44 protein-coding genes and 1 pseudogene (1 of these 45 running past the window's edge) are annotated in these 57,671 nt (G+C 49.7%); 9 read left to right on the top strand and 36 right to left on the bottom strand.

The genetic code is table 11. The annotated features are described in order from the left end of the window. On the top strand, nt 1-915 hold the 3' portion of the coding sequence (locus tag CRG97_RS07220; RefSeq protein ID WP_098742431.1) for a DUF4871 domain-containing protein. 66 nt of this gene lie to the left of the window's left edge; only the last 915 of its 981 coding nucleotides appear in the window; its start codon lies beyond the left edge, outside the window; it ends in the stop codon at nt 913-915. Nucleotides 916-1,071: 156 nt separating this feature from the next. Here CRG97_RS07220 and CRG97_RS07215 read toward each other — a convergent pair whose 3' ends face one another. Further along, a complete protein-coding gene (locus tag CRG97_RS07215; RefSeq protein WP_098742430.1) occupies nt 1,072-1,941 on the bottom strand; it encodes a DUF6612 family protein in 870 nt (289 codons plus the stop codon). 127 nt (nt 1,942-2,068) lie between these two features. On the opposite strand from CRG97_RS07215, the gene CRG97_RS07210 reads away from it, so the two are divergent. Continuing rightward, nucleotides 2,069-2,629, top strand: coding sequence for an SLOG family protein (locus CRG97_RS07210; RefSeq protein ID WP_098742429.1), 561 nt, complete (start codon nt 2,069-2,071; stop codon nt 2,627-2,629). A gap of 261 nt (nt 2,630-2,890) precedes the next feature. After that, nucleotides 2,891-3,583: a pseudouridine synthase gene (locus tag CRG97_RS07205; protein WP_098742428.1), complete on the top strand. Its 693-nt coding sequence runs from the start codon at nt 2,891-2,893 to the stop codon at nt 3,581-3,583. A 160-nt stretch (nt 3,584-3,743) separates the two neighbouring features. Here the strand turns inward: CRG97_RS07205 and ald are convergent, their stop codons facing one another. From ald to CRG97_RS07150, 12 genes are all read right to left on the bottom strand, one after another. Next, nucleotides 3,744-4,862, bottom strand: coding sequence for an alanine dehydrogenase (ald, locus tag CRG97_RS07200; protein ID WP_098742427.1), 1,119 nt, complete (start codon nt 4,860-4,862; stop codon nt 3,744-3,746). A gap of 291 nt (nt 4,863-5,153) precedes the next feature. Further along, nucleotides 5,154-6,653 carry an alpha-glucosidase/alpha-galactosidase gene (gene melA, locus CRG97_RS07195; RefSeq protein ID WP_098742426.1) on the bottom strand — a complete coding sequence of 500 codons (1,500 nt, stop codon included), beginning with the start codon at nt 6,651-6,653 and terminating at the stop codon, nt 5,154-5,156. Nucleotides 6,654-6,760: 107 nt separating this feature from the next. Further along, nucleotides 6,761-7,681, bottom strand: coding sequence for an AraC family transcriptional regulator (locus CRG97_RS07190; RefSeq protein WP_098742425.1), 921 nt, complete (start codon nt 7,679-7,681; stop codon nt 6,761-6,763). Nucleotides 7,682-7,858: 177 nt separating this feature from the next. After that, entirely contained in the window at nt 7,859-9,856 is a 1,998-nt protein-coding gene (locus CRG97_RS07185) for a methyl-accepting chemotaxis protein (RefSeq protein WP_202618882.1), read from the bottom strand. 6 nt (nt 9,857-9,862) lie between these two features. Then, on the bottom strand, nt 9,863-9,985 hold the full coding sequence (locus CRG97_RS33980; RefSeq protein ID WP_272914355.1) for a hypothetical protein: 123 nt from the start codon (nt 9,983-9,985) through the stop codon (nt 9,863-9,865). Nucleotides 9,986-10,201: 216 nt separating this feature from the next. After that, nucleotides 10,202-10,867, bottom strand: a complete 666-nt coding sequence (locus CRG97_RS07180; protein WP_098742424.1) for a response regulator transcription factor — start codon at nt 10,865-10,867, stop codon at nt 10,202-10,204. A 57-nt stretch (nt 10,868-10,924) separates the two neighbouring features. Next, nucleotides 10,925-13,327, bottom strand: a complete 2,403-nt coding sequence (locus tag CRG97_RS07175; protein ID WP_237566327.1) for a sensor histidine kinase — start codon at nt 13,325-13,327, stop codon at nt 10,925-10,927. A 309-nt stretch (nt 13,328-13,636) separates the two neighbouring features. Further along, the gene (locus tag CRG97_RS07170; RefSeq protein ID WP_098742422.1) at nt 13,637-14,437 is read right to left on the bottom strand and encodes an ABC transporter ATP-binding protein; all 801 of its coding nucleotides are present in this window, start codon (nt 14,435-14,437) and stop codon (nt 13,637-13,639) included. Next, entirely contained in the window at nt 14,424-15,434 is a 1,011-nt protein-coding gene (locus tag CRG97_RS07165) for an oligopeptide/dipeptide ABC transporter ATP-binding protein (RefSeq protein ID WP_098742564.1), read from the bottom strand. The genes CRG97_RS07170 and CRG97_RS07165 overlap by 14 nt, the downstream gene beginning before the upstream one ends. Nucleotides 15,435-15,442: 8 nt before the next feature. Further along, nucleotides 15,443-16,279, bottom strand: a complete 837-nt coding sequence (locus CRG97_RS07160) for an ABC transporter permease (protein ID WP_071223543.1) — start codon at nt 16,277-16,279, stop codon at nt 15,443-15,445. A gap of 1 nt (nt 16,280) precedes the next feature. Next, nucleotides 16,281-17,291, bottom strand: coding sequence for an ABC transporter permease (locus CRG97_RS07155; protein WP_076322984.1), 1,011 nt, complete (start codon nt 17,289-17,291; stop codon nt 16,281-16,283). A 103-nt stretch (nt 17,292-17,394) separates the two neighbouring features. Then, a complete protein-coding gene (locus tag CRG97_RS07150) occupies nt 17,395-19,215 on the bottom strand; it encodes an ABC transporter substrate-binding protein (RefSeq protein WP_098742421.1) in 1,821 nt (606 codons plus the stop codon). Between the two features lie 194 nt (nt 19,216-19,409). Between CRG97_RS07150 and CRG97_RS07145 the strand changes: the two genes are divergently transcribed. After that, nucleotides 19,410-20,717, top strand: a complete 1,308-nt coding sequence (locus CRG97_RS07145; protein WP_098742563.1) for a sensor histidine kinase — start codon at nt 19,410-19,412, stop codon at nt 20,715-20,717. A 142-nt stretch (nt 20,718-20,859) separates the two neighbouring features. Here CRG97_RS07145 and melA (CRG97_RS07140) read toward each other — a convergent pair whose 3' ends face one another. Continuing rightward, nucleotides 20,860-22,158, bottom strand: coding sequence for an alpha-glucosidase/alpha-galactosidase (gene melA / locus CRG97_RS07140; protein WP_098742420.1), 1,299 nt, complete (start codon nt 22,156-22,158; stop codon nt 20,860-20,862). A 191-nt stretch (nt 22,159-22,349) separates the two neighbouring features. On the opposite strand from melA (CRG97_RS07140), the gene CRG97_RS07135 reads away from it, so the two are divergent. Next, nucleotides 22,350-23,234 (top strand): AraC family transcriptional regulator, encoded by an 885-nt coding sequence (locus tag CRG97_RS07135; protein ID WP_098742419.1) that lies wholly within the window; start codon nt 22,350-22,352, stop codon nt 23,232-23,234. Between the two features lie 96 nt (nt 23,235-23,330). Here CRG97_RS07135 and pepT read toward each other — a convergent pair whose 3' ends face one another. The 10 genes from pepT to CRG97_RS07085 all read right to left on the bottom strand — a co-directional run bounded on the left by pepT (nt 23,331) and on the right by CRG97_RS07085 (nt 33,762). Beyond that, nucleotides 23,331-24,563 carry a peptidase T gene (gene pepT / locus CRG97_RS07130; protein WP_098742418.1) on the bottom strand — a complete coding sequence of 411 codons (1,233 nt, stop codon included), beginning with the start codon at nt 24,561-24,563 and terminating at the stop codon, nt 23,331-23,333. A 143-nt stretch (nt 24,564-24,706) separates the two neighbouring features. Beyond that, nucleotides 24,707-25,543 carry a MetQ/NlpA family ABC transporter substrate-binding protein gene (locus CRG97_RS07125; RefSeq protein WP_098742417.1) on the bottom strand — a complete coding sequence of 279 codons (837 nt, stop codon included), beginning with the start codon at nt 25,541-25,543 and terminating at the stop codon, nt 24,707-24,709. A gap of 54 nt (nt 25,544-25,597) precedes the next feature. Next, nucleotides 25,598-26,296: a methionine ABC transporter permease gene (locus CRG97_RS07120; protein ID WP_076322978.1), complete on the bottom strand. Its 699-nt coding sequence runs from the start codon at nt 26,294-26,296 to the stop codon at nt 25,598-25,600. Between the two features lie 4 nt (nt 26,297-26,300). Beyond that, nucleotides 26,301-27,050 (bottom strand): methionine ABC transporter ATP-binding protein, encoded by a 750-nt coding sequence (locus CRG97_RS07115; RefSeq protein ID WP_098742562.1) that lies wholly within the window; start codon nt 27,048-27,050, stop codon nt 26,301-26,303. 143 nt (nt 27,051-27,193) lie between these two features. Further along, nucleotides 27,194-29,164 (bottom strand): tetratricopeptide repeat protein, encoded by a 1,971-nt coding sequence (locus CRG97_RS07110; protein ID WP_098742416.1) that lies wholly within the window; start codon nt 29,162-29,164, stop codon nt 27,194-27,196. Nucleotides 29,165-29,369: 205 nt separating this feature from the next. Beyond that, the gene (locus tag CRG97_RS07105; protein WP_098742415.1) at nt 29,370-29,870 is read right to left on the bottom strand and encodes a DUF3995 domain-containing protein; all 501 of its coding nucleotides are present in this window, start codon (nt 29,868-29,870) and stop codon (nt 29,370-29,372) included. Between the two features lie 100 nt (nt 29,871-29,970). Next, on the bottom strand, nt 29,971-30,957 hold the full coding sequence (locus tag CRG97_RS07100) for an ABC transporter ATP-binding protein (RefSeq protein WP_098742414.1): 987 nt from the start codon (nt 30,955-30,957) through the stop codon (nt 29,971-29,973). Between the two features lie 16 nt (nt 30,958-30,973). Continuing rightward, on the bottom strand, nt 30,974-31,774 hold the full coding sequence (locus CRG97_RS07095; protein WP_098742413.1) for an ABC transporter permease: 801 nt from the start codon (nt 31,772-31,774) through the stop codon (nt 30,974-30,976). Continuing rightward, on the bottom strand, nt 31,771-32,547 hold the full coding sequence (locus tag CRG97_RS07090) for an ABC transporter permease (protein WP_098742412.1): 777 nt from the start codon (nt 32,545-32,547) through the stop codon (nt 31,771-31,773). Before CRG97_RS07090 ends, CRG97_RS07095 begins: the two co-directional genes overlap by 4 nt. Nucleotides 32,548-32,850: 303 nt before the next feature. After that, the gene (locus CRG97_RS07085; RefSeq protein WP_098742411.1) at nt 32,851-33,762 is read right to left on the bottom strand and encodes a LysR family transcriptional regulator; all 912 of its coding nucleotides are present in this window, start codon (nt 33,760-33,762) and stop codon (nt 32,851-32,853) included. Between the two features lie 118 nt (nt 33,763-33,880). Between CRG97_RS07085 and CRG97_RS07080 the strand changes: the two genes are divergently transcribed. Then, nucleotides 33,881-35,272, top strand: a complete 1,392-nt coding sequence (locus CRG97_RS07080; RefSeq protein WP_098742410.1) for an MFS transporter — start codon at nt 33,881-33,883, stop codon at nt 35,270-35,272. A gap of 318 nt (nt 35,273-35,590) precedes the next feature. Here CRG97_RS07080 and CRG97_RS07075 read toward each other — a convergent pair whose 3' ends face one another. The 5 genes from CRG97_RS07075 to CRG97_RS07055 all read right to left on the bottom strand — a co-directional run bounded on the left by CRG97_RS07075 (nt 35,591) and on the right by CRG97_RS07055 (nt 44,888). Continuing rightward, the gene (locus CRG97_RS07075) at nt 35,591-37,450 is read right to left on the bottom strand and encodes an ABC transporter ATP-binding protein (protein WP_098742409.1); all 1,860 of its coding nucleotides are present in this window, start codon (nt 37,448-37,450) and stop codon (nt 35,591-35,593) included. Then, nucleotides 37,431-39,173, bottom strand: a complete 1,743-nt coding sequence (locus tag CRG97_RS07070) for an ABC transporter ATP-binding protein (RefSeq protein WP_098742408.1) — start codon at nt 39,171-39,173, stop codon at nt 37,431-37,433. Before CRG97_RS07070 ends, CRG97_RS07075 begins: the two co-directional genes overlap by 20 nt. A gap of 278 nt (nt 39,174-39,451) precedes the next feature. Continuing rightward, the gene (locus CRG97_RS07065; protein ID WP_237566325.1) at nt 39,452-42,769 is read right to left on the bottom strand and encodes an ABC transporter permease; all 3,318 of its coding nucleotides are present in this window, start codon (nt 42,767-42,769) and stop codon (nt 39,452-39,454) included. Nucleotides 42,770-42,782: 13 nt separating this feature from the next. Beyond that, nucleotides 42,783-43,484, bottom strand: a complete 702-nt coding sequence (locus tag CRG97_RS07060) for an ABC transporter ATP-binding protein (protein WP_098742561.1) — start codon at nt 43,482-43,484, stop codon at nt 42,783-42,785. Between the two features lie 396 nt (nt 43,485-43,880). Beyond that, nucleotides 43,881-44,888, bottom strand: a complete 1,008-nt coding sequence (locus CRG97_RS07055; RefSeq protein ID WP_098742406.1) for a C45 family autoproteolytic acyltransferase/hydrolase — start codon at nt 44,886-44,888, stop codon at nt 43,881-43,883. Nucleotides 44,889-45,196: 308 nt separating this feature from the next. Between CRG97_RS07055 and CRG97_RS07050 the strand changes: the two genes are divergently transcribed. Together CRG97_RS07050 and CRG97_RS07045 are read left to right on the top strand one after the other, a co-directional pair. Continuing rightward, on the top strand, nt 45,197-48,664 hold the full coding sequence (locus CRG97_RS07050) for a copper amine oxidase N-terminal domain-containing protein (RefSeq protein ID WP_098742405.1): 3,468 nt from the start codon (nt 45,197-45,199) through the stop codon (nt 48,662-48,664). Between the two features lie 218 nt (nt 48,665-48,882). Continuing rightward, a pseudogene (locus tag CRG97_RS07045) lies at nt 48,883-49,785 on the top strand (X2-like carbohydrate binding domain-containing protein); the annotation flags it as partial. A 174-nt stretch (nt 49,786-49,959) separates the two neighbouring features. On the opposite strand, the gene CRG97_RS07040 reads toward CRG97_RS07045, so the two are convergent. The 6 genes from CRG97_RS07040 to erm all read right to left on the bottom strand — a co-directional run bounded on the left by CRG97_RS07040 (nt 49,960) and on the right by erm (nt 56,374). Then, a complete protein-coding gene (locus tag CRG97_RS07040) occupies nt 49,960-51,888 on the bottom strand; it encodes a PAS domain S-box protein (protein ID WP_098742404.1) in 1,929 nt (642 codons plus the stop codon). 151 nt (nt 51,889-52,039) lie between these two features. After that, nucleotides 52,040-53,152 (bottom strand): SDR family NAD(P)-dependent oxidoreductase, encoded by a 1,113-nt coding sequence (locus CRG97_RS07035; RefSeq protein WP_237566324.1) that lies wholly within the window; start codon nt 53,150-53,152, stop codon nt 52,040-52,042. Between the two features lie 295 nt (nt 53,153-53,447). Then, nucleotides 53,448-54,461, bottom strand: a complete 1,014-nt coding sequence (locus CRG97_RS07025) for a phosphotransferase family protein (protein WP_098742403.1) — start codon at nt 54,459-54,461, stop codon at nt 53,448-53,450. A 223-nt stretch (nt 54,462-54,684) separates the two neighbouring features. Beyond that, nucleotides 54,685-55,005 (bottom strand): thioredoxin family protein, encoded by a 321-nt coding sequence (locus CRG97_RS07020; RefSeq protein ID WP_098742402.1) that lies wholly within the window; start codon nt 55,003-55,005, stop codon nt 54,685-54,687. After that, nucleotides 55,002-55,379 carry a MerR family transcriptional regulator gene (locus CRG97_RS07015; RefSeq protein ID WP_076322957.1) on the bottom strand — a complete coding sequence of 126 codons (378 nt, stop codon included), beginning with the start codon at nt 55,377-55,379 and terminating at the stop codon, nt 55,002-55,004. Before CRG97_RS07015 ends, CRG97_RS07020 begins: the two co-directional genes overlap by 4 nt. A 128-nt stretch (nt 55,380-55,507) precedes the next feature. Beyond that, nucleotides 55,508-56,374: a 23S ribosomal RNA methyltransferase Erm gene (gene erm, locus CRG97_RS07010; RefSeq protein WP_202618881.1), complete on the bottom strand. Its 867-nt coding sequence runs from the start codon at nt 56,372-56,374 to the stop codon at nt 55,508-55,510. 347 nt (nt 56,375-56,721) lie between these two features. Here erm and CRG97_RS07005 point away from each other — a divergent pair, with 347 nt between their 5' ends. Next, on the top strand, nt 56,722-57,150 hold the full coding sequence (locus CRG97_RS07005; RefSeq protein WP_098742400.1) for a GNAT family N-acetyltransferase: 429 nt from the start codon (nt 56,722-56,724) through the stop codon (nt 57,148-57,150). A 37-nt stretch (nt 57,151-57,187) separates the two neighbouring features. On the opposite strand, the gene CRG97_RS07000 is transcribed toward CRG97_RS07005, so the two are convergent. After that, nucleotides 57,188-57,589, bottom strand: coding sequence for an iron chaperone (locus CRG97_RS07000; RefSeq protein WP_098742399.1), 402 nt, complete (start codon nt 57,587-57,589; stop codon nt 57,188-57,190). Nucleotides 57,590-57,671 lie beyond the last annotated feature (82 nt).

Raw genomic sequence — 57,671 nt, 5'->3', positions numbered from 1 at the left:
CCGATGTTCACCGAGAAGATGAAATCCAGTGTATTGAACAGCGCTGCTAACGGCTCTGTAAAGAAGGGTCGAAAAAAGCGGAAATCTCCAACGCGTCTGCGTGTTATAACCGCAAGTGCATTCATGATTCTTCTAATAGCGACGGTAGGGGGATGGCGCGAGTCCCCTGCGCTTCAACGGATGATCCCGATCAAGGGCTTGGGATATGCTGCCAAGTGGACTCCCCGCAACGTATACACGGAGAATGGAGTAGATAAACTTCAAGCGGTCCAGGGTGGTGATTTTACCGCCGGCTCTCCGGCCGGTGCCTGGTGGAATCTGTTAACCCCAATTCAAGCGCTTGAAGGGAAAACGATCCACATAACCGCCGTACACCGGGATACGGGAACTACCCTTGAAGAGCTTGTCGAGACGGAGATCACCTCCGATATGGCTTACGATAACTTCACCCGGGTCTCTTCCCGCTTTGCCCTGCCGCTCTCTGGGTTATGGCGATTCGACGTGATGGTGGATCAGGAGAAATACGGCGATATCGTGGTCGATGTGCCGGACAGCAGCTGGGAGCCGAGTCCGAGTTTTAGATCCGGTAATTATGCTATGACCGGCGTGGAAGGTCGTCTCGGCTTTATTGATCCGGGATTTATCGCTAATCAACCAAATAAATACATGTGGCATTTCTGGGGGCGTGCCGAGGAATTGAAGGGGGATCTGCTGATCACCGCCGTGAAAAAAGGTACGACCGAGATCGTTGATGTATTTAAAACTCGTATCAGTCCTTATCCTCATAACGGTGCCGATGCAGCGATACCAACCTCCATGTCGCTGCCTTCGCCAGGACTATGGCGTATTATGGTCTCCATTAACGGTCAGCTGTTTGGCAGCGTCATTGTGGAAGTCGATAAACCTCAGGACTAAGCTTTCACTACCCTGACCTATCAGAACTTCTATCCGAGACTGAAGTTCATCAAATAAGGCTGCCCCGGTCTGTAGGCATCTACAGAACCGGGGCAGCCTGTTCACGGTGGAATATCATAAATTTCATATTCCGCTTATTTCATCAGCCAAATAGCATTATTCCGCGTTCAATGCTTCCTTCGGCACTTCGATCTTGCTGATTTCGTTATGCTTGGAGTAAGTGCTCTTCATTTTCATATCCAAGGATACCTTCTGACCTTCGGCTTCCATTGCCATTACCATGTCCAAATCGGTTGTTACAGGCAGGTATGATTCCTTCTGTACGCCATAAACAATATGGATGCTCTTGATATCCATTTGATCCATCATGGCTTCCATCTGCGGATCGTTGCCCGCTTGGCTCATCATGGACTTGGCAAGCTCCTTCAGATTGTCGCCGGAGACATCCGCCGTCAGAACGTATGCGTCTCCGTCCTCCGTTACTTTGAAGTCCTTAGCGAGGGTCTTGAACTGCTCTACCTGCTGCTCCGGACTTGCACTGCTCGGATCCAGGCTGTCTCGGATCTCCTGCTCCGATTCCTTCGGAACCTGCATCCATTGACCATCCATAAGCATGTAGATACCGTCTTCCGTTATATACTGCTTCATCTCGATCTTGCCTTCCGGAGAATCCATCACGATGTTCTGCATCATCTCCACCGGCTCGAGCGTAAGTTCCGAATCAAGCGCCATATTAACATCTTGCTCCTGCTTCTCTTCGCCTTCAACTACGATATGCTGTTTAACATCGGCTTTCATCGCAAAACTCTTCAAATTCTTAGAAGCTTCAGCCGACTTCTGAAGAAGCTCGTCAGCAGTTGGAAGAGCATCCTTCTTCGGTTCTTCTTTAGCAGGCGGCGTCTCGCTCGTCCCTTGTTCCGTTGCTGGTGGTGTTGCGGCGTCGTCTGCTGCTTTGTTGTCCTTTCCGCATGCTGTCATGCTCATTACCAAAATTGCCCCTAGTAATACTGCTGTCCACTTCTTCAATCGAATTTCCTCCTAAAATATGTATTCCAAGATTACTCATCCCATTCTATACGATTTGCGACAAATATTGATCAATTTTTCAGAAAACGGTACACTAGACCTATTCTTTGTCAGGGAGTGTGCACAATTGGAAAACATTCTTGTTACCGGATATCGAGCTCATGAACTCGGTATTTACAACAACAAACACCAAGGCATTCCTTATATACGTCAAGCGATTGCCAACCGCTTGATTCCGCTGCTCGAGGAAGGTCTTCAGTGGGTTATCACGCCCGGTCAGTATGGCGTGGACCTGTGGGCCGTTGAAGCAGCTATAGAACTAAAGTCCCGATACCCTCACCTGAGATGCTCTATTCTGACCGCCTATCAGAATCCCGAGGAGCAATGGAACGACGATAAAAAAGCTTATTTTCAGGAATTGATGAAGGGGGTAGACTTCTATGCGCCTGTCAGCAAGAGCCCCTATCAGGGGCCGTGGCAATTTACGGCCAGAGACGATCTGTTACTCCGCAAGACCGATGGCATTCTGCTCGTGTATGACGAAGATGGCGGCGAAGCCAGCCCCAAGTTCATCAAAGAACGTGCGCTGAAGAAGCAGGCAGCGGACGGTTACCGCTTCATCAGCATCGGTTCGGAGGAGATTCAGGCTGTTGCAGACGAAGAGAATATGTCGCAGGATTTTTACTAGGTTTGCTGCTCTCCGGTTACCACTTCGATCCGCCAGAAGAGTTCCCTGCTGGCGAATCTCACCAGCTAGATCCGCCAGAGGAGCAATGTGAAGAACCTGAAAGAGACGTCAGCTTAAAGCGAATATTTTTGTTATAAGTCCGCCTCTCTGATGGATGATCGAAATTAATCATTTTATGCCACATTCCGCAAAATCAAGGAAAAGAGAATATCAACTAACAAATGAACCTGTGGCAATATTACACATGAGAAGCGGTGGAGCATGCGAATTAACAAATATATAAGCGAAACGGGATTTTGCTCGCGCAGAGAAACCAACCGATTGATTGCAGCCGGACGCATCACGATCAATGGCAAGGTGTGTGAAAAAGGGGCGGACGTTGAACTGCACGATATTGTGTTAATAGATGGGAAGGAAATTCCTCATCAGGATAGGGAAGCGGTTTACCTGGCTCTCAATAAACCTATCGGTATTGTCTGTACGGCAGCAGAACATGTCGCGGGAAACATTATTCAGTTTGTTAACTATCCATCGCGCATTTTTGCCATTGGAAGGCTGGATAAAGCCTCTGAAGGTTTGATTTTACTTACGAACGACGGAGATATCGTGAACAAAATGATGCGTTCGGAGCATCATCATGAGAAAGAATATGTGGTGACCGTGGACAAACCCGTTACGGACGAATTTATGCAAGCGATGTCTCAAGGTGTTGAAATCCTGGACGTCATAACCAAACCATGCAAGGTCTATAGGCAAAGCGAAGACGTATTTCGTATTATTTTGACACAGGGCCTTAATCTGCAAATCCGCAGAATGTGTAAAGCCTTGGGGTACAGAGTGCTGAAGCTGGAGCGAATTCGGATTATGAATATTACACTGGATCAACTGGAACGGGGGAAGTGGAGGCATTTGCAGGAAGCCGAACTACATAAACTCCTGTTCATGTTGAACTAGGCGAAAGCGAACTCGTGGTAGGAACAGCAAGGCAACATACAAAAGCCATTTTTCAACTTTGTCCACGCCGGCCAACGAAAGCCACTCCTAAGGTTTACGTCATAGACCCCGGTATCGTGTCAAATTTGAAAAATGGCTCTACATGCTTAAAACAGTATTTCTATGCCAACAAATAATCGTCAATGCTGGTATAAGCATACCCATGGGCCGCCGCAACCGCTTCGTAGGTTACCTTGCCGTCGATGACATTAATGCCCTTGGCAAGTGCTTTGTCATGACGTGCGGCAGACCGAAGTCCTTTACTTGCTATTCTCAGTCCATAGGGTGCCGTTACATTGGTCAGTGCCATGGTGGAGGTTCTGGCTACGGCGCCCGGCATGTTGGCTACAGCATAATGAATAACACCATGCTTTTCGTAGGTCGGGTTGTCATGCGTGGTGATCCGGTCAATCGTCTCGATGGAGCCCCCTTGATCAATCGCCACATCCACGATGACGGATCCCGGACTCATCTCTTTTACCATCTCTTCCGTTACGAGGCGCGGGGCCCGTGCACCGGGGATCAATACTGCGCCCACGACAAGGTCGGCGGCCTTCACCGTTTCCGCAATGTGATACGGATCGGACATAATCGTTTTGACCCGCCCTTGGAACAGATCATCCAGTTGACGAAGTCGGCCGGGATTAATATCGAGGATGCTGACGTCTGCACCGAGACCCAGCGCAATTCTTGCCGCATTGGTGCCGACGATGCCACCGCCAATAACGGCAACCTTGCCTGGGGCAACTCCAGGTACACCGCTTAGAAGGACACCCTTGCCACCATGCGCTTTTTCTAGGAAATGCGCCCCGATTTGAATGGACATTCTTCCTGCCACTTCACTCATCGGTGTCAACAGCGGCAGGCTGCCATCCGTCAATTGTATCGTTTCATAAGCAACGGCACTCACCTTACGGTCAACCAGCGCCTTGGTCAGTTCCGGCTCGGGGGCCAGGTGCAGATAAGTGTATAGGATCATATCCTCTTGAAAGTATTCATATTCCTCCTGCAGGGGTTCCTTCACCTTCACAACCATCTCGGCTTTCCACGCTTCTGCAGCCGATGCAACCACTTTGGCTCCAGCCGCTCTGTAAGCTTCATCCGTAAAACCGATCCCAAAACCAGCTCCAGATTGTACAAGCACTTCGTGTCCGGCATTTCTAAAACTGACGACCGTACCCGGCGTCATGCCTACACGACTTTCGTTATTTTTGATTTCTTTGGGAACCCCAATTATCATCCCCATGCCTCCTTAATAGTGAATTTTGCCTATCTAATTGAATTGTAACCATTTTTACCCAAACTGTGTACCTGTCTAAGGTCAGGGATTGTCCATCCGAATTTATCTCTATGTATCCGTAGTATATGCAGATAAAAGATGAACTGCATGCAGAAAAAAACACTTCTGGCAGAGGGATTATAACGGATTTTTGTCCGTTATACCGTCCTCGCCAAAGTGTTTGAATCATGCGCATTCATGAAAACTCTAAGTACTTCTGTTGTCCGATCCCTTCGTTATTGTGCAACCAGCTTAAACTTTTTCGCGATCCTTCCCTTTGTCGGATTCACCTGCGTTTTTGTTCGCCTTCTCCCGATCGAGCTGCATCTCCTCCACCGTCTTCACCTTGAGTCTGGCTGCTCCTTCATACGGACGGGTGGGGATCAGATTGCCGGATATTAGACGTGCCTTCGCTTCAATGATCGAAACCGCGTACTGAGGAAGCCATGCTTCACCGGCTACCAGCATTTCATCGACCAGCTGCCAGATTTCCTTCGGATTACATACCGCTCCAACCAGCGGATCCATCATAAATGCCTGACGAAGCAGCTTGTCATCTCCATGAACCGCCGCTTCGACCGCCAGCCGTTGAACGGATATGCTTACGCCACACACCGCAGCCGGCCCTAACGGCAAATTCCCTACATGTGGCATGGAAATGCCGTTGCGGTCTACGTAACCCGGCGCCTCAATGATTGCATCATTCGGCAGATTAGCGATAATGCCCTCATTCACCACATTAAAATGTCCTCGGTATACCCGGCCGGTTTCCAAGCCTTCAATAATGTAGGAGCCATGTTCCTCTCCCCGGTGCTCCGGCGTGTACTCCATAGCCGGATCTTGCATCCAGTTCGGGAAATCAGTCTCGAACCAGTTGCGTCCCTCGGTACAGACTCGCAAATATCCGCCTGTCTCTCCGTTTATCCAACTGCTGAGGTCAATCCACTCCGTAATTTCCTCCGCCCGTTTACGGTACCAAGGAACATATTCGCTTAGATGGCCGTTGGATTCGGTGCTGTAATATCCGAAACGCCGCAGCATATCGATGCGAACCTTCTCTGTCCTGCTATACTCCGGATGCCGTTCGAACGCTTCCAACAGTCCAGCAGTCAAGTCCTTGCCTTGATGTGAGGCTTGAATATACCAGGTTTGATGATTAATGCCGGCACAGACAATATCGACTTCCTGTTTCTTCAAGCCATAAACCTCGGCGATTTGGTGATGCCCATGCTGTACGCCATGGCATAATCCAATCGTCCGCACGCCGCCATACTGATTGCATGCCCATGTCAGCATAGCCATGGGATTCGAATAGTTCAGCAGCAGTACATCTGGTGCGCACACCTCGCGAATATCCTGGCAAATGTTTAGCATCTCAGGGATTCCCCGCTGGCCATACATAATGCCGCCTGCACAGAGCGTGTCGCCCACGCACTGATCGATGCCGTATTTCAGCGGAATGTCCACATCCGTACGGAATGCCTCCAGTCCGCCCACGCGAATGGTGCAGATGACATATTTGGCATCCTGCAGGGCTTGTCTTCGATCCGTGGTGGACTGGATCACAATTGATAGCCCGTTCTCGGTAATATCCCGCTGACACAATTCCGTGACCATATCCAGATTATGCTCGCTGATGTCGGTGAAAGCGACCTCGATATCCCTAAATTCCGATACAGTCAACAAGTCACGCAGAATTCCCCGGGTAAAGCCGATACTGCCCGCGCCGATAAAAGCAACCTTAAACGACATTTTATCCACTCCCTAGCTGCAAATTAGATTGTAGTTATTGTAGCAATCGAGTGGTAGAAAGCGTTATCAAAATCATGACCTTTTGGACTCTTCTGAGTCAAAAATCCTCACTTCTTATCTGATCTGGCATCCTGATCACCGTATTTCCAGGCATTCCGATCCTTCCGCAGCCGATATTCCAGCGGCGTGGTTCCCGTATTCTTCTTGAACAACATATGGAAATATTGCCTGCTGCCAACACCCACATAGTCCGATATTTCATCTATGGGGATATCCGTCTGCTCCAGCAGCATTTTGGCCTTTTCCATTCGAATCATGGTCAGATACTCCGTTATTGTCCTGCCCGTCCCTCTGCGGAATACCCGATGCAAGTAGCCGGGATGCAGATTCACCTCGGCGGCAACGTCTTTCACCTGAATATGGCGATCATAGTTCTGATGCAAGAAATCGACGCTTCGTTTAATATAGAACTCGCTCTGCTGCATTTCACTGCGTTCCCTTTCTTCATACAGACGGGCGATACAGACAAGCAGCTGAATAAACAGCATATGCGTCATCATTCTACCCTCCGTCCCTCTCTGATCGAGTTCAAGCACGAGGCTCCGCAGCACCGGATATACCTCCTCCTGATCCGCTAGCACCAAGTAGGGAAACGGCCGATTCAGGAGAAAAGACACCTCTTGTTCCTCACCTGCAATCTGCCTGAGAGAAAGCGTCCTCTCTTCACTTTCCATAAACCCGAATTCCACATTCAGCATTCGGCAGGAGACCGCCTGCTCAACGATTAACCGATGCGGGACATCGGCATCCAGTACCATAAACTCCCCTTTTTTCAGCGTGACGCTCTTTTCCGTATCGCCTACCTTTACGTCAATCCGGCACACCCCTTGGATCATATACATAATCTCGGTTGAGTCATGCTGATGGTATGGCATTTCATAATCTATCCACTGCTTATAGTAATAGGCGTAAAAGCGGGGGACATAATCCCCCTCTTCTAACATCTGCTGAAACAAGCTGCCATTCACGACACATGTTCCTCCCTTCGTCCGAGCCGTGCAGCATTCCAATTTAAAGCAAAAACATCTATCGCCGTACTTTCTCAGAGGCGAGTGCAATCATACCGAATCATAGAAACCGCCAATGCCATGCATGAAAAAAAGCCTGGCCCTTAGGCCAAGCTTATCATCAATATACCAGTGGTGCTACGAGATTTTGAAGGCCGATACGGTATGGTTTAACTCTTCAGCAAGCTCGGCAAGCGATTGTGCCGTTGCAGCCGATTCCTCGCTTGTAGCCGCCGTTTCCTCCGTCGACGAAGATATGGTTTCAATTGCGGTCGCCACCTCGGCAGCCTGGGCTGCCTGCTCCTCGCTGGCAGCTGCAATATCCATTACTTTTCCGGCAGACTCATTCACCATACTTGTAATGTAGGCAAAGGCTTCACCGGCTTTTTCCGTGTGGATGACGCCTAGATTCACCGCCTCCACGCTATCAGCCGTATTCTTCTGCATGCCCTTGATGATATCGGCGATCTGCTTCGTGGCTCCTCCGCTACGTTCGGCTAGCTTGCGCACTTCATCCGCCACCACAGCGAATCCTCTTCCTTGATCGCCGGCACGGGCAGCCTCGATCGTAGCATTAAGGGCAAGCAGATTGGTCTGCTTGGCGATATCGTCGATCACCTCGATAATCTCGCCAATCCGCTGGGAATCAGCTTCGAGTTTGGCAACCTGCTCCCGTACCCGATTCATGCCTTCCACCGACTGCTGGACGATGCCGCTGCCTTCCGTTGCAATGCCGGAGGTCTGGTTTACAAGTTCGGATGCTGCTGATGCATCGCTCGCAACAGAATTGATGGCATTTGACCATTCATGGAACAATTCACTGACCGTTTGCACGGATTCAGCCTGACTGCTGCTTCCAACCGCCAGTTCCTCGGCACCAGCCGATAGCTGCTGTGAAGCGGCGGCTACCGATGATGCGTTCAGGTTCACTTTGCCGATCATCTCCCGCATGCTCTCCAGCAGCTGCGCGAATACTCTGGACAACGTGCCGATTTCATCGGCTCTGCGGAGATAAGCCGCAGGCACCTCCTGCGTGAAGTCTCCCTTCGACATGAACTCTCCGATGGAAACGGAAATGCCCAATGGTTTCACGATGGATCTCGTTAACAAGACCACGACAGCCGCCATGGCCACCAGAGTGGTCAGTCCGGCAACGATAATGGAGATCATCAACGCATCCGAATTTTCCGTAATCTCATCCATCGGGATAATGATAGCGGCAGACCATGGCGTTTCGGTCAATCCTGCCTTAATCGGAGTATACAGCTTGTACAGCTCGGAATCTTCCTCGGTATAGACATCCCCTTCCCGAATCGCATCCAGGATAAGGGGAACCGTTTTGCCAGGATAGGCCTCTTCCAACGTCTGCCCCATCAATCCGTCCTCCGGCGACGTTACGATCACACCGGTATTCGAAAAAATATGAGCATACCCCGTATCGAACAATCGGAATTGCTCCATTACGCTTTGCAAATGTGCCAGGGAAATATCGACGCCAACCACGCCGACGGTCTTTCCGTTATCGATAATCGGAACAACGAGCGATGTCATCATGACATCTTCATTGCCTACTTTGAAGACGTACGGATCCATAATGATTTCTTTCCCGCTGTTCTTCGCCAGGAGATAGAAGTCACCTTCCCCTTCGTGCTCGTAATCCTCGATTACGGAGCGTTCCAGGCCGGATTCCGTTCTTGCCCAGTAGGACATCAATCGCCCCGTTTGGTCACTGCCCTGTTTGTTTCTGTATTCGTTATCCCGGCCATCAAAGGCATCCGGCTCCCATAAGGTCCAGATCCCTTTCCAGGACGGATTGTCTTCCAGATTTCTTCTCAGTATTTCATTAACGGCTGCGCGATTCGTGGTATCGGTCCCTTTCATTCCAACAAAGCTTACAGCTAATGTACGTGCGGAGCTCATGACATCGTCAAGCTCTGCTTGTACCAGCGTGCCAATCTTCTCACTCGTTGTCACCGCAAGCGTCTTGGCCGAATCCAGAGCTTCCTCCGTTGTAGTCATACTGATATAAGCCATCATGCCAGCTAGAAAAATCGTAATCGACCCCAAAATAATAAACAGCATACGACCCTGGAGTTTCATTGCAAACAGAGATTTCAAAGACTTCAATCGTTTCATTATGAGTCACCCTCGCTTCTTCCGGCTGTTAAATTCATTCCACTCTTCTTCAAGCTGCGCCAAAACTTCCTCAATCTCTTCCGGTGACAAGAGGTCATCGACACCATATTCATATAGGTCCTTTGTCATGCCGCAGGTTACCACCCTTCCTACTTACAGACTACATCCATCCAGTAACATAAGCATATACACTTACTTACCGTTCGTAACCGAAATTCTCTTGCGTGCTCACGCAAGAATTTTGCGGATTACCTTGCGGATATTGTCGAATAATAGCGAACCTACCCCGTGTCATGTCGAGGTAAACATACTTTATGATCTGAAACGTTAAAGAGAGCTAGCCGGTCAGCCCAGCTGAACAAAATCCGAATCCGAGAGGATTCCCATCTGCTTTGCCTTCAGTGCAGCTTCTATGCGTGACTTCACATTCAACTTTTGAAACAGATTGGTTAAGCAGTACTCCAGCGAACGCTGGCTCATGATCACCATTCCCGCAATCTCCTTGTTACTCTTTCCGCGAGCGATTTCCTTGAGAATACTATATTCTTTATCGGTTATAGACTGGGCTGCCGGTGCCCCTGCTGTCCGTTCCGGACCATTTGCGGTAACACGCCGGAGCTGCTTCACAAGTGTTAACGGCAGAACGACTTCCCCTCGCAGCGCACATCGAACAGCCGTTACCAACTGCTCTTTGCCCGACGTTTTCGAGACAAAACCAGCCAGTCCGGCCTCCATAATCAAATTAAAATGATTGCTGACTTCAAAACCCGTATAAACCAGCATCACCGCGTTCGGAACGATTTGGAGGATCTGCTTGGCCAAATCAATTCCGTTCATGCCCGGCATATGCATATCAATCAGCATTACGTCAAAATGCAACGTTCTCACCAGCTCCAGCGCCTGCTCCGGCGTATTCGCAAGCTTCACGAACATATCCTTTTCCTGTTCAAGCAGTACCTTGGTCCCCTCCATCACCGAGGGGTGGTCATCCACTAATAAAATTTCGATCATTGTCACTCATGACTCCTTCAATCTGGTATCTTGATTGCTTCACTGCCGGTGGAATGTTTACTTTGCTGTTATGGATATATAGACAGCCGCCCCCCCGCTCTCCGATGAGTCGAACTGGATTTTACCGTTCATGCTTCTCACCCTTTCCTTCATGCCGCCGATCCCCATATGATTGAATTGATCCGGTTTCTGGTTCAAATCGATCCCAATCCCGTTATCTTCATAGCTAAGATTGACCTCATCACACTGAGTGGACAAACGGAGCTTTACCTCGGTCGCGTTGGAATGCTTCGTGGCATTGGCCAGCAGCTCCTGGACAATTCTGTACAGTCCGATCAAGTGATCGTCACTGATATCATCATCGAAGTTCGAGCAGTCGAACTGTATAGAATAATTGGTGCGGAGCTGGGTAAATTCAAACAATGCCTCCAGCGAACGTTCCAAACCCTCCTCCTTGAGCAGCGGGGGGCGAAGCTCGTTGCACGTAATTCGAATCTGATAAATCACATCCAGAAGCCCCTGCTCGATTTCCTCCAGCTGTGGGCGCAGTTGCTCCGGCAGCTCATGATCCGATGTAATCTGATTTAATTTCCTGTACCATATAATCTGTTCCTGGAGCGCAGCATCGTGAAGATCTTGGGACAATCGCTTCCGCTCATTTTCAGATAAATGCAGCATCAGTCGCAGCAGCCACAGAGGCATGATCTGCTGGGATGAATCCAGCTTCTCCAGCTCCCTCGTCAAATCCTCAATGACGCGGAAGTTATCGTACAGGACACTTGCATAGCGCGTAATGGTCTCCAGCCATATTTTTTTGGCCTGAATCTTGAGCAAGGGAACCTCTCCGCCAATGCAGACAATGCTGCTATCCCCGTTCATTTCTCCAATCTTGACAAAATATCCGTCGGACATCTCAAACAGTTTACAGAACGGAATATGCTCGGGACCGCATGTATGGATCGCATGAAGCACACCTTGCGGCAGATCTTTATGGCCCCCTTGGATTTTGATATGCAGGCTGTGGTGGTTGATCTGGATGAGGCTCACCCGATCCGTCACCAGCACCTTCTTGATTTCCCGCACGATACGGGCGTTCAATTCACTGATCTTCACCATCCCAAAAAGGTCGGAAGAGAATTGATCCAGGCTCATTTGCAGCCTAAAATAACGGTCCTCACTCTCCCGTACTAGCCTTTCTGCCGCAATCCGCTCCCGTTCAGCCTGCTTCTGCTGCGTAACATCGCGAATGATGGTAAGCGCCGTGTTATGACCTATATAAGGAATAGGTGTCGTAATTGCCTCTATATCGATGATCGTTCCATCCAGCCGGACCAGTTTGTTCCCGGTGAGCTCCGAGGTATTCCCGCTTTCGTACACATGCTCAACCTCCGAAATCACGAACTCGACCTGATCCGAGGGGATTACGTCGTGGAGCGAAGTTCCCGCTAATTGTACGATATCCGTTATGCCCAGTAAGGAAAGACCCGCGGGATTCGCATAAACATAAGAAAAATCGGAGTGCAGGAACATCGCAACAGGAGCGATATCCAGGATATGGCGGTTGATTCGGTCGCTTTCCATAAGGGCCCGTTCCGCGGATTTGCGGGCGGTAATATCCTCGAAAAAAATCTCAATCGCGTCCGATTCCGCATCATACAAGGCCGTTGTCACGACATCGACCCGCTCTCCGTCAACCCGCTTTATGGATAATTCCTCGGGAACGACCTGCCCTGATCGAATAAGCTGCATGAGCCGTTTGCGTTCCCACTCCTCATAGGGATCCAGCACCCAGTCCCAAGGATCGGTACCCAGGATGTTCTCAAGCCCAGCCGCTCCAATGATCCGAAGTCCAGCGGGATTTACATACATCAGCTTGCGGTCCTTACAGACGGCAATGGCAATAGGAGATAGCTCTACCAGCCTGCGATACCGGTTCATGCTTTCCTTGAGCGCTTGCTCCATCTTCTTGCATTCCGTAATATCATACAGCGCCTCCTCCATGCGGAAACGTGTGCTAATATCAACGGCAATACCATCTGTACGGATCATTTGCCCGGATTCATTCATCATCGGAATCATCTTCACTTGGACCCAGCGAACATCGCCCTCTGCATGAATAATCCGGAATTCAGTATGAACGGTCTCACCTTGTCGAGTTCTGTCGACCAATGATCGAAACAACATCATATCCTCTGGATGGATCAGCTCTTCCCAGGAAAGACCGTCCGTGAAATCACGATGTGAATAACCTGTGATTTTATGAAAAGCCAAAGAAGTATTTTGGATACTCCTTGTGCCGAAATCGTATGACCAAATGCCAACATCAAGCGTGAGCAGCATATCATCAAGCAGTCGGAATCTGCCTTCGGCCATATCCAAGGCCTGATGGCTTAACTTTCGCTGATATGCGCTTTTGAACAAGAAAATCCAGAATGTGATGGTGAGGGCGACTAATACCAAGATGGTTGCCCCCAAGAAGTAAATACACATGATGTTTGATGGTCTCCTTATGAAGCATACACGCAGTCACGTCAGATGCTTTGCGGTATACCGAATGCGAACTGCGGGATGAAGCAAATGGTAGCCATATCATTTATCGGCAGATCCTTCACAAATGCGAAGATCAAGTACAGAGAAATTTTGCGTAACGATTCGGAGTGTCATATCCACGAAAATAAACGAAGCGAAAGGGGCTCTAAACAAAATAAAGCCCAAAGCGGCGTTTCGCTTCGGGCATTTCCATCATGAGATTTCCATCGTACACATCGCTCATGCCAAATCCCACTCGGAGTGGATCTTGGGCACATCGGAAATTAACTGCTGGGTATAAGGATGCTGCGGATTCAAGATCACCTCTTCCGCCGGTCCCCGCTCCACGACTTTCCCCTGTTCCATAATATACAGCGTATCGCTTACATAATAAGCAAGCCCTACGTCATGGGTAATGAAAATAATTGTCATGTTGTTCTCATCCCGCAGCTTCAAGAGCATATCCAGTATCGTGGATCGTGAACATGCGTCGACCATGGAGGTCGGTTCATCCGCAATCAGCAGCTTCGGATGAAGCATGAAGATCCGGGCAATCATCAGACGCTGCATTTGCCCGCCGGATAGTTCGAACGGGTATTTATTGTGCAGCTCTTCAAATTTCAGATTGACGAAGGAGCACGCTTCCTTCATTTTGCGGAATTGCTCCTCCTTTGACAGTTTATCACCCTGCAGCTTGATGCAATCGAGCAGCAGCTTCTCGACTTTGTAGAACAGATTGAACGAAGAGAACGGGTCCTGAAAGATCGCCTGGATGTTTTTCCAATAACGCTTGCGGTCTCTGTGCCGCTTCAGTTGTCTTGGCTTGCCCATATACTCAATCGTACCGCTGCTCTCCTTCAGCAGGCCCATGATCATTTTGGCCAGTGTCGTTTTGCCGCTTCCGCTCTCGCCGACAATCGATATGATTTCGCCTTCATGGAAGGTAAAGCTGACATTCTCCACGGCGGTTGTCTTCTGCTTCCCGTAACCGAATACCTTGGTGAGACGCTCTCCCCGAATCAGGACATCATTCTTCTCCATTCGCATACCACTCCTTAAGCACAGCCGGTTCTACGATGCAGCGATACATTCGATCCTCCACGGTCTTGCTCGCAATCTTTCCCTTCCGGCAGGCGTCTTGCACATAGGAACAGCGATCCGCGAACCGGCAGCCCTCCGGCACGTTCTTCAAATTAGGCGGGGTCCCCGGGATGGCGGCCAGCTTATGGCCTTTCATGCCTTCCTCGGGCACAATGATGGAACCCATCAGCTTTTTTGTATACGGGTGTATCGGGTCAAAAATCATTTGCTCTGCGGTACCGCGCTCCACGATCTCCCCTGCATACATGACGATGATGTCATCCGTTACGTGATAAAGCAGCGGCAGCTCGTGCGTGATGAATACCAGAGACTGAATATAGCCCCGATCCAGCAGACTCTTCAGCAGTTTGATCACCGCTTTCTGCGAGGTTACGTCCAGCGCCGAGGTCGGTTCGTCCGCAATCAGCACTTTGGGATTCAGAATGGTGGAGATCGCGATAACCGTCCGCTGCTTCATGCCGCCTGACAGCTCGTTTGGATAAGAGTTCAGCACCTTGGTTGACAAATTCAAGGTTTCGAACCGTTCCGCCGCCATCTCCCACACCTGTTTCTTGTTCAGCTCAGGGCGATGCTCCTTCATAATATCCTCGACGAAATGAATGATTTTGAGCGTAGGATTCAGGGCATTCATAGCTGCTTGCGGGATATATGATATCTCTCTTCCGGACACCTGGGAACGGAGCTGTTCCTTGCCAAGCTTCATGATGTCCGTACCGCTTACGACAATCGAGCCGCTGCCAAAATGCAGTGGTGGAAAATAAAATCCCATCAGGCTGAGCGCAAGGGTCGATTTGCCGCAGCCGGATTCACCGGCAATGCCAAGCGTCTTCCCCTTCTCGAGCGAGAAGCTCACACCGTCTACGGCATAGACATGTTCCTTCAGCCGGGTACGGTAATAGGTCTTCAATTCGTTAACTTCCAGTATATTTGTGCTCACAACACCCATCAGCTCCTAATCTTCGGATTGAATATTTCATCCATGCCAGTGTTCATCATGTACAAGGAGAAGGTGATGATGGCGATGGAGATCGCTGCCGGGATGAAGGCCCACCAAGCGCCAGCAACCGGTGCTTCAAATACGAGCGCCCAGTTCATGATGATGCCCAGGGAAATCGTGTTATACGGTCCCAGCCCCAGCATCGAGATGGAAGCCTCGGACAGAATGCCCGATGCCGTCTGCAGCACGAAGGCCATGACAACATAAGAAGCGATGTATGGCAAAATCTCCGAGATGATAATGCGCGGCGTGCTGTACCCGGATATTTTCGCGATATTCACGTGATCCCGGTTGCGGAGCGAGGATGTCTGCGCACGCACGGCCCTGGCCGTCCAGGGCCAGCTGGTAATGCCGATGATGACAGCCGTGACAAATGAGCTGCGCGAATCGATGCTGACCGAGATCAGAATGAGGATGACAAAGGAAGGAATCACGATGAAGATATTGGTGATCGCGGTCAGCAGATTATCGATCATGCCTCCGATGTAGCCTGAGGCTAAACCGATCACAAGACCGATCACAGTAGCAAATACGCCGGCAATGAGGCCCACCTGCAAAGAGGTCCGAATGCCGTAGATCAGTTCAAGGAATAAATCCCTGCCGAAGTTATCCGACCCCAGCAGCAGCTTCGAATCCGGCGGCTGGTACGCCAGGGCGATCATCTCCAGCGGGTCATTGCGGTTAAAGAGCGGGTAGATCAGCACCATGCCGATCATAGCCAACAGCATGCAGGCTCCGAACATAAACTTTGGCGATTTGATCAATATGCGAAAGGAACTGTTCATATTATTGATCCTCCATCTGAGCGGCCTTGATTCTTGGATCAATCCAGCCGTAGATTAGGTCAATCGTAAAGTTGGCCAGCAGCACAGCCAGGGCGATCAAGAGGGTACAGCCCGAAATTAACGGATAATCCAGCTGACGAATCGCCGTGAACATCCAGGTTCCGATTCCCGGATAACTGAATACGATCTCACAGATCAGCGAACCGCCCACCATCGTACCGATGGATAACGCCAATCCCGTGATCTGGGGCAGCATCGCATTCCGGAATACATACCTCGCGATTTTGGAATCCCGAATCCCGAGAAGCTTGCTGTACAGCACATAATCCGAATTCAGCTCATAGATGGACATCTCCCGCATGCCAATGGCTTGGCCGCCAATCGTAACCAGCACGATCGATAGAAACGGAAGCGTGTGATGCCGAAGTACGGAAGCGAAGAATTCAAAGCTGAGTGACGGCACCATCTGATAATCGTAGCCCCCATGCAGCGGAAACCAGTTCAGGGACAGGGCGAACACATACAGCATAATAATGGCTAGGGTAAAGAACGGAATGGAATTCACGAACAAGGCCACCGGGAATATCACTTTATCGAACACGCCTTTGCGGTAGGCCGCCACGGCGCCCAGCACATTGCCGATGATCCAGCCAACCAGGATGGCCGGAAGCTGGAGCCCGATCGTCCAGGGAACTGCTGAGGCCAGAATCTCCGTTACCGGTTTCGGATAGAGCCCGAATGAAGTGCCCAGGTTACCGGTCGCCAAGTTCTTCAGATAGATGATGAACTGTTCCCATAAAGGCTTGTCGATTCCGAACTCAACAAGAAACGTCTCATAGACCCGTTTGATCGTATCGCTGTCGGTCATCCCCTGCGTCATCTCGGACACAATCATACTCACCGGATTTCCCTCAATCATCCTGGGCAACAGGAAATTCAGCGTGACCGCAATCACCAGCGTCAGAAAGTACCAGAAGAACTTCTTGACGATATATTTTCCGTAAACGCTCAAGCAGCTCACCCCCAAGGATCACACCCTGAATTTGGTGGAAAAGAGACCTATATCAGGGGTGCAAATCCGCCAATATAGGTCTTGGTTCATTGTGTTATATCCATCAGTTATGAATCTGATACAGCGACTTGATGCCGGCTCCATCCATCGAAATTTGAGGCGGGATGTTGCTGCCGTCCCCTTCGGTCGGAAAACCTTTCCATACGGATTCATTGACGGTATCAAATACCCAAGGACGATACATGAGCGGAATCGATGGAATATCTTTTAACCAGATTTGGGTCAATTCGGTGTAGAGTGCTTTCAATTCAGCTTCATCTGTAATGGTTGGAATCTTCTCGATGATGGCATCGGCCTGATCGTTCTTGTACCGGCCCCAGTTGTAGAATGCCATTTCGCCCATTGGCGCAACGCCCTTGGAGTACATGATGGTCATGGCGCGGTTCCACGGCTGGCTTGGGCTGACCCCGCCGGCAGGCGTGTTCATGATGATATCGAACTTGCCGGTCTGGAGATCATTGGTCCATACCGGCGCTTCCGGAAATTTGGTTCGGATCTCGATACCGATTGCCTTCGCGTTCTGGGCAACAATCTCAAGCGCCGCATTCCAATCCGACCAGCCGTATGGACATTCGATTTCAAACGGGCCGAGGCGGGTTCCGTTCAGGACGCGGATGCCGTCTTTGCCTTTCGCGGCGCCGATGGAATCGAGAAGTGCATTAGCCGCATCTACGTCCGTTGTCCATTGGAGCGGTTTGATCGCGGCCTGGTCTACATACTTCGCTTCGGCCTCCGTATTCAGCGTTAACGATGGCTCCATCGGTGCGGAGTAGCCGCTGATGGCCAGCTCCGAAATTTTGCCGTAATCAATCGCCATGGCGATTGCTCTTCGGACATCCGCATTGTTGAGTCCTTCCTTCGACAAGTTGAAGAAGATCGATGGCATGGAGCCTGGCACATAATACGGAGCGTCTTTGATGTAGGTTTTAACCGGAGCCCCGCCCTCCCACATTTTCCATACCTGCGGAATAAACTGCTGCGATACGTCTACCTGACCGCTCTTGAATGCCAAATCGCCCGCTGCATTGTCTTTATAAATAACATGGGTGATATATTTAGGAGCCGGCAGCTTGCCAAAGAGTGCCTGACCCCAATAGTTATCGTCCCGTACAATCGTGATCTTCTGATCATTGTAAAAATACATTTTGTAAGGACCTGTTCCGATCGGGTCCTCGTTCACTTCTTTACGAATGGTGGCAAGGTCGTTATTGGCTTTCTTCTCGACCTCTTCCCATACATGTTTTGGCAGCATCGGCATGACCTCGATGCTGTCGAGCACCGTCAATTTGTTCGGATTGTCTTTATTCAGCTTGATGTTCACCGTTTGCGGGCCGTCTGCCGTTACGTCCTCAATGTAGGTCCAAAAGCTGCTCCAGTTGATGTCATACTTTTTGCCGAGCTGGTAGGTATAGACAACATCATCGGAAGTAAACGGCTTGCCGTCGCTCCATTTGGCATCCTTGTTCAGTTCAATCTTCAGGGTCAGATCGTCGGTCCATTCATACTTGGTACCCAGCAGCGGCTCTAATTCGCCTGTCAGCTGATTGACCATAAACAAGGTTTCATAGACGAGTTCTCTAGAGTTTCCGTAGTTAATCGGAAATGCCGGGTTGCCGCTGAGCAGATTAAAATTCGTAGGTGCTCCCCATTGCAAACCGTTCACGTAAAGCGTTTCATTTCTCGGCGTCGCTTTCGCGTCGCCCTGCGGTGCCGGCTCATCACTGCCTCCGGGTGTCTTTACCTCATCTTTGGGCGGCGGTGGATCTGATGCTGTCGGTGGCGTTACACTTTGGCATCCGGCAGCAAAAAAAGACGCGACCAATAAAAGAATGAATATGGGCCTCAGAACGGTTTTCAGCTTCACTTGTGAACCCTCCATTCATGGAATGTGTTCGTTTCTTAAATGCTGAGTGTCTGGGTCGTGTGTCATCGATTGTCTGCAAGCGCTTTCCTGATGGATTTATATGTTTCTCATTTCAATCTGATTACGAATAATTTTTGTTATTTTTATTTCAACGTTCAAGGATTTTTCCAAACGGACGTCGAACTTGAATGGACATGGTTAATCTAGCGGACGATTCGATATCCTTCAAAGGGGTGGGCCTACTGCCTGTGATTAAAGATGTTTTGCTGCAGCTATTGTTTGCGTTGATGCCTTTTGTCGCATACAACATCTATTACAGAAAACTGACAGTCAACTATTCCCGCAATTTCATCATTATTATTTGTTCGCTGTGCATGCTGTTGTCTATGACCTTTGCTTTGACTGTTCAAAGCGGAGTCATCTTTGATGTACGGTATATCATTATGTTCTTCGGCATATTATTCGGAGGGTTCACGACAGGGGTAATCCTGCTTGTGGAGTTTCTGCTTTATCGGCTGTACATTGGCGGAGCCGGCATGATCGACGCCATCATTATTTTGATCTTCACTTTTCCGCTGTCGATTCTGCTGTCATCCCTGTATCACCGTAGCAAACACAAATTATGGATCATTTTTATAGCCGGTATCAGCTTCTCTGTCCTTCCGCTCCTGGTACTCTATATAACCAAACCCGACTACATCACGAATTACATCATATTTAATATTTTGGCCATGCCCGTTCATAACTCGCTCGGGATATGGCTTCTCGTTACCCTGTTTAACAAATCCGTATCCGACAAAGAGCTTTATCTGCGGTATATCCAGAATGAGAAAGCCGAAGCCGTCAATCATGTCGCAGCCTCCCTTGCCCATGAGGTCCGCAATCCGCTGACCACCGTGCTTGGGTTCCTGCAATTGATTAAGAGCGGTACGTTCCCTCAGGAAAAAACCGAACGTTTTCTGGAAATCAGCATGGAGGAAATTCGCCGAACCGAGCAAATCTTGTCCGAATACCTCTCGATCAGCAAGCCTTACTTGCCGTTTCAGCAAAGAATCGAGCTCTCGCCCCAGATCAAGTCTGTCGTCGAGCTCATGACTTCATATGCTAATATGAGCAACGTGACCCTCAGCGCTGACTACCCTCAGCTCCCCATCTACATTTTAGGCAGTCCGGCGGAGCTCAAGCAGCTGTTGGTCAACTTTATTAAGAATGCGATTGAGGCCAGTAAAGACGTCGATAGAGGCACGGTCCACATCACCATCTATGAAGAAGCTGAGCAGGTGTCCATCGAAATTAAGGATAACGGGATCGGCATGACTCCCGAGCAATTGAGCCGTCTTGGTTCGATCTACTATTCCACTAAAATGAGTGGCACCGGACTTGGACTCACCTTCTCCTATCAAGCCATTCGCGCCATGAATGGGAGTGTCTCGGTACGAAGCTCGCCACGATCAGGAACGGTGTTTCTCATCACGCTCCCGCATGCCAATATAAATCCATAGTTGATTTGCGCACGCAATCCGTTAATGAAAAAGAGAGACGCCTCTGTTGTTACCAGAGCGTCTCTCTCTTTTATTGGGCTTGCAGTAATACAATTTCTTTTGCTGCAAAACTTCTGTTATTTTTGCTTAAGCCGTATCAGCCTTATTGGTATTTAGGGAGCCAGTCTCCATGCGCCTCGATCAGGTCGTCGCACAGGCTCTTGATGTCATCGATGGACAACTCGGCAGCCGTATGCGGGTCGAGCATCGCTGCATGATAGATATGCTCCTTCTTGCCGGTTGCCGCCGCTTCCAGCGTCAGCAGCTGGGTATTGATATTGGTGCGGTTCAGTGCGGCACATTGCGGAGGCAGATCGCCGACATAGGTCGGGGTTACGCCGCTGGCATCGACCAGACACGGAACCTCAACGCAGGCTTCCTTCGGAAGGTTCGTAATCAGCCCCGTATTCATTACGTTGCCCCCGATTTTGAACGGCACATTGGTCTCAATCGCTTCTAAAATGTAGGAGGCATATTCATGGGAACGGTTGTGCATCAGATCCTGGTTGTTGACCAGATCTTCGCGCATCGCCTTCCATCCCTCGATTTGGTTCACGCAGCGACGTGGATATTCATCCAGCGGGATGTTAAAGCGCTCGATCAGTTCCGGATAATTGCGCTTGATGAAATACGGATGGTATTCAGCGTTATGCTCGGATGACTCCGTGATGTAGTAACCGAAGTTCAGCATCATCTCGAGACGAACCATATCATGATGCTTCTCCTTCTGCTTCTCGGCCGCGCGCTTCTTAATTTCCGGATACAGGTCCACGCCATCCTTCGTTACCTCAAGCAGCCATGCCATATGGTTGATGCCAGCGATTTTGGCCTGCACGCCTTCCTTATCCATCCCCAGATTATCGAACAGATGCGGAATGCAAGCCTGTACGCTGTGGCACAGACCTACCGTTTGCACGCCGCCCAGCGTGTTCATGGCATTGGTCAGCACCGCCATCGGGTTCGTATAGTTCAAGAACAGCGCCTGTGGGCAAACTTCCCGCATATCGGCCGCAAAATCCAGCATGACCGGGATGGTACGGAGATTGCGGAAAATTCCGCCAATCCCCACGGTATCGGCAATTGTCTGTCTGAGTCCATACTTCTTCGGAATTTCAAAGTCCGTAATCGTACACGGATCGTATCCTCCGACCTGGATGGCATTGATGACATATTTTGCTCCGCGAAGGGCTTCCTTGCGATCACTGTATGATTTGACGACACAGGTGCTGCCGCTGGTTTTCTTAATATTATTCAGCATGTTCTCCGAGTCTTTCAAACGGATCGGGTCAATATCATACAAAGCAAGTTCAAATCCCTGCAAAGCCGGTGTCTGCATGCAATCACCCAGAACGTTCTTGGCAAATACGGTACTTCCTGCTCCGATAAATGTAATCTTAGACATCAATAAATTCCCTCCCTAAGCTCCATGAATTAATACGCTTTCACAAGACTAACTATATGATAATCGGTCTTTTTTGAATATGGAGCAAAACAAGGGCGATATGGACATTTGTTGTTTCATTAGGTAAGCTAACCCTAACACAGCATCCACTTCATCGATTGATATCGCACACGATTAAGGAGGACTAACGCATGTCCATTTTGCCGGACCATACACTGTACACGATTGGTATGAATCCTTCGCCGGGCGGTCATGATCTGAACATCCTATTCAGCGGTGAGGGGACTCCCGTACCGCGCCACAAAATCGGTCCGATCATTCATGATTACTGCCTCATTCATACCGTCTTGACAGGCCAAGGCATATTTGAATGTGCCGGCATCGTACATCATTGCCAGGCAGGCGATACCTTCGTGATCCTTCCCGGTGTTCTTTTCAGCTATGAAGCTGATGATCGGAATCCCTGGCACTATAACTGGGTAGCTTTACAAGAAAAAGGCACCAAGATGCTGCTGGCCGACATGGGTGTTACGCCGGCTAAGCCGATTATCCACTGTACGGATGAAGCTGAGTTAAGCTCCCTGGTCGAGATGTACCGTCATCTCCGTCTGGGCTTTAACCAATCGGATCACCCTTGGCTTGAGGATCTCCAGGCTTCCGGATGGCTCCGATTGCTGCTCCATAAGCTGGCGATGTTAAACCGCGAGCACCTTCCGTCGAACTCCAATGACGTGCCTGATATCGAGCGGGGCGTAAGGCAGACCGAGAGATGGATCTCGACCCAGTATCACCAACAGCTATCCATTGATCAGATGGCCAAGACACTTGGCTATCACCGGGCACATCTGTCCAAAATGTTCAAACAGCATACTGGCCTGTCCCCCATGCAGTATCTCATGAAGGTACGTATCGAGAAAGCCAAGTCGCTCATGAAATCGTCCTTCTCCATTCATGAGATTGCCTCCTCTGTCGGTTTCAATGATGCGCTCTATTTCTCCAAGCAGTTCCGCAAATGGACAGGCATGACCCCAAGCGAGTTTAAATGCAGTCTGGAGAAAGGCTCTAATAAAGCATGATTTATATACGGGCAAGGACGTAGTGTTTGGTCGAACAAGAGGAGACGAAAAAGCCGCCGGCACTCCTGCCGGCAGCTCTTTTTGAAACGCTTTAACTTAAGCCTGAGCCTCATAAAGCTGCACGATTTCAATAATCGTTTGAACAGCCAATACCATATTGTCCGCGGATACATACTCATACCGCCCGTGGTAGTTCTCCCCACCCGTGAAAATATTCGGTGTTGGCAGGCCCATGTACGACAGTTGAGAGCCGTCGGTGCCACCGCGAATCGGTTCGATAATCGGCTTGATTCCCAGCTTCTCCATTGCTGTCTGGGCGATGTCGACCACTTCTTTGACCGGCTCGATTTTTTCGCGCATATTGTAATATTGATCTTTCATCTGAAGGATGATCCGCTCGGCTCCATACTTGTTTTGAAGCTCTTCTACGATGGAGGCCAGCTTGGCCTTTCTTCCTTCGAACAGCTCCCGATCATGATCGCGGATAATATAACGGAGCTCGGTCAGCTCCACATCGCCCTCAATGGAGGAGAGATGATAGAAGCCTTCATACCCTTCCGTATGCTCAGGCGCTTCTTCCGCAGGGAGCAAACTGTTCAGCTCCATGGCGATTTTCGCCGCGTTGACCATTTTACCTTTGGCCGTTCCGGGATGGACATTCTTCCCTTTGCAGGTTACAAGCGCCGCAGCTGCATTAAAGCTTTCGTATTGAAGCTCCCCGAGCGGTCCGCCATCCATCGTATATGCGTACTTGGCCCCAAAAGCCTCCACGTCGAATTTGTGCGGTCCCCTCCCTATCTCCTCGTCCGGGGTAAAAGCAACCCGGATTTTACCATGCTTCAGTTCCGGGTGTTGTATCAAATACGCCATCGCCGTCATAATCTCGGCAATTCCCGCTTTATCGTCAGCTCCAAGCAAGGTGGTGCCATCCGTTGTTACGAGTGTATGTCCCTTGTAGCCATTCAGCTCCGGAAAATCCCGCGGGGAAAGCACCACATTCTGCGCTCTGTTCAGAATGATGTCTTGTCCGTCATATTGTTCGACGATCTGCGGCTTGACACCGGCACCCGTAAAATCGGTAGCCGTATCGATATGTGCCAAAAAGCCGATGGTCGGGATTGGTTTATCCGAGTTTGCCGGAAGTGTAGCCATCACATAACCATTCTCATCCATCGTTACGTCCTGCATGCCGATTTCCTTCAGCTCGTCCACCAGCAGCTGACCCAGCGTCAGCTGTCCCGGTGTCGAAGGGCAGGTATTACTGTTCTCGTCTGACTGCGTATCCACTTGTGCATAGGTAATGAGTCTGTCGATTACTTCTTTTTTCATAAATTCTCAACTCCAATACGTATGGGTATGTAAGATGCACCTCTCAAATCCATCAAGAGTATACCATATTTGGCCGCGAGCAAAAAAATAACCGTTTCCCAAAACCTCGGAAAACGGTTAATGCGAACCCTAAAATTCGCGCTTTATTCAAAAGCCGGCAGCACACTCTCGGCATAGTTATCCTCGAAGAACTTCTTCACTTCCGGGCTGGTCATCGCCTTGGCAAGCTTCTGGATCGGCTCGGAATCCACATTATCTTTACGAGCCACCAGCGTAATGGTGAAATCGGAGTCGTTGCCTTCGGTTACGAGAGCATCTTTCTTAGGGGTAAGCCCCAGCGGTTTCGCGTAGGCTGGTGTCATGGCAACCATATCGACGTCGTCGAGCGTACGGGCCAGCATGAGCAGATCCACCTCGGTGAACTTGTATTGGTGCGGATTCTCCACGATATCCGCCTGCGTGGCTTTAATGCCGACACCTTCCTTCAGCTTAATCAGGCCGCTCTTCTCGAACATCACCAGCGATCGGCCGATGTTGGAAGGGTCGTTAGCAATCGCTATCGTCGCACCGTCCGGAAGCTCTTCGATGGTCTTATATTTTTTGGAGTAAGCCCCAAACAGGGCATTGTAGATCGGCTGGACCGGAACCAATTCCGAGCCGTTGTTCGCATTGTATTCTTCCATGTACGGCACATGCTGGAAGAAGTTTGCATCTACCTCTTTATGAGCCAGCGCATTGTTCGGCTGCACGTTATCGGACAGGATCTGGATATCCAGATTGATGCCTTCTTCCTTCAGCATCGGCTTCACCAGGTCAAGCACCTCGGTCATTGGCGGAATGAGCGTTGCGACTTTTAATGTAACTTCTTTCGTGGTATCGGGTGCAGCGCTCTCCGAAGCTTTGTCCTTAGCAGGTTGCTGTCCGCAGCCTGCCAGTACCAGCAAGAGGGTCAGCATCAGCAGCATTAATTTCTTATTCATCGTAGGTTACCTCCAGGTAAAATATAATCTGTGTACATGCGTTCAAAAACATAATTAAACTTTTCTCTTATCCAGCAATCTGGATGCCAGGTTCCCGCCGAACTGGATCGACTGTACCAGAATGATCATAATGATGATCGTAAATGACATAAGCTCTCCCTCAAATCGCTGGTACCCGTAGCGGATCGCGAAATCCCCGACGCCGCCCCCGCCCACGATTCCCATCACCGTGGAGTACGAGATAAAGCTGATCGTGGATGTTGTCAGCCCGAGCACAAGGCCCGATCGGGCCTCCACATACAGGAATTTGTATATCATCTGAAGTGTGGATGCCCCCATGGAAGCGGCAGCCTCCATCACTTCTTTCGGCACCTCCAGCAAGGATTGCTCGACCAGTCTTGAATAGTAAGCCACCGCAACGACGGATAAAGGTACGGCAGCAGCCAGCGTCCCGAGGGATGTGCCGACAATCCACCTCGTGACCGGAATCATAATGACAACCAGAAGCAGGAACGGGAAGGACCGTATGACGTTAACCAGGGCATTCAGAATGGAGAATAACAGGCGATTCTCATACTGCTGGCCTTTTCGGCACAGAAATAGCAGTGTTCCGACCGGAAGACCCAGTATTATAGCGGCAGCAATCGATATGCCCACCATGATGAACGTCTCGCCAATCGCCCGCCATATTTCATTCTGATATTGCAGAACATAGGCAAAATAATCACTCAAATATGAAATGATGTCATTCATGGAACTAACAATCCCCCACTTTCCCTGCACCGTCCGTTGAAGATTCTGAACCCCGAGAAGCCCCTCCATCGCTTAGCTGATTACGGTACGTTCTGCTCAGACGCCCGTTCTCCATTACGGACACATGGTCGCAAATGCCGTTCACCACATCCATCTCGTGGGAAACGATCACGATGGTTACCCCCAGCGTTCGGTTGATATGCCGGAGCACCTCCAGAATGTCCGCAGTTGTCTGCGGATCCAGGGATGAGGTCGGCTCATCGCACAACAAGACGGTCGGCGAATTGGCTAACGCTCTGGCAATCGCTACCCGCTGCTTCTGCCCGCCGCTTAGCTGAGCCGGATACGACTTCGCTTTATCCTCAAGCCCGACAAAACGCAGGACCTCCTGGACACGCTTCGCCCGCTGGGCCTTCGGTACCTTCGCCAGTTCAAGCGGCATCGACACATTGCCCCATACTGTCCGGTTGCTGACCAGCTGGAATAGCTGAAAGATCATGCCAATTGATCTTCTTGCCTCCCGCAGCTCCCTGCCGCCAAGGGAAGTCAGCTCCTGACTATTCACCACAACTCGGCCGGAATCCGGTCGCTCCAGTACATTCATGATACGCAGCAGCGTCGATTTCCCGGCTCCGCTCGTGCCGATGATTCCGTGTATGCTTCCCTCCTCAATATGAAGAGAGACAGTGTCTATCGCCTGATAACGGTCACTGCCGCTGCCAAAGCTTTTACTGACCTCTTGCAGTGAGATCATCATAATCCCCCTCCTTGCACATGAAGAAAGCCCGCTTGGCTATACAGCCTGCGAGCAATGTTATGCTGCAACAACTATTGAATCATACCACAATTTTGGACAAAATGTGACACCACTTATTCGCTGCCAGAAAGTGCAAGTTCTCAGGACAAATAAAGCTGATGCCCATACATGCCGGTTAACCGTTCTACCGCCTTATTCAGCAAACTCTCCTCAAATCCCTCCAAGCCTTCGATGGCTTGGATTTTATCCGCTGGCGACATCTCCTTCTGAAGATGCAAGCTCCAGTTCACGATGGCCTGTACGGCATCCTCATGCTCGAACTGGCCGTAATAGATATGTGCTTTGTACAGATAACTGTCGGCATGCTCGGGAACCAGCTTCAATACCTCGTCAAAAGCAGCCAATGCCGCATCCTCATCCTGATCCTTGTAATAGATCTGTCCCAGTCTGAAATAAGCGCCCGGATGACCCGGCGAAAGCTCCAGCACTTGCAGCGTATCTTCCTTCGCCTGTGCGTAATCCGCCATCGTGTAGTAGATGCCGCTTCGCAGGCTGTACAGGCTGCCTTGCCCCGGGTTCAAGCTGAGCCCTTGAGCGCAGTCCGCTAATCCCCGTTCCAGCTGTCCGGTCTCCACAAAGCAAACGGCACGAAACTCGTAAAATCTCGGATTCGACGGATGCGCCTGAATCGCCTGGGAATAAGCGTCGATGGCGAGGTCCCACATGCCCATCTCCTTATATATATGACCACTGGCCGCCAGATACGTCGGATGCTCGGAGAAGGACTCCTCCTGCTTAACCGCTTCCTGCAGCTCAAGCAGCGCTTCCTCGTTGCGTCCTTGAAGATAGAGCACATAACTCAGCTTGTTGCGGATTTCAGTCCCATCCTGAAGAGCGGCTGCTTCCTTCAAAGCCTGCTCCGCGGATGGCAGATCATTTATCTCCATATAAATATCGGCGCGCTGCACATAGTTGGGGGCATCATCATTCTCAAGCTTAAGCAGCTTGTCATTAATCGCGAGCGCCTCCTCCTGACGACCCAACCGATAGTAACAATCGGCCATCCAATAACAGGCCAGCGGGGAGTCCGGCTGTCTTGCATATAGTTTCGAAATCAGCTCGTAGGCTTGCTCTTCCAGACCATCCTCGCGATAGATCCGAGCCAAGTCGAAATACGCACGGTAATCGTCCGGCTCCGCTTCAATGGCCCACTCCAAATCCGCTTTGGCTGCATTTTTGTTATCAGACCGGTTGAAGACCTCCGCTCTCTTTAAGTAAAGCTCGTATGAATCCGGATACCGCTCGATGGCCTCCGATAAATAGTGTTCGGCCTGTCCCATGTCCCCAAGCTGCACGTACAGGTCCGCCATGGGCTTCCGAAAGGAATACGCCTCCCGCACTTGCCGCTGAAACGTCTGAAATGCGCCATAGCTGTAATTGGTGCTATCTGCGAACAGCGCGTATCCGCCATCCTCTTCCGCCTCATACCGATCAGCCAGCTGGATCCCCTCCTGCAGCACACCCACAGCTTCCTGCACATGATCCATCAGATCCAGGGATACGGACAGCATGTAATAATACATCGGGATGGCGCGTTCCGGCTTCTCGATGCTTAGGTGAAAATAGTGCGCCGCCTCCGCCGGATTGCCGCTCTCATAAAAGGTCATGCCCAGCTCATAGTAAGTCGAAATAACCGTGCTGCCGTCCTCTCTCTTGATGCTTTCCTTCAGATCCCGGATCGCCTCGTCATACTGGTTCAAATCCTTGTGGGCAATCCCCCGGGTATACCAATTCATATAATTGTCGGCATTCAATCGAATCGCTTCATTTAGATCCTCAATGGCCTCGCGCTCCCGGTTCAGCTCACGCAAAATATGAGCGCGCCGCTCATACGCGCGATGGCTTCCGCTCGTATCGATCACGCGCCCCAAATAAGCTACGGCCTCTTCCGAATGGCCGCTGTTGTGCAGCAGTTCCGCATAGAGCAGCTTATCATTGAAACCGGTAATGGCACTTTCGCCTTTTCGCATATATTTAAGGGCTTGTTCAAAATCCCGCTTCTTCCTGTAATGGTTACCGATACGGTACCAGATCCGCTTCATCAACTTCATGGTGGCTCATCCTTTATATGTAGATGTTATTCTTGGGCTCGTATGATTAGAGCAGAGGACTCCTTCCTCTCATCTCTATATTATACTTCCTCTATGTCCATTTGCACCCAAATTAAAGAGGAACCCTGCAGGCTCCTCTTTAGGTGTGTATCCTATTATATTGTACGAGGTTACCAAAAATGTCCAATCAAAAGGAATACATGCGTTATTTAGTGAAATGATTTGCTTTATTCTGCTTACGGACTTTTCCAGCATAGTATGCTGCTGCACCCAATGAAATTCCCCAGATCAGAAAGAGTGCGTACCAGAAGTATCCCCACACCGCCATGGGGCTTGCATCTTGAGTGGCATACATTGGGGCCGACTGAACGCGGCCGACCGCTAACAAATACTGCAGGACGAAGTAAGTAAATCCCCAAAATGACAACAAAACAGAACCAATAGCAGCTGGTATAATTAGCAACCATTTCGGTAAGCGTAACCCCCACGGTCTGGCAAAAGCAAACGCGAATACGGCTGCCAATAAGGCCAGGGTACCCATTCCCCAGTAACCGATCACGTGCGTCCAAAATTCATCAGGCGCTTCCTGGAAATCCCCCGGGAATGCAAACCCGATGCCAAGTCCCCACCAATAATGGGGGAGGGCATACAGAACAGCGGCAATGCAAGCCGTATAGCCAGCTTTTTTCATTCTTGAATTATTCATATCAAACACCTCAAGCTCATCATACTTAACGAAAAGAGCATTCAGATAACTTGAAGTTTAAGTTTAGTTTAAATATGCGGTGGAGCCTGCGCGACTTTGTTCAGTACACCTTATGAATCACATCTTCGAAATCGGGATCTTCCATATCGATATCATCCAGTTCGCCCCAGCGGCCCAGCTCTTTAAAAATATCAAGCGTGTTCATCTCGCGGCGGTTCACCTCAATGGTGACGGTGTTATCCAGCGTGCTTGTCACCCGAATCGGGACGGAAAGATCGCCTTCGCGTAAAGATTGATCGGGAATGACAAAAGGACCGCGGAAAGTGACGGTGATCACGGTAGGCAGCCCGATGGTGTCGCGTAAAGACTGTACCGTTCCATCATAAGACAGCTCGCCGTTGTTAATGACCATCACCCGATTGCACAGCTGTTCGATATCATCCATGTCATGCGTCGTGAGCAGTATGGTCTTGCCGAATTGCTCGTTGATCAGCTTAAGAAAATGGCGGATGTTCCGCTTGGCGTTCACGTCCAGGCCGATCGTCGGCTCATCCAGGAACAGCACGTCCGGATCATGCAGCATCGCGGCGGCGAGGTCGGCGCGCATGCGCTGCCCGAGCGACAGCTTGCGCACAGGCGTTTCCCAGAACGCCTGTAAATCCAGCAGTTCAGCAAACTCACCGAGCCTGCGCTCCTTGTCCGTCTGATCCACGCTGTACATTTTAGCCAAAATATCGTAGGAATCCTTCACCGGCAAATCCCACCACAGCTGGCTCCGTTGACCGAATACGACGCCCAGATTGTTCACGACGCTGCGCCGTTCCTTGTGCGGATTCATGCCTCCGATGGATACATGACCCGAGGTCGGGTGGAGAATGCCGGTCAGCATTTTGATGGTTGTGGATTTCCCGGCCCCATTTGGTCCGATGTAACCGACGAATTCCCCCTGCTCCACTTGAAAGCTGATTCCCTTCACGGCTTCCTTCGTCCGGTATTCTCTCGTAAACAGGGTTCGCACACCGGAGAAGCGCCCCTCCTTCACAACCGGCGTTTTGAATTCCTTGCGTATGTTGTGGACTTCAATCATTGACGCGTTCCTCCTTTTAGCTCCCTGTACTTTGATATTTGGTCAAACCAAACTGCCAGAATTTCAGACTTAAGTAGAGACATACCAGAGCCGCTCCAGCCAATGCGGGCAGCACCCAAACTCCGAGCTCGCCCCGCAGTATGTATAATGACGGGATGTAATTAACTAAACCGACCGGAACCACGATCAGCAGGATCGACGACATCCATTTGGGATACAGCGTGAGCGGATACTGGGCTGCTGTCCGGGCCGCGTCCTCCGTAATATTTTGAAGCTCGGTGATCCGGGTCGTCCAAAAACCGAACGTTGCGGTAGAGAGTCCGATTGAGAACAGGATGACGGCCCCCGTGACGATAATATAAAGCGATTGCGGCACCGCGCTCCATCCGACTTGCCCTGCCGCCATCATGCCATGCAGCGACCACCAGAGCAGAAAACCGCCCTGCAGCACTTCGCCCAGCATAATCCGGAACTTCTGCGGCATGAGCGCCAGCAGCACCGGCATGGGACGGGTCAGCAGCTGATCAAGCTCCCCGTTGATCAGGTAGTGTTCAAGATGGTGCACTTCATCCGCGAACGTCCGATAGAGCGTCTTCGATAAGGTCATAATGGCAAACAAATACCCGATTTCATGCATGGACCACCCCTGGATGGCCCCAAACTTGTAGAGCACGATAGCGACCATAAGGAATTCGGAAATTTGAATCAAGGCGGCGAGAAACGAAGCCAGGATAAAATTGAATTTGTACTGCATGCGGCTTTTGATGCTGGTGCGGATCAACAGCGCGTACAGAGATAGCCAGGATCTTGTGGTCATCCTCCTTGCACCTCCACTTTCCGTCTTAGGAAGCCCGTTGCCAGCAGGCTAGCCAGCGTGAGCAGCACGCACCATAGGAGCGTCCCCCATAGATAGGAAACGTCATCAAAACCCAGATAAATTCGAGTTGGCACATAGAGCAGATAAGGATACGGCGACCACCAGGCCATCGTCTGAAGCCAGCCCGGCAGCCATTCAATCGGGATGAAGAAGCCTGCAAGCAGATTGATCATCGCATGGTTGCCCCAATACAACCAAGACGATTCCGTTGTCCATAATGCGGATGCGCCGATGAGATAGTTGATGCAGATCGATAAATAGGCGGCTCCTGCAAGCGCAATGGCAACATAGAGAAAGGTAGATGCTTTTCCGGGTAAATGCAGCGAGAAGGCAAAGTAATACACCAGGTAGATCGGGATCGATTTGTAAACGAATTGGTAGGCGATTTGCCCCCATTCCTTGGCCATCAAATGACTAAACAAGTGAACGGGGCGCATCAAATCCAGAGAGATATGGCCGGTTCGCACGGCTTGGGGAATGCCGAGGCCATTCGTGACGAAACTGGAAACCCAGAGCGCAGCTTGCGTAAAGGCGATATAACCGACCATTCCCTGCGTTCCGTAATCTCCGAGCGCGTAGTCTGCACCGAGACCGATCCAGATACAGGCATACATGAAGCCGAACATCGCGCTGGCGATATTGTGCACCATGTGAGCGCCGCGGTACTGCAAATTGCGGGCATAGGCTTTGGAAGCCAATGTGAAATAAAGCATGAAGCACCTCCGATAAGCATTTTAGATGGCGGATCCATCCACTTCAGACAAGGCGAAAATGAGAGAAGGACAATAGCATACCAGAACGTTCCATTTCAGGCAAGACTTTTTTCGGGAGGTAAATCGTGAAGGGATTCGGCATACAAAAAGGCCAACCAGAAGATTCTGGCTAACCTGATAATACAAAAGAAGCCTTCTCCTCCCAGCCCAGTTTCGAAAGAAACCACCAAGGGAGTTTGAAGACTTCGTTGTTGGAGTATGAAATTGCACCGGCGTCATCATCATATACGCTGGTACACGCTGTCAGATCACGTCCCTATGCTTCATCGGCCCCTGAAACTCGCCGAAATACTCTATCAGGAAGGATTGGAACTCCCTGGCGGCCTTGGACAGATATCGCCGCTCCAACCAAGCTACGGTGAAGGTGCGGTAGCAGGAAGGCTTCTCGATGCGCACCATCGCGAAGGACGGCTTTTCATCCCCTTTGCACCCGGGTACAAATGCCGCTCCAAGTCCGGCGGATACGAGGCTGGCCAAAGCTGCAGGTTCATCCACTTCACAGACGACATCCCGGCTGATCCCGGCCAAACGGCAGAACTCCTCGTTCATTTTTCGAAACGGGTGGCCTGTTTTGTATTCGATGAATGCTTCCCCCGCTACCTCCTGAAGGGTTACGCTGGCCCGTCCCGCCAATCGATGCCCGTGAGGCACCGCCAAGAACACCTCGGCATGGAGGACCGGGATCTCCCGAATGTTGTCTTCGTCCAATGCCGCTGCGGTAAAGCATAGATCGACCTCTCCGTTCTCCAACATCTGAACCATCTCCATCATCGAGTCGGGCGCAATCTGGACAATGCGGAAATTCACTTCAGGATACCGTGTGCGGAAAGCACCCAGTGCCCTGGACAGCCGGCTTAGCGCCGTCGTTGCGATGCGTATGCTTCCCCTCTCCATACCTGCCAAATCCGAAACCTCTCTCTTGCCTTCCTCAATGGCCGAAAGTGCCGTATCTACGCTTTTCAAAAAAGCCTTTCCGAATGAATTGAGCTTGATTTGCCGATTCTGCCGATCAAACAGTTGTACTCCCAAATCTTCCTCCAACCGGGCAATCGTCTTGCTGAGCGCAGGCTGGGCAATTCGAAGTTCCTTTGCAGCTTTGGTCATATGCTCCATTCTGGCCACCGTCTGAAAATAATGCAGCTGAAGCAGCTCCATGGTAACTTCCTCCTTTTTTGATAACCTAAAGTATATGAATGCATGTCATAATATATATTTTTATTTATTAACTATCGATTGTAGAATAAATCGTAACCAAAGGAAAGGGGGAAATAACATGAACGAACATCAGCAACAACCACCATCGGCTGAAAAATTAATACGCATTCTGGCTTTTACGATGATTCTCTCATCGATGAGCGCAACCATGTTTAATATCGTACTTCCGGAAATCAGCAAGCAATTCCAGCTTTCCTTTGCCCAAGTCAGTTGGGTATCTTCGATTTACATGCTGATATATGCCATAGGCTCTGTCATATACGGAAAATTGGCTGACACCTATAAACTCAAAAATCTGCTCACCTTCGGTTTGCTCCTCTTCTTTGTCGGTTCCATTACAGGGTTATCGGCACAAGCCTACTGGATGGTCCTGCTGGGCCGGATACTTCAGGCTGCGGGGGCAGCCGTCATTCCGGCAACAGCCATGATCATACCCGTCCGTTACTTCCCGGCAGAAAGCCGGGGGCGCGCGCTTGGCATAACTGCTACCGGACTCGCGATCGGAAGCGCAATTGGGCCGGTGGTCTCGGCTTTGATCGTCAGTGTGTTCCACTGGAGTTGGCTCTTCTGCATCCCCGTGTTGATCCTCGTCACCTTGCCCTTGTACCGCAAATATTTGGGCAATGAACAAGGCCAGGGGGGACGGATCGATTGGCTCGGTGGCGGTCTTCTGGCAGGGACGGTTGCGCTGCTGCTCCTTGCGGTGACACAGGGAAACTGGATATATGGTTTAGGCAGCTTCATGCTGTTCCTGTTATTCCTCCTGCGCATTCGATCAGCTAAAGAGCCTTTTGTTCAGCCCCGTTTATTCAGCAACAAAAGCTACTCAGTCGGACTAGTGCTTGCCATATTCATCGTGAGTGTCGGTTACGCCCTGCCCTTTCTAACGCCACAGCTGTTGGCGAATATTAACGGTTTGGCTCCGGGTTGGATCGGATTTGTCATGGTGCCGGGAGCCATCGTCACGGCCATGCTTGGCGGAAGAGGCGGCAAACTCGCGGATACCAAGGGAACACGTTATCTATTCTATATAGCGTCCACCCTGCTTCTGGTCTGTTTCGCTCTGTTGTCCACCTTCGCGGGCAGATCGCCATTCCTCATTGCGCTGTTTCTGATCTTCGGCAATGTGGGGCAAATGTTTATGCAAATCTCGCTCTCCAAGACGATTTCCTTGTCGCTGCCGAAAGAACAAACTGGCGTCGGTATGGGATTGTTCTCTCTGCTCAACTTTCTGTCAGGTGCGATCGCCACGGGGGTATACGGCAAAGCCGTCGATCTTGGCGCCGGAAGTTCCTGGAATCCGTTAAATCTGTTCCAGGGAGCCTCCACCTACAGCAATATCTATATCGTCCTGTTTGCCTTACAAGCTGGAGTTCTCCTGCTGTTTATGATGCAATTTGGCAGAGCGGGACAGCGCAAGCTGCAGGTTCAAACCACAGTTTCTAAGTAAGGAGAGAACAACAGATACGATTAATGTAAAAATATTATGTTTGCATCCATATTGTTTACACGGCACGACATGACTTGAGGCCCGGCTTAAGGCAGCATCTAAATTCAATCAGGTCAATAGAAAAACCACCGGAGTAACAATAGGCTTCTTCAAGCCTTTCCGGTGGTTTTGATTCTATTTTAATGCATGTTCCAATATGGCACGATGCCCTCAACAGACAACCATAGTCTATGCCGGGTAACCTCATTGCGGCAACCGCGGCAGCAAGTGATGCTGGTCGTTGATGGTACACTCCTCCACCTTGGCACTGGTGCAATATTACATAGCCGCTCGTTTCAGCTGGCCGTAATACAGCTCGCTGTAGAATCCTCCCTGCTTCAGCAGTTCATCATGAGAGCCTTGCTCCAGCAGGCGCCCATCCTTCAGCACCAGGATGCGGTCCGCCGAGCGGATCGTGTTTAGACGATGGGCAATCACGAAGCTCGTCCGCCCCTTCATCAATCGCTGCAATCCTTCCTGGATCTTGATTTCCGTTACGGTATCGATGCTGCTTGTCGCTTCATCCAGCACCAGCATAGAAGGGTTAGCGAGAATCGCCCTCGCGATCGCAAGCAGCTGTTTCTGGCCTTGGCTAATGCCGCTGCCGTCTGGCTTGAGTTTCTTGTCGTAACCGTCCTTCATCCGCACAATAAACGAGTGGGCATTAGCCAGCTTCGCGGCATCTTCCACTTCCTCATCGGTGGCATCCAGCCGTCCGAAGCGGATATTTTCCCGGATCGTGCCCTGGAAGAGGAAGGAATCCTGCAGCACAAAAGCCATTTGCGAGCGCAGGCTCTCCCTGCGAATCGAAGAAATATCCCGCCCGTCGAGGGTAATGCTTCCACTGTCCGGATCGTAGAACCGGGAGAGAAGCTGAATTAAGGTAGTCTTCCCCGCACCCGTCGGACCGACCAGCGCAATCATCTCGCCGGGTTTCGCTTCAAAGGTGATTCCTTCCAGGGTATCTCCGTCTTTTTCATAAGAAAACGATACGTTGTCGAACTTCACCGCACCCTCCACGCTTTTCAACGTGACCGCAGCTCCTTCATCCTTCGCTTCAACCTCTTCATCCAGCACTTCGAAAACGCGTTCCGCCCCCGCAATGGCTGACAGTAGCGTATTCCATTGGTTCGCCAGATCGTTCAGCGGTCTCGTAAACTGTCGCGCGTAACTCTCAAAAATAATGATGACGCCGATCGTAATATGTCCCTGGATCGCCATGATGCCGCCAATTCCCGCTACGATCGCAAAACTCAGGTTGTTGAGCCCGTTCATCAGCTTTGGAATAAAGCCTGAGATACTCTGCGCCCAGAAGCCCGAAAGACGAATCCGTTGATTGCGCTCATCGAATTCGCGGACCACCCGTTCTTCCTGGGAAAAAGCCTTAATAATCCGCTGTCCCGACAGCGTTTCTTCAATATACCCGTTCAGATCCCCCAGGTTGCGTTGACGCTCTTTGAACAATGGACCGGTCCGCCGGGTGATCCAGCGCATCCCCATCATCATCAGCGGCACAACCAGGAAGGTCAGCAGCGTAAGGAGCGGACTAAGCCATAACATGACGGATAATGTGCCGATTAAGGTCAGCACGCTCGAGAAGATTTGAATGGCCGAGCTGTTCAGCGTTGAGCTCACGTTCTCGATATCGTTCGTCAGACGGCTCATGATCTCACCCTGTTGTCGCTTGCCATAGAACGGAATCGGGAGCCGGTGCAGATGCGTGAACAGATCCATCCGCATCCGGTACACCGTTTCTTGGGCGATGCCGATCATCCAGACGTTATGCAGCCAGGTGGTTAAAGCCTGAAGGACATAGACGGCGGCCAGGCCTACAAGAAAATACAACCAGGCCGAGTCGATGGAACTGTCCGGATTACGTACATCATCCAGAAATTTGTCCACCCCGACGCCGAGCAGATAGGGACCGAGCAGCGCCAGCCCCGAGCTGATCATCACCATCAGCAGCACAAGTGCGAGCTTCCCTTTGCGGCGGGCAAGATAAGCCCATATTCTGGAGAGGGTGCCCGACCAGTTTTTGGCCTTGGCTTTTGGCTTACCGCCCTGGCCGCCATCCTTATTGTTGCCAAGATCGATCTTCGGTCTTGGATGACGAAACGGTTCAGTGAATGCCTTGAGCATGCTGCTGCGCCTCCTCTCCGTATTGGGATTCATAGATGCGTCGATACAGAGCGGAACTTTCCATCAAAGCGTCGTGGTTCCCTTTTCCAATCAAACGACCATCGTCCAGCAGTAGGATCAAATCGGCCGAAGTGGTGGAGCTGATCTTCTGCGTGATCAAAAACGTCGTGCAGGACAAATCCTTCAGGGCATCCAGCAGGGCGCCTTCCGTTCGGACGTCAAGGGCGCTGGTGCTGTCGTCCAGAATAAGGATGGCGGGCTTTCGCACGAGCGCCCGTGCAATGGACAAGCGCTGCTTCTGTCCGCCGGACAAGTTGACTCCCCGCTGGCCCAGCATCGTGTCATAGCCCTTAGGCAAATGCTCGATGGTATCATGGATTTGGGCTCTGCGCGCCGCTTCTTTAATTTCTTCCATGGAAGCCTCCTCGCGTCCCCAGGCAATGTTATCCCGGACCGTACCGGAGAAGAGCAGCACTTCCTGCGGCACATAACCGATGCTGCTGCGCAGATTCACCTCATCGATCGATCCGGCATCCACTCCGTCTACGAGCACGGTCCCCTTCTCTTCCTCGTAAAGCCGTGGAATTAGCTGTACTAACGAAGATTTGCCGGAACCTGTTGCTCCCATGATCGCGATCCGCTCTCCGGGCATCGCTTCAAACGAAATATCCGTCAGCACGTCGATGTCGCTGCCCGGGTAGCTAAAGCTCACTTGCTCGAACTTCACGCCCCCTTGAATTTGAACCTTTTTATTCTTATCCTTGCCCGCGCTTGCTGCATCCTCTTCCGTCTTTAACACCTCCTGCGTCCGCTGGGCGGAAGCGCGACCCCGGGAGAAGGCAACGACAACCCAAGACAGGGCGGACATGGCACCAATACAACGTAGAGAATAATTGACGACGGCAACCCCTTCGCCGACGCTGGCACTGCCAGACGCGATGTCTTTGCGGCCAAACCACAGGACCGCCATAATCCCGGCATTCATAATGAGAAGAATAAACGGCATCGTCGTCTCCGTTAACCGCAAGGTCGAGACGGTGGTGCTCATCAGCTTGCCCGAGGTACGACCAAAGCGTTCAATCTCGTGACCCATGCGCACAAATACGCGAATCAACCGGATCCCGGTCAAATTCTCCTGAATGACGCCGTTCACCGCATCCAGTCGCTGCTGTACATTGCGGAACGCATCCGCTGCCCGCTTCATAATCCAAGCAATAAAAATAAACAACAATGGCACGGTAAGGACAAGCAGCAAGCCCAGCTTCACATTCACGACCAATGCCATGATAATGCTTCCTAACACAACTAGCGGAACACGCGTCATAAACCGTAAGCCCATGAACACCGTATCCTGAATCTGGGTGACGTCACCCGTAAGTCTAGTAATCAATGATGAGGTAGCAAACCGGTTAAATATCGAATAGGAGAAAGATTGCACCTTTTCATACAGCTGATCACGCAGATCATAGCCGAGTCCCTGACTCGTATGCGCCGCAAAAAAAGAGCTGGATATCCCGGCTATAAAGGCAATAATAGCGCTTCCAGTTAAAACGGCTCCCCACATCCATACGACGGACAAATCCTGTTTCTGAATACCGTCGTCAATGATTTTAGAGATGAGCAGCGGCTGAATCAGCTCAACGGTGAGCTCAATCAGCATCATGACCAGTGCCGCAATCGCTGCTACACGGTATTTTTTCAAGATCGAGAAGACCATTCCCATATGCATTCCTCCGAGGCTGAAGACCTTTATCATGTTCTAACATCAATTACCCACTGGTCTTCATGTAGTAGCATTTTTCGTTCGTACAAGAGCTGGATATGTCTATTATAATATATTTTCTCCTAGAACTTACCGGCTGATTAAAAATATCACGGGAATTCACATTTCAAAACGCAACGGCTGACATGTGTAGGGAGCTGTACACCGTAAATGAAAAAGAGAGCCTATTCTTCAGGATTGTCTCCTCTCGAATAGGGCTCTCTTGTTGAAACATATATCTATTCCACTGATTTCAGCGCTTCAATCATATCAATCCGCTTCAGTTTGTAATGCATGGAGGCCATGACAATAGCCGAGAACAGCAGTGTCAGCAGTGCCGCATAGCCGTAACTGATTCCATGGATGGCGGGACTGAACATCATCGCGTCCACTTCCGCGGTCAGGAGCACGAACCGGTGCAGGAACACGCCTCCCAGACTGCCTGCTATGATCCCCAGCACGGTCAGAATCATATTTTCGCGATAAATGTACATGGTTACTTCCTTATCATAGAAGCCAAGCACCTTGATCGTTGACAGCTCCCGTATCCGCTCGGATACGTTAATATTCGTCAGATTGTACAGCACGACAAACGCGAGCGCCGCTGCAGATACAATCAGGACAACCACCACAACGTTCATGCTGTCCATCGTATCACTAAAGGCATTGCTTACTCCACTCGTGAAGCTGACCATCGCCACCCGTTCGCTTGCGGTTAACGTTTCTCCAAGCTGGTCCTCCCAGTCCGGATCGTGATTGTTGTTGTCATACGTCAGCAATTGACTGTTCACTTCCGGCGTCCCATCAAAAATCTCTTCGTAATACAGCGGCGTCATATAGACGTAGTGCATAGCATAGTTCTCCGTTATCCCGGCTACACGTATCTCAAAAGGATCGTTGTCGCTGTTCTGGACGGTGAAAGTACTGCCGATCGTGAGATCAAACAGCTTGGCGAGCTTCTCGGTAATGATCGCACCGTCATCCGTCAGTGACAGTGTCCGCTTCTGCCCACGGGATTTCAGGACGATAAAGGAATCGATCTCCTCTGGCGATTGCGGCACGAACAAACTCATATCCTGGGCGTTCACCCCGGAGGCGGTCGCGGTCATCGCCTCTTGCGTCACATTCAAAATCCCCGTAATCCCCGGCGTATCCGCAATGACCTTATTATAATCCTCCAGCATCCCGCTATCACCGTTATCATCTTGAAATACAACGGTCGCCTGATGCTGCATAATCTTTCCGTATTGCAGCGGCGCGATATCCCCGATGGAATCCTTGAGACCGAAACCGGTCAGAATCAGGGCCGTGCAGCCGGCAACGCCGCAAACGGTCATAAACATCCGCTGCTTGTAGCGGAACAGATTGCGGGCTGTAACTTTTCCAATAAATCCAAGTCGGTTCCACACCCAAGGCACTCGCTCCAGCCATATGCGGGATCCGTTCTTGGGCGCTCTGGGGCGCATCAGGACCGAAGCGCTGCTTCGAAGTTCCACCCGCGTCGCCACATAAGCCGTCATGGTCGTGCAGAGCACGGCCACGACGATCGAAATGATGCTGTAGCTGAGATAAAATCGGGTTCGCACATCCGGCAGATTATATAAAGCGCCGTAAGCATCATAGATAATGGCGGGAAACATGGTGAAGCCGATAGCCAGCCCGGCTGCTGAAGCCGCAACACTGGCCAGCGTCGAATAGACCAGGAATTTTTTCATCACATCCCCGTTGCTGTATCCGAGTGCTTTCAAGGTTCCGATCTGCAGCCGCTGCTCCTCAACCATCCGGGTCATCGTTGTCAGGCTGACAAGAGCGGCAATCAGAAAAAAGAATACCGGGAATGCCGTTGCAATGGAAGATAAGCGGTCCGCATTATCGCTATACTCGGTATACCCCGGATTGACGCTGCGGTCCATGACATAGACTTTGGGCAGCTTGAGCTGATCCAGCTCCTTCTGTCCCTCCGCCACTTCCTTCTCGCCATCCGCGATTTCCCGTTCAGCTTTTACTTTTTCATCATTAAATTTCTTTAGACCTTCCTGGTAATCGGCCTGCCCTTGGCTAAGTTCCGCTTTCGCATCCGCAAGCTTGGCTTCCCCTGCCTCGCTGGCAGCAGCAAGCTCCTTCTTCCCTTGCTTCAACGAAGCTTCACCCTGCACGAGCTGACGCTCGGCTTCCCGAAGCTTGGCCTCTCCTTCTTTCAGCTCTGCTCGGCTTGCATGCAGCTTCTGCTGAGCGTTATCCAGCTGCAGGGAAGATTCGTTTAAACCGCTCTGGAACGCAGAAGCAGCCTTTTGCAAAGCAGTGCCATCCAATGTGCCTTCCATGAAACCCGCAATAGCTGCTCCTAGTTTCGGATCGGCTGCCTGAGCCGCCGAGAGCAGTTCTTTCCCTTGCTCTTCCGGTATGCCCTCCGGATCTAAACCAGAGATTTGTTGCAACGCCTTCGCTAATTGCTGCCCTTGTGCCAGCTTTGGTGCAAGCTCCGACTTCTGTTGATCCAGTTGACTTTGACCCGTCTTAAGCTGGGATTGTCCTTGCTCCAACTGCTGCCGATTCCGCTTCAGTTCCGCTCTGCCTTGGGCAAGTTTTTTGGCCGCCGAATCCAGCTTGGCTTGCCCCTGGTCCAGCTCGGTTTGAAGCTTGTTGACGCCATCGCGGTAGGATTGCTCGCCTTCATTCAGCTTGACCTTCGCATCATTTAACTTCTGCTCCGCATCGGTCAGCTGTTTCTTGGCATCCTCGATTTTGTCCATGGCCTCATCCAGCTTCTTCTGACCGTTGACACGAATCTCTGTCAGCCGCTCCTGCGGCATGGTCTCCAGTGCCAGTTCTACCGCTTCCTTATGCCGTTTGATCTTCTCGTCATACTCAGTTGTATAGGGAGCTAATTCAGCGGTGTCTTGAAAGGTCAGGTAAGCTTCGGTATATACAGATAGTTTAAAGTCCTTCTCCGGTATAACGGCGAACACATCCGCCGTCCCCTTGCCGATTCTGCTCGTTCCCCGGCTCATGCTGCTGATATAAAGCGGACTCTTCGCCCTACCCACAACCGTGTAAGTGAGGTGGTCAAATGTCTCTCCCAAATCCACTTCCTGATCCGGATTGGTAAAGGTAATCTGATCCCCCAGTTTAAATTCGTTTCCTCGATCTCCCGCGTCGATGACGATTTCCCCTGCGGACTCCGGCATTCGGCCTTCTGTAAGCACGTATTGATTCAGATTATTTCCTGGGTCATAGGAGAGCACCTTCGCGATCCGCCCGCTGTCGCCGAGGAATACGTCTGCGCTATAGCCAGGTTGAACCTCGTCCACTCCTGGAACCAACTTCAGCTTCTCTATATCGGTTTGTTCGAGACCCAAGGTGGACTGAACCTTAAGATCCATCAGCTTAAAATCGCTATAGTAGTGATCCGCTGTATCCAGCATGTCAGGACCCGTGGCTTTGATCCCCGCAAAAAAACCGACACCGAGCATAATAATGGCAAAAATGGACAGAAACCGAGCTTTTGTCCGCGATATTTCCCGGAAAATATCAGTCCACAGCGCTCTTTTCTTCATAATATGTATCTCCCTACCACTCGATGTTGTCTACAGAAACGGGGGCCGGATTCAAAACCATGTTCCGAACCTTGGCATTGTTGATCTCGATGACCCGATCCGCCATCGGCGTCAGGGCAGAATTATGTGTAATGACAATAACCGTGGTTCCGGTATGGCGGCAGGTGTCTTGGAGCAGCTTCAGCACCTGCTTTCCCGTATGGTAATCAAGCGCACCCGTGGGTTCATCGCAGAGAAGCAGCTTCGGCTGCTTGGCGAGTGCTCTGGCAATCGCTACCCGCTGCTGTTCCCCGCCGGACAGCTGTGCCGGAAAATTGTTCAAACGATTACCCAGGCCTACATCCCGCAGTACTTGCTCCGCGTCCAAAGCCCGGGGAGAAATCTGCGAAGCGAGTTCCACATTTTCTTTTGTCGTCAGATTGGGAACCAGATTATAAAATTGAAACACAAATCCGACGTCATTGCGCCGATAGCCAGTCAACTCTTTGCTGTTAAACCTGGCAATATCCGTTCCATCCACGAGTACTTGTCCCTCATCCGCCGTATCCATGCCGCCCAATATATTCAGCACCGTGGATTTGCCTGCGCCGCTGGGACCGACAATGATTGCAAACTCGCCTTTTTCGATCTCCAGGTTGATTCCATCATTGGCTATAATGGTGGTCTCTCCCATTTGGTAGCGCTTATATTCATCCTTCATGCTCACAAAAGCCATGTTACTCCACTCCCAACTCATGGTTGCAATATCGGCTTGAATCGTTATGTAAACTTTTGTAACCCAAGGCGGCTTGTCCGGTGCCCCAACTGTAGGGCTGCTCACCGCTTGTACGAGTATGTCCTTCGGCATCGTACGGATACGTCCTGTGGCATGTGTCCTGGCCATTGTGCTATGCCTCGTATTTGTGCATTCTCTGTTGTTAGACTCCTTGTTTACTTGCGTTCATTCAATGAAATCGTCCTTTAAACCAGTGTAGCATAAACAAATCGGCCAAAGAAAACGCAGCATCCCCCGCGAAGGCAATGTCACAGAATGTTCCAAATTGGAAAAAACCCGAGCAGCACAAAAAAAACACTTCTTCACCTGGGAAGAAGCGCTTCTCTGGATTTATTGTCAATCGATATGTCCGGTCAACTCCGCTGCCGGGATATCCTTGCCCTCGACCCAATCCCTGAACGAAAAATCAAGCGCGCTGCCCTGAGCAAGCGAAGTCATGACTCTTCCTTCTTTGAAGGCGTACGAAAAGGTATGCAGCGTTCCGAACAAATCGTCGTAATCCGTAAAAAATAACGGGGACTTTCGGTCCTTAAACAAACCGAAAGCCTCGGTTTGAGTTAACTGTTCAGCATCCAAGCTATCGATATAACGTTTACGCCGAAGGGAATGCTCAATGGAAGACCTGTTTTTGCCCGTCAACGTTTCATAATGGTTAACGCAGGCGATCGCCGCCACCCCGCCCGCACGGGGAATCACTTGATCCGGGCTTGCTTCCACAACGGACATGTTCCCTCGTGCATCCCCTATCGAAAAGTTATAACAAGCCGCATGGGGAATATGGCGCAGCATATAAGACGCTTCTTCTACAGTACCGCATGATTCTAATATCATCCGAACACCGACCCATGGCGACAGGCCCGCCTCGTATCCGTCAAAGCTGACAAAATGCAGCCCGGCGGCAAGCCCATGTTCATTCACCCCGTCAAGCCTGCCTATTGCCTGCAAATTATAGCCTGCACTCGCTAAGCCTTCATCGGCTTGAGCCACAGTAAAATAACCATCGTAAAACGCAGGCGTAAAATCGTAATTTCTTACGTAATACGAAGCCGTGATTATCGCCGAGCACCCCATGGCCGCGATTTTCGGGACGTCGTATCCGCCAAGAAGCGCCGCGGCTTTCGGAAACGGCATTTCCAAGCCATCCGCCAGTCCTTCAAGCTCCGATAGCAGTTGCGGGGCAAACTCGTTGTAGATGCTCTTCAACTGTTCCGTATCGATCTCCGGTTTGGTGGCTGCTTCAAAAGCTTTTAATATCGGTTGATTTCGCAGGCTGCGACCCAGCTTAAGCCCGTTATGATAGTTATCTTCTCTAAGCTGCATGATGTGTACCGTGTAATCCGGCATTTTTACCCCTCCACCCCGGCGGTTTCCATATGGGAATATATCCCTTACCCGATTATAGATGCAATTCATCCATCTTCCAATAAAAAGCTCCGACCCGGCATGTTTATCCTTCGGACTATGATCCGTAATTTTCGTGCATCAGTAAGGGAAGAAAAACAGCAAACCTCTGCTGTTTCTTCCCTTATTATGACCAGATACTAAAAAATATTTTTGCATTGCCGATGTTATAGTTGAAACTTTATTCTAGGCCAATGCGTCATATTGTAGAGGAAAATAATAACAAAGCTAAATTTCAGGAGGTTGAGTGTGTGAAAAGAATATGGACTGCCTTGCTAGCAGCTATACTGTTAATCCCCATGACATTCCAATCGCAGGCACAGGCGGCAGTGAACATCAGCGTCTTGATTGACGGTGTCAAGCTGTATACGCCTCAAGCACCTATCATGATCCAAGGACGCGTCATGCTTCCGATGAGATCCATCTTCGAAGCCTTGGATGCATCGGTCAAGTGGAATCAAAAAACGAAAACCGTCACAGCGACCAAAAATGGCACAACCGTCATTCTAAAAATCAACTCCAAGACGGCCACCATCAATAACAAGACGGTAGCGCTGGATGTTCCGGCGAAAAACTTAAAAGGAAATACCATGGTGCCAGTACGCTTCGTAAGTGAAGCCCTCGGCCAAAAAATCGGCTGGAATTCCAAAACGAAAACGGTCACCGTCAAAACAACGAACAATTCAGGCGGCGGCGGAAATAATACCGGTATCGTACCGGTGAATTATGTGACCCTTCGGGACATCGGCAACGCCGGCGACGGCCGCGATCTGCAGGTCAGCTTCTCCAAATCGTCGACCGAATCATTAATTTCGCATTACCGCGTGATGATTGTGAAGCAGTCCAAGACGTTAAACCAATCAGAGGCACAGCGCGTGTCCTCCGCAGCTTACACAACGGTGTACCCGTCCGGCTCGGATCAGACTCTAACCCTCACGTCGGGTTCAAGGGACGTAGATAATGATCTTATCCGTGATAATCAGTCTTATAAAGCTTACGTATTGGCAGTTAGCAAAACAGGCGGCACATATGCCCTTTCCTCGGCTTCGCCGTCGTTGACGCTGACCAACACCAATTCGGTGAACGGAGCAACCAACGTGAAGGCAAGCGATGTGAGCGACTACGGCGATGGCCGTGATCTGCAGGTCAGCTTCACGCGTGCCCAGAACGAGAGCAATGTAACCAACTATCGCGTATTTGCGGTAAAAACGAAGGATGTTGCCAACTTTAATCTGGCGGCAGCTAAATCCGTCCCAAGTCAGAATTATACGACGGTGAGCAAAACCAGTACGACGAATACAACGCTGTCCACGACGCTGAGTTCCTCTGCTCGTGATACTTCAAATGAGCTCATCCGCAGCGGTATCGCTTACACTGTGTTTGTCCTATCTGTCAGCAGCAACGAGAGTGTGCTTGCAAGCAACCTGTCTTCAGGTTCGTCTTCCATCACGCTCAACACGGGAACCGCAACGGTTCCATCCATTACGCAGGTGACGGATATCAGCGATCATGGTGATGGCCGCGATCTTCGCGTAAGCTTTAACAAGGTATCCAACGAATCCAACATTCACTCTTATCGCGTGTTTGTCGTAAAGGACAGCAATTATAACAGTTTCAACTTAAGCAAAGCCAATACGGCCTCCAACTACAACTACTATACTCATGTCAACAAAACCGGGAATAACATCAACAACTTGACGCTGTCATCGAGTGCTAAAGATGTAGATGGAGCAACGATTCGTAACGGTGTGTACTATCGCGTATTCGTCATGGCCGTGGACAACAGTAACTCCAATAACAACGTGCTGTCCGCTCCATCGAACTCCATCATCTTGAGTTCCAGCACCAATCTGGGCGCAGTCACCAATCTGTCCGTCACTGACGTGAACAACTACAATGACGGACGCGACCTGCAGGTGTCATTCACCCAGCCGTCTGATCGTTCTAACATCAGCTATTACCAGGTATTCGTTGTAAAATCATCTGATAGTTATTTTGATCTGAATAGAGCCACTAACTTAAACAACAGCTATAATTACACTCAAATCAATAAGAACAACAGCAGCAACTACATTACTCAAACCCTGAATTCCAACAGCCGTGATATCGATGGAGAGCTGATTCGCAATGGTATCAGCTATCGTGTATATGTCCTGTCCGTAGGATATTCGGGCAATAACAATGCATTATCCAATTACTCATCGATTACGCTTGGAAACAACAATCAGGGCAATGTAAACCCTGTTTCCACGCCAACCTTGTCCATTGTCGGCAATAATGGTAACGGAAGCGACCTTAAAGTCGCCTTCAATCCTGCTAATGGCGAAAACTTCATAGACCATTACCGGATTCTCGTTGTGAAGTCATCCAAGAGCCTGAGCGTATCGCAAGCTTATGATAACGGGAATTATACCACGGTTAACAAAACCGGCAGAACTATCTCTCGGGATTTAGCAAACACGACCCGGGATAGCGACGGGGAACTCATTCAAAGAGGTTCAAGCTACCGGGTGTATGTCTTGTCGGTAGGCTACTCGAATTACGGCAGAGCACTTTCATCCGTCTCTAATGCCGTTACAATTCAAGGTGTGACGGAAGTTGGTAAGGTTACGAACGTTACGGCAGCTGATGTGAGCGATAATAATAACGCAAGCGACTTGAAAGTATCGTTTACCAAGGCTGCAAATGAAACCAACATTAAGGAATATCGGATCATGGTTGTGAAGCAAGCTAACGCTGGTAACTTTAATGTAGCTCAAGCTAACAATGTATCTTACTTCGACAGAGTACCGATCGGCTCCAATTTTGAGGACGTTCTGAGACCTGGAACAAGAGATGTTAACAATGAGACAATTCGCAATTTGGTGGATTATCAAGTATTCGTATTGTCCGTAAGCAACAATGGTTCAATAAGCAATGCCCTGTCGGCACCATCTGCACCGATTAAGCTTACGGGTAGCGCTGTAACGGTTCCTTCTGATGTATATGCCGGGATTGAAAGCACCAACGGGAACAGCAGTGACATTGTAGTCAAATTCAATCCTTCATCAGGAAGTGTTAAACAATATCGAATCATGGTTGTGCCGGCTAACCAAAGTTTTGGATTAGACGATGCCAACAAAATCACCAAGGAACAATTGTACACGAAGGTAGAACCATCTCCTAACAGAATCGAGCACAAATTGTCCGCAGGTTTAGCGGACGTCAACGGTGCAGCTATCGTAACTGGTACTAAATATAGGGTTTACATCCTTGCTGTTGCTGATGGAACCATTTCTACCAACAACAGCATCTCCAATTCTTCTGCGGAGTTTGAAATTCTGAACCATATCCAAACAACGGGTGTTGCAGCCAAGCTGGATGCAAGCGGGAAGCTTCAAGTCGATTTCAAGAAGGCGATCGATGAGCGCAACATTACGGCATACCGCCTGTTGTTTGTAGAGAAAAATAGCATCAAGGCCTTCGATCTGAAAACAGCGACGGAAGCTGATGCCAAAGTCAATACCAATGTAACAATAAAACCCGATGGCAAAGATATCTCGACTTTGATTGATATCCCTGCTAAAGATGCCTTCGGAAAAGACATACAAGACAATACGGAATACGCCGTTTATGTCTTGTCCGTACTGTCCAAAGATAAGAAAATCGCTTCGAGTGCTCAATCCGCAACACCTTTATCCGAAGCATCCAAAACGCTTGTTTTAATTAAAAAACCTTAGTAGAAGGTAGCTATCAACATTCTGTAACATAAAAGCTGTTGCTCCTGTCAAATCTGACAGGAGCAACAGCTTTTTTATCCCCTTCGACCATCAAACCTCTTTCTGAAAACTAGAGCAGCTTATAACTAATTTCCACATGATTTTATGACGAATTATCCGGATACTTCCAAATGGGAAAATATGATAATTTATAAATTAGAAAGCGATTTCAATAAAATACCCGTTTTGAGACGGATACCCAGAGCGATATCGATCAAACATTCAACAATGTGTATAACACCTTTATCGCCAGAGGAATTCCCGTCATCCTGGGTGAATATGGACTGCTCGGCTTCGATCAGAGCACGGGAGTGATTGAGCAGGGGGAGAAACTGAAGTTCTTTGAATATCTAACCTATTATCTCAAACAGAAAAACATTACCCATATGTTGTGGGACAACGGCCAGCACTTTAAGCGAACCGCTTTTACCTGGTCCGATCCGGAACTGTACAACATCATGAAGGCGGGTTGGAGCGGGCGCTCATCGACCGCTGACACCGACCTGATCTTTTTAAAAAAGGGAGCTGCCCCCCAGGATAAAAGCATACCTTTGAACTTAAACGGCAACACGTTAACCGAAGTCCGCACAAACGGACAGCTGCTCGTCGCCGGGCAGGATTATACGCTTAACGGAAATACGATCACGTTTACATCCAGCCTGCTGACCAGGCTGACTTCATCCGGCCAATTCGGCGTGAATGCTGTATTGGCGGCCAAATTCAACCGCGGTGCGGACTGGAATTTCAAGGTCATCCTCCATGATAAGCCTGTGCTGCGTAACACGCAGGGAACTACTGATTCGTTCAGCATTCCAACGACATTCAACGGAGATCAGCTAGCCACGATGGAGGCGGTATATGCAACGGGGGGCAGTGCAGGACCACAGGACTGGACCTCCTTCAAAGAGTTTGAGTATACGTTCTCCCCTTCCAACTCGGCCGGTGAAATCAAGCTCAAGCCTACCTTTTTTAATGAGGTCAGAGATGGAGAAGTGATTCTCAAGTTCCATTTCTGGAGCGGTGAGGTCATCACCTACAATCTTACAAAGAGCGGAAGCAGCGTGACCGGTATTGCCTCTTAGGACACCTTATATCATTAACGGCCTGCAGGGAACCTTTCCCGCAGGCCGTTTTGCACTCACCACCCCTACGACCTACGACGGCAGATGAGCAGCTGCATAATACTATTTGGTTCCTAATTGTTCAGCTGTGGAATGAACAAAAGCCCAAGTGACATCACTTGAGCTTTCATCTGTTTAGGCTTGAGGCATATCTCGCTCAGCCAGAAACTTATCGATAATGGCCGAGATAACATTCATGCTGACAGGCTTGCTTACATACTCGTCCATGCCCATCCCTAAATATTTCTCGCGATCGCCCTTTATCGCATGGGCCGTGACGGCCACGATATAAGGCTCTTTTTCGGATGATGCCGATTCTTTTATGACGCGGACCGCTTCCGTTCCATCCATGAAGGGCATCTGAATGTCCATGAATACGATGTCATACGAATGACGCTCGAAGGCTTCAACCGCCTCAAGTCCATTCTGGACGGTGGTCGAATTGTATCCCAGCTTCTCAATCATCTTCTTGAGGACTAATTGATTCACTTCATTGTCCTCGGCAATCAAAATTTTCAGATCGTTTCCTATGGAGTGATTCTCGAGAACGGCCCCATTCTCCTGTTTATTTCCAGCATTCGACTTAAACGAAAAATCAACCGTAAACGTAAAGACAGACCCTGGCTGGTTCTGATTCTTCTCATACCAGATATCTCCGCCCATCAACTGAACGAGTTTTTTGCAGATCGCCAGCCCCAGCCCCGTCCCTTCCACCTTGCGGGTCATATAATGGTCCACTTGGTAAAAGGGTTCAAATAACTGAGCAACCTTCTCACTCGGCACGCCAAGACCCGTATCCATAACGGAGAATTGGATACGGGCCGAGTTCCCCTGGTTCTCGACACACTGCACAGAGATGGAGACGGCGCCATTAGGCGTAAATTTAATGGCATTACTAAGCAGGTTCATTAAGACCTGCCTCAGCTTCGTCACATCCCCGTAAACCTGACTCGGAACATCCGAAGCTACGGATGTGGTTACCTCGATATTCTTCTCCAGCGCCTTCGGAAGAATCAGGTTCAATGTTTCGGACAAAGCCGTTCTCAGATTAAATGTTTCCTCCACCAGCTCCGTTCTGCCCGATTCGATTTTGGAGAAGTCTAAAATATCATTGATGATGTTCAGAAGGGTTGTCCCGCTTTTCTTAATGATCTGTACATAGTCCCGCTGCTCTTCATCAAGCTCCGTCTCAAGGATCAGGTCCGTCATCCCGATAACACCATTCATCGGCGTACGGATCTCATGGCTCATCATCGCCAGAAACTCGCTCTTGGCTTTATTTGTCTTCTCGGCTGCTTCCTTCTCGATGATGAGCCTCTTCTGCTCCGTCATGTCCTTGGCAATGATGTAAAAACCGACATTCTTGTTATGAATGACAATGGGTGCCAGTGTAGCGAGCACTTCAACCGTATGTCCGTCTTTGTGATGGATGACGTTAATGCCCTTCTCGACAGCAACATAATCAGCTGAAGCAGAAAGTACGCGGGTAAGATTACGTTCACCGATCAAATTCGAGATCTTGGTTCCAATTAATTCCGGAATCTTATAACCAGTCAGCTGCTCTGCCATCTGGTTCCCGTTAATGATCCTCCCCTCCAGATTGAAGGAGATGATCGCATCATGGTTATACTTCTTCAGCGAAGTGTAGCGTTCAATACTCTCTTGGAGCTTTCGCTCGGCTATCTTGCTCTGGGTAATATCAACAATTTGCGAAATGAAAAATAAAGGGGTTTGATCCTTTTCGTCACGAACCAGAGAAACATGCATCGATGCCCAGATGCCATGGCCGTCTCTATGTACGAATTGTTTTTCCACCGCAATAGTTGAGGACGACTCGTCCAAAGACTGATACAATTTATCTTTATTGTTAGTGCAATCAGAATAAATATAATCGGTTGCCGGCTGTGACATCAATTCTTCTTCCGTGAAGCCAAACATTTTGCAAGCCGCAGGATTTACGCTGATCCAATTTCCTTCTATCGAAACCAGGGCAATGCCAATTGGAGCACTTTTGTAGACATGTTCAAACAAAGCCTGATGGCCAAAAATGTTGATATCACTCATACTCTGCACCTCCTGATACCGATTATTATACATCAGCATCTTCGAAATGGGGCTTTTTCAGAGTATTTTTATACTGCTAATCATTAGCAACGTCATCATCGGTAAACCAAAGAGTAGACGTCTTCCCCTGCATACCGAAAACCCCACCATATTACCAAGCAATTCGCTGCCGCTCACGGAAATACTCCCCGCTCGGTCCATCATCCTCCATCGTCGCCAGCCATACAGCCGTATCAGCCCCTTCGGCAACGGTTAGCGGAGCGTCCGCACCGCCCATGTCGGTCTGAACCCGGCCCGGGCAAACCGCGTTTACCTTTATCCCGGTACCGGCTACGTCCTGCGACACGAGACAGGTTAACGCATTCAGCATCGTTTTGGAGATACGATAGGCCGAGGATGACCCTTTTAAACCGTAACCATCCTGCATTATTTCGAAAGCGCCAAGACCGGAAGAGATGTTTACGATGCGCCCGTAATGATGCAGCTTCATCAAAGGAATCGCCGCCTGCGTCATACGCAAAACACCAAAAAAATTCGTTTCCAACGTTGCGCGCACGACCGACTCCTCTACATCCAGCACAGAAACCCCCCGGTCCAAAATCACTCCGGCATTGTTCACCAGCACGTCCAGGCGGCCGTAGTCTGACTGTATTCTCTCCATCATCCGTGCCACATCGTTGATTTCATGGACATCCGCCACGTACAGCTTCACAAGGAGCCCATCCGCAAGCAATTCCTGGACAGCCAGCCTCCCCTTCTCTTCGTCCCGGGATGTAATGATCACCTGAAGTCCATTGGCAGCAAGCTGTCTTGCAATCTCTTTTCCAATTCCGCGGTTGCCCCCTGTCACGATAGCCACTCGCTTCACTTCCTGTCCATCAACCTTGTCATTACACCGATCCCCCTTGTCTAAAATAACTTCCCATGCCGTAATGTTCTCCTGCAAATGGATTTCCTCCTGCTTTAGAAGTTCGATCTGCAGCTGGATTTCATCCAGCTTCCGTTTACCTACCTCAACCGCATTCGGGAGACATTCGATTGTGGGCTGCTCATCAAACGCACATTGGAAAAAGCTCATAATCTCCTTCACCGTCAATCCCAGGCTAAAATACATCTGGATCAACCGAACCCGCTCGATATCCGTCTCCCTATATTCACGATAGCCATTATCATGACGGTCCGGAGACAATAGCTCCTTCTCCTCGTAATAACGCAAAGAACGCAAACTTACGCCCGTTTTACGTGACAATTCACTAATATGCACACGCAGCAGCTCCTTTTCATTCGGTTAACCGCATTGTAAACCATCACATCATGTGAAGGTCAATCCGGAATTCCACAAGCACATAAGAAAAACGTCTATCGACGTACTCTCAAAGAAGACAGACCGCGTTTAGATGTTGTTTTTCTTGCGATATCAGGTAGGCCATGCTTCGAAGTTTATACTTTCTGATATCTAAAAAAAAGAACAGAGCGTAAGTCTGTAATGACTGCTCTGCCCTTTACCCGGGACCTGACGATTCGTTCAGGTTATTCTACTCAGTACATGATGCACTCCATTATCTCAAGTAGTCCATGGCATAAACATAATCTTTTGCCCATTCGGAAAAGGTTAGCTGCGGATCCCAAGTGACTGCACCAATCGCTTTGGCACATCCCCAATCCAATATACGCTGATGGAGCATATGCACCCTAAATCGATCAACAAAGCCTTCCTTTTTTGCAGAGCCCTGTAAGTACATCTGTATAAAATGCCGCGCTACTTCCTGTTCCTCGAAATCCCAATACATAATCACCATCTTAGGCAAATCCGCTGTTCCATCCCCAAAATATCCGGTTGTAAAATCAAAAATGCCGCTGATTCGCCACTCCTGACAAGCCGTATCATACGCTACCAGCATATTCTCTGCTTTGAAATCCCCCATAACAAAAGTGGGTGAGCAATGCTTATCGAACTCATCCGCCGAGTCACGCAGCACCTCTTCTACCCATTCCGTATCGGTTGGAGTGATCTGGGAATATTGTTTGGCATCCTCCAACCAAAACCGAATTCGCTGGTAGAGCCACTCTTTATAAGATCCCTCAAACGGGCGAATCCTTTGCGTTTGCGGGTCGAGCTCGCCATACTGATCCACTTTCCAGCCGTGCATTTCATTTAAAATGTTAGCTGCTGAAGAGGCAATATCTATTCGATCCGCTGCACCAAGCCCTGCTCTAAGTTGTGGTTCATTCATATGTACGCCATGAAGACGAGGCATGATCGCGTAGCTCCAGCCGAATATATCGATGGATTCATCTAACAGATATGGGGCCGATAAAGGCAGTGATGTATACTCTTGCAAACAGTCCGTATAAAATTTCTCTTCAGCCAACTGCCCTTCATAAAGGGGATTTCCCTTCAATACATAGCTTCCTTGGCTCGAGTTAATGAACAACGTCTGATTTCCTACTCCCTCAGACGTTTTCTCAGCTGAAATGAGGTTCCCTAGATGGTGTCTGTTCAGCATAACTTGAAGCTGCTCATCCGTTACATGACCGATGGAGTTGGTTGAGAAAAGGATCTCTGTTGTCAATTAAAGCACCTCCTTAAAAATTTTCGCTTCTGCGCCTTACCAGGCATATATTTATCCACAAAAAATCCTATCATCAGATGATCCCAAACAGCTTCGGTAGCCTTATTACGGTTGCTATATAAGAATTCGATACACGGCGAATAATGCCCTCTACATCAATAGAAAACGCCTCTGTGTCATCAAACATCAGAGGCGTTTTCGCTCATTCATCGATTATTCGATTCTATGATACATAACGGCCTATCGCCGCTTGATACACACTCTTAGGCCGAAGTCCAATAAGTTTGTCTGCCGGTTCTCCGTTATGAAACACAATCACCGTCGGCATGGACATGATGCCGAATTGAGCGGCAAGCTCCGGAGATTCGTCACAATCCACCTGATAGACATCCAGGCGACCCGCTTCTTCCTGACTCAGCTCATCCAGGATGGGAAGCAGCACTTTGCACGGCGGGCACCATTTGGCTCCAAATTCAACAAGAGTGACTCCATTCTGTTTAATCGCACTTTGAAAGCTGGCTGCATCTATTCGTGATAAACTCATTTGCATTCCTCCGCTTCTTCCGATTCTCGTTCATCCAGAATCGATTGCATGCGTTCCTCCAGATTCATCTTGATATGATTCAGCTGGTGAATTTGCGCCTCGATCTCGGCAATTTTTTGACGAAAAATCGGGAACACCTCCGCGCAAAACGCCTCTTTATTTTTCAAGACGCAATGCAGGAAACCGGCGATCTGCTCGGTGGACAACCCCAGATTCAAATACAACTGGATAGTACGCACCTGTTCTTCTGCGAGACTCGAATACTCCCGGTATCCGTTCTCGTTGCGAACCGGCATAAGCAATCCTTGCTGTTCGTAGTATCGAAGCGAACGGATGCTGACTCCGGTACGGGCTGCAAGTTCTCCGATTTTCATGCTTCTACGCCTCCTAGATGAACGATTCGATTTCATTGTAAACCCTGACACTAGTGTCAGGGTCAAGCGAATTCTGCGAATATTTTAAAAGTGAACGTATTAGAAACGACGGAGATTTCCATCGAATGTTATTTTCTTTTCTTGGATTTGCCTTTGGAGCTTGTAGAAAGTTTGGGCCAACGACTTGACGGCACATGCTGGAGCATCGTATGGAATACAGTTCCCCACTGCTCTTCGTTCAGCCTACCGATGGGGAGCTCTCGATCCACCCCCAGCAATCGGACCAGCTTCGTAATCTGGGGAGGTGTGAATACGCCCGCTAGGGCCACGAATAACGGCAGTCTCGAGTCCCGCAATCCGTAGGCTGCCAGCGCTATAAACCTCGGCTGATGCTGCGCGGCAATGAGCGGCTTCTTCCTCCGGTTGATAGCTAGAATAGCGGAATCCACTTTGGGAGGCGGCGCAAAATGCTGAGGCGATATGGTTCGCACGAGCCGAATGTCGTAATGCATCCTCCAGCTTAAGATACGCGGATCTTGAACAGGAACTGCCGTAAAACGTTTGGCTGCACCCTTTTCCACAAGCAGCACGGCTCGCTGCAGCGGCACGCCGGGATGATCCAGCAGCCTCACCATGATCGGCGTGGTGATCGAATACGGAATATTCGCCACGACGGCAAACGGATTTTTCGGAAGTGGAACCTCCAGGAAATCAGACTGCTTGACGCGAATGTTGCTTCCATCTTTTATCTTGCTGAACAGTTTATCCACAAACGCCGGATCTGTCTCGATCGCGAGCACATGTGCCGCCTTCTCTGCCAGCGGAAAGGTTAATGCCCCTGTCCCTGCTCCGATATCGAGAACGGTATCGGTGGATCGGATCTGGGCCAAATCGATCATATCATGAATCAGCCGTTTGCTGATTAATAAATGCTGCGCGGAAAAGTTAGACGGTTTCTTCAGCTTTTCCCGATGATTTTTATTATTTTTGGACACAAAAAAGCACCTCATTCATTCGTATAGTAATGAAAAAGGCACAGCACAAATAATCCTTCGCATTTTTACATGAAAATGGATGGATTTAGATGTTCTGTACCTTCATTAACGAATACGTATGAATGCGATGCAACACATGTTAGGACAATCCTCCCTTAGATGAAACGGATAAAATAACAACAACAGTATATCATAGGCATTCCCCTGCTTCACGGGTACATTCTTTTAAAAAGATTTTTTACCGCCGGTTCATGCGCTGGGTATGGTATGTTGAGGAAGATAGGGTTCAATGGTTCCGAATCCTAATGAATATCAGTAAACCGGCATACTAGAAGGAGCATACCGATATGGAAATCTATTTCACGAATGAAGTCATAGCGTCAAAGAGCGAGGATAAAAATTATGTGAGAAATCAATTGATTGCGTATAATCTCAAGCACTTCCCAGACGACTTAAAAGGCCGATATCAGGAAATCAATTTATTGTTGAGGAATGCGGACGGTCAGATTTTGGGTGGGATTGTGGGGGAAATATGCTGGAACTGGCTGGAGATCCACTACTTATTCGTGGATGAACCATACCGTAAATCGGGGTACGGAGCCAAGCTGTTGAACGAGGCGGAAAAAATAGCGATAGAGAAACAATGCGAGTTCGCAAAGTTGGATACACTTAGCTTTCAAGCCTTGGATTTTTACATCAAGCAGGGTTATGAGGTATATGGCAAGATCGAGAATGCCGGACGGCATACGCATTACTATTTGAAAAAGGAACTTTAAAAGAAGGCAGTAAAACCGCCTTCTCTGGTGTTCCATCTCAGCTCTCCACCGACTTCTTCCCTTTTGATTTGCTGTTTGCCTTTTGCAGGTTTTGCTCGACTCGATATTGAACGATTCGGCGTATCAGGTCATAGGGCAAAGGCTTATCGATGGGAAATTGCAAGGTACCTTTGGACTTATGATATTCCTTTAACTCATCTTGGAACGCCTCAATACCGCTAGGGGCCGGGTAAAAACCGATATGCTTCTTAAATGCCGCAAAATGCACCAAATTTCCGTGAAAATCGAAGGTCGGCATCTGATAGCTGATTTTTTCCTTCGCTTCCGGTGCCATCTCCTTGATCACTTGTCTTAATGTCTGGAGAATGCTTTGAACTTCGGGAGTGCAGCTTGAAATATATTCGTCGATCGACCCGTAAACGATTTTATCCTCTTTCATGAAATAACGTCCCTTTTGCACCTAGAATAAAAAGTGGACACCTCTTAAACTTGTAGTAATAATAAACCTACTAAGACAAACG

It is taken from the genome of Paenibacillus sp. EZ-K15 (genome assembly GCF_002573715.1).
GTDB lineage: Bacteria > Bacillota > Bacilli > Paenibacillales > Paenibacillaceae > Paenibacillus_AQ.
Note: the sequence above shows the minus strand (reverse complement) of the source record. Positions and strands in the feature narration are given on the sequence as shown.

Excerpts from the sequence above, each read along its gene's own strand:
- CRG97_RS07020 (WP_098742402.1), bottom strand. The coding sequence starts at position 55,005 with ATGAGTTTATCACGAATAGATGCAGCCAGCTTTCAAAGTGCGATTAAA.
- CRG97_RS07170 (WP_098742422.1), bottom strand. The coding sequence starts at position 14,437 with ATGGAGAAGAATGATGTCCTGATTCGGGGAGAGCGTCTCACCAAGGTA.
- CRG97_RS07160 (WP_071223543.1), bottom strand. The coding sequence starts at position 16,279 with ATGAACAGTTCCTTTCGCATATTGATCAAATCGCCAAAGTTTATGTTC.
- CRG97_RS33980 (WP_272914355.1), bottom strand. The coding sequence starts at position 9,985 with ATGACAAAGGACCTATATGAATATGGTGTCGATGACCTCTTGTCACCG.
- CRG97_RS07115 (WP_098742562.1), bottom strand. The coding sequence starts at position 27,050 with ATGATCTCACTGCAAGAGGTCAGTAAAAGCTTTGGCAGCGGCAGTGAC.
- CRG97_RS07040 (WP_098742404.1), bottom strand. The coding sequence starts at position 51,888 with ATGAGTGATATCAACATTTTTGGCCATCAGGCTTTGTTTGAACATGTC.
- CRG97_RS07075 (WP_098742409.1), bottom strand. The coding sequence starts at position 37,450 with ATGCTCAAGGCATTCACTGAACCGTTTCGTCATCCAAGACCGAAGATC.
- CRG97_RS07000 (WP_098742399.1), bottom strand. The coding sequence starts at position 57,589 with ATGAAAGAGGATAAAATCGTTTACGGGTCGATCGACGAATATATTTCA.
- CRG97_RS07080 (WP_098742410.1), top strand. The coding sequence starts at position 33,881 with ATGAACGAACATCAGCAACAACCACCATCGGCTGAAAAATTAATACGC.
- CRG97_RS07015 (WP_076322957.1), bottom strand. The coding sequence starts at position 55,379 with ATGAAAATCGGAGAACTTGCAGCCCGTACCGGAGTCAGCATCCGTTCG.
- CRG97_RS07110 (WP_098742416.1), bottom strand. The coding sequence starts at position 29,164 with ATGAAGTTGATGAAGCGGATCTGGTACCGTATCGGTAACCATTACAGG.
- melA (WP_098742426.1), bottom strand. The coding sequence starts at position 6,653 with ATGTCGTTTAAGGTTGCTTTTATCGGCGCGGGCAGTATCGGCTTTACC.
- CRG97_RS07180 (WP_098742424.1), bottom strand. The coding sequence starts at position 10,867 with ATGATCGAAATTTTATTAGTGGATGACCACCCCTCGGTGATGGAGGGG.
- CRG97_RS07005 (WP_098742400.1), top strand. The coding sequence starts at position 56,722 with ATGGAAATCTATTTCACGAATGAAGTCATAGCGTCAAAGAGCGAGGAT.
- CRG97_RS07055 (WP_098742406.1), bottom strand. The coding sequence starts at position 44,888 with ATGCCGGATTACACGGTACACATCATGCAGCTTAGAGAAGATAACTAT.
- CRG97_RS07185 (WP_202618882.1), bottom strand. The coding sequence starts at position 9,856 with ATGAAACGATTGAAGTCTTTGAAATCTCTGTTTGCAATGAAACTCCAG.
- CRG97_RS07060 (WP_098742561.1), bottom strand. The coding sequence starts at position 43,484 with ATGGCTTTTGTGAGCATGAAGGATGAATATAAGCGCTACCAAATGGGA.
- CRG97_RS07100 (WP_098742414.1), bottom strand. The coding sequence starts at position 30,957 with ATGATTGAAGTCCACAACATACGCAAGGAATTCAAAACGCCGGTTGTG.
- CRG97_RS07095 (WP_098742413.1), bottom strand. The coding sequence starts at position 31,774 with ATGACCACAAGATCCTGGCTATCTCTGTACGCGCTGTTGATCCGCACC.
- CRG97_RS07085 (WP_098742411.1), bottom strand. The coding sequence starts at position 33,762 with ATGGAGCTGCTTCAGCTGCATTATTTTCAGACGGTGGCCAGAATGGAG.
- melA (WP_098742420.1), bottom strand. The coding sequence starts at position 22,158 with ATGTCTAAGATTACATTTATCGGAGCAGGAAGTACCGTATTTGCCAAG.
- CRG97_RS07125 (WP_098742417.1), bottom strand. The coding sequence starts at position 25,543 with ATGAATAAGAAATTAATGCTGCTGATGCTGACCCTCTTGCTGGTACTG.
- CRG97_RS07090 (WP_098742412.1), bottom strand. The coding sequence starts at position 32,547 with ATGCTTTATTTCACATTGGCTTCCAAAGCCTATGCCCGCAATTTGCAG.
- CRG97_RS07105 (WP_098742415.1), bottom strand. The coding sequence starts at position 29,870 with ATGAATAATTCAAGAATGAAAAAAGCTGGCTATACGGCTTGCATTGCC.
- pepT (WP_098742418.1), bottom strand. The coding sequence starts at position 24,563 with ATGAAAAAAGAAGTAATCGACAGACTCATTACCTATGCACAAGTGGAT.
- ald (WP_098742427.1), bottom strand. The coding sequence starts at position 4,862 with ATGATAATTGGGGTTCCCAAAGAAATCAAAAATAACGAAAGTCGTGTA.
- CRG97_RS07070 (WP_098742408.1), bottom strand. The coding sequence starts at position 39,173 with ATGGGAATGGTCTTCTCGATCTTGAAAAAATACCGTGTAGCAGCGATT.
- CRG97_RS07065 (WP_237566325.1), bottom strand. The coding sequence starts at position 42,769 with ATGAAGAAAAGAGCGCTGTGGACTGATATTTTCCGGGAAATATCGCGG.
- CRG97_RS07205 (WP_098742428.1), top strand. The coding sequence starts at position 2,891 with ATGCGAATTAACAAATATATAAGCGAAACGGGATTTTGCTCGCGCAGA.
- CRG97_RS07135 (WP_098742419.1), top strand. The coding sequence starts at position 22,350 with ATGTCCATTTTGCCGGACCATACACTGTACACGATTGGTATGAATCCT.
- CRG97_RS07145 (WP_098742563.1), top strand. The coding sequence starts at position 19,410 with ATGGTTAATCTAGCGGACGATTCGATATCCTTCAAAGGGGTGGGCCTA.
- CRG97_RS07120 (WP_076322978.1), bottom strand. The coding sequence starts at position 26,296 with ATGAATGACATCATTTCATATTTGAGTGATTATTTTGCCTATGTTCTG.